The organism is Pseudoalteromonas sp. SG45-1 (assembly GCF_014164135.1).
Classification (GTDB): domain Bacteria; phylum Pseudomonadota; class Gammaproteobacteria; order Enterobacterales; family Alteromonadaceae; genus Pseudoalteromonas; species Pseudoalteromonas distincta.
This window is the reverse complement of the sequence record NZ_JACJEP010000018.1, coordinates 1-57,671: the sequence shown is the minus strand read 5'-3', so window position 1 is coordinate 57,671 and position 57,671 is coordinate 1. Positions and strand designations below refer to the sequence as shown.

At 39.0% G+C, this 57,671-nt stretch carries 49 protein-coding genes, 4 tRNA genes, 1 pseudogene and 1 riboswitch; of the genes and pseudogenes, 25 read left to right on the top strand and 29 right to left on the bottom strand.

Translation table 11 applies throughout. The annotated features are described in order from the left end of the window. Window positions 1-20: 20 nt before the first annotated feature. Together H5117_RS14775 and H5117_RS14770 are read right to left on the bottom strand one after the other, a co-directional pair. Window positions 21-320, bottom strand: a complete 300-nt coding sequence (locus tag H5117_RS14775; RefSeq protein WP_004335020.1) for an AzlD domain-containing protein — start codon at window positions 318-320, stop codon at window positions 21-23. Beyond that, the gene (locus H5117_RS14770) at window positions 317-1,021 is read right to left on the bottom strand and encodes an AzlC family ABC transporter permease (protein WP_182196307.1); all 705 of its coding nucleotides are present in this window, start codon (window positions 1,019-1,021) and stop codon (window positions 317-319) included. Before H5117_RS14770 ends, H5117_RS14775 begins: the two co-directional genes overlap by 4 nt. Window positions 1,022-1,129: 108 nt before the next feature. Here H5117_RS14770 and H5117_RS14765 point away from each other — a divergent pair, with 108 nt between their 5' ends. The 4 genes from H5117_RS14765 (at window position 1,130) to H5117_RS14750 (ending at window position 5,294) form a co-directional block, all read left to right on the top strand. Further along, window positions 1,130-1,786 (top strand): cytochrome b/b6 domain-containing protein, encoded by a 657-nt coding sequence (locus tag H5117_RS14765; protein ID WP_182738505.1) that lies wholly within the window; start codon window positions 1,130-1,132, stop codon window positions 1,784-1,786. Between the two features lie 88 nt (window positions 1,787-1,874). Further along, window positions 1,875-1,962: riboswitch (cyclic di-GMP riboswitch) on the top strand. Window positions 1,963-2,058: 96 nt separating this feature from the next. Further along, complete coding sequence (locus tag H5117_RS14760; protein WP_182738503.1) at window positions 2,059-2,622, top strand: chitin-binding protein; 564 nt, start codon at window positions 2,059-2,061, stop codon at window positions 2,620-2,622. Window positions 2,623-2,759: 137 nt separating this feature from the next. Beyond that, window positions 2,760-4,835: a S9 family peptidase gene (locus H5117_RS14755; protein WP_182738501.1), complete on the top strand. Its 2,076-nt coding sequence runs from the start codon at window positions 2,760-2,762 to the stop codon at window positions 4,833-4,835. A gap of 60 nt (window positions 4,836-4,895) precedes the next feature. After that, window positions 4,896-5,294, top strand: a complete 399-nt coding sequence (locus H5117_RS14750; protein WP_024597142.1) for a hypothetical protein — start codon at window positions 4,896-4,898, stop codon at window positions 5,292-5,294. Between the two features lie 22 nt (window positions 5,295-5,316). On the opposite strand, the gene H5117_RS14745 is transcribed toward H5117_RS14750, so the two are convergent. Then, on the bottom strand, window positions 5,317-6,069 hold the full coding sequence (locus H5117_RS14745) for a LytTR family DNA-binding domain-containing protein (RefSeq protein WP_182672457.1): 753 nt from the start codon (window positions 6,067-6,069) through the stop codon (window positions 5,317-5,319). Window positions 6,070-6,307: 238 nt separating this feature from the next. Between H5117_RS14745 and H5117_RS14740 the strand changes: the two genes are divergently transcribed. After that, window positions 6,308-9,250: a TonB-dependent receptor domain-containing protein gene (locus tag H5117_RS14740; protein ID WP_182716496.1), complete on the top strand. Its 2,943-nt coding sequence runs from the start codon at window positions 6,308-6,310 to the stop codon at window positions 9,248-9,250. A 284-nt stretch (window positions 9,251-9,534) separates the two neighbouring features. Here H5117_RS14740 and H5117_RS14735 read toward each other — a convergent pair whose 3' ends face one another. After that, window positions 9,535-10,008, bottom strand: coding sequence for a Dps family protein (locus tag H5117_RS14735; protein ID WP_182738499.1), 474 nt, complete (start codon window positions 10,006-10,008; stop codon window positions 9,535-9,537). A 334-nt stretch (window positions 10,009-10,342) separates the two neighbouring features. On the opposite strand from H5117_RS14735, the gene H5117_RS14730 reads away from it, so the two are divergent. After that, window positions 10,343-10,552 carry a hypothetical protein gene (locus tag H5117_RS14730; RefSeq protein ID WP_024597139.1) on the top strand — a complete coding sequence of 70 codons (210 nt, stop codon included), beginning with the start codon at window positions 10,343-10,345 and terminating at the stop codon, window positions 10,550-10,552. Here the strand turns inward: H5117_RS14730 and H5117_RS14725 are convergent. Both H5117_RS14725 and H5117_RS14720 read right to left on the bottom strand, forming a co-directional pair. Then, window positions 10,549-11,154 carry an alpha/beta fold hydrolase gene (locus H5117_RS14725; RefSeq protein WP_149601930.1) on the bottom strand — a complete coding sequence of 202 codons (606 nt, stop codon included), beginning with the start codon at window positions 11,152-11,154 and terminating at the stop codon, window positions 10,549-10,551. The two genes, H5117_RS14730 and H5117_RS14725, sit on opposite strands and share 4 nt — an antisense overlap. A 183-nt stretch (window positions 11,155-11,337) precedes the next feature. Further along, window positions 11,338-11,874 (bottom strand): YaeQ family protein, encoded by a 537-nt coding sequence (locus H5117_RS14720; RefSeq protein WP_024597137.1) that lies wholly within the window; start codon window positions 11,872-11,874, stop codon window positions 11,338-11,340. A 91-nt stretch (window positions 11,875-11,965) separates the two neighbouring features. On the opposite strand from H5117_RS14720, the gene ylqF reads away from it, so the two are divergent. Beyond that, the gene (ylqF, locus tag H5117_RS14715; RefSeq protein WP_004334981.1) at window positions 11,966-12,910 is read left to right on the top strand and encodes a ribosome biogenesis GTPase YlqF; all 945 of its coding nucleotides are present in this window, start codon (window positions 11,966-11,968) and stop codon (window positions 12,908-12,910) included. 172 nt (window positions 12,911-13,082) lie between these two features. Further along, entirely contained in the window at window positions 13,083-13,271 is a 189-nt protein-coding gene (locus H5117_RS20895) for a sporulation protein Cse60 (RefSeq protein WP_404936134.1), read from the top strand. A gap of 272 nt (window positions 13,272-13,543) precedes the next feature. Here the strand turns inward: H5117_RS20895 and H5117_RS14710 are convergent, their stop codons facing one another. After that, entirely contained in the window at window positions 13,544-16,522 is a 2,979-nt protein-coding gene (locus tag H5117_RS14710) for a DUF3857 domain-containing transglutaminase family protein (protein WP_182738497.1), read from the bottom strand. 239 nt (window positions 16,523-16,761) lie between these two features. Here H5117_RS14710 and H5117_RS14705 point away from each other — a divergent pair. Then, window positions 16,762-16,965: pseudogene (locus tag H5117_RS14705) on the top strand (HTH domain-containing protein); the annotation flags it as partial. Between the two features lie 206 nt (window positions 16,966-17,171). After that, window positions 17,172-19,256: an elongation factor G gene (fusA, locus tag H5117_RS14700; protein WP_004334977.1), complete on the top strand. Its 2,085-nt coding sequence runs from the start codon at window positions 17,172-17,174 to the stop codon at window positions 19,254-19,256. Window positions 19,257-19,731: 475 nt separating this feature from the next. Here fusA and mdoH read toward each other — a convergent pair whose 3' ends face one another. The 14 genes from mdoH to H5117_RS14630 form a co-directional block, all read right to left on the bottom strand. Further along, the gene (gene mdoH / locus H5117_RS14695; protein WP_182738495.1) at window positions 19,732-21,693 is read right to left on the bottom strand and encodes a glucans biosynthesis glucosyltransferase MdoH; all 1,962 of its coding nucleotides are present in this window, start codon (window positions 21,691-21,693) and stop codon (window positions 19,732-19,734) included. After that, window positions 21,665-23,284: a glucan biosynthesis protein gene (locus H5117_RS14690; RefSeq protein ID WP_182693856.1), complete on the bottom strand. Its 1,620-nt coding sequence runs from the start codon at window positions 23,282-23,284 to the stop codon at window positions 21,665-21,667. The genes mdoH and H5117_RS14690 overlap by 29 nt, the downstream gene beginning before the upstream one ends. A 330-nt stretch (window positions 23,285-23,614) precedes the next feature. Then, window positions 23,615-26,347 carry an ExeM/NucH family extracellular endonuclease gene (locus H5117_RS14685; protein WP_182738493.1) on the bottom strand — a complete coding sequence of 911 codons (2,733 nt, stop codon included), beginning with the start codon at window positions 26,345-26,347 and terminating at the stop codon, window positions 23,615-23,617. A gap of 126 nt (window positions 26,348-26,473) precedes the next feature. Beyond that, on the bottom strand, window positions 26,474-27,484 hold the full coding sequence (hemB, locus tag H5117_RS14680) for a porphobilinogen synthase (RefSeq protein ID WP_182696411.1): 1,011 nt from the start codon (window positions 27,482-27,484) through the stop codon (window positions 26,474-26,476). A 12-nt stretch (window positions 27,485-27,496) separates the two neighbouring features. Further along, entirely contained in the window at window positions 27,497-29,350 is a 1,854-nt protein-coding gene (locus tag H5117_RS14675; RefSeq protein WP_182738491.1) for a diguanylate cyclase, read from the bottom strand. Next, complete coding sequence (locus tag H5117_RS14670; protein WP_182696409.1) at window positions 29,350-30,135, bottom strand: TatD family hydrolase; 786 nt, start codon at window positions 30,133-30,135, stop codon at window positions 29,350-29,352. The genes H5117_RS14675 and H5117_RS14670 overlap by 1 nt, the downstream gene beginning before the upstream one ends. After that, on the bottom strand, window positions 30,135-30,650 hold the full coding sequence (locus H5117_RS14665) for a hypothetical protein (RefSeq protein ID WP_182696408.1): 516 nt from the start codon (window positions 30,648-30,650) through the stop codon (window positions 30,135-30,137). Before H5117_RS14665 ends, H5117_RS14670 begins: the two co-directional genes overlap by 1 nt. A gap of 1 nt (window position 30,651) precedes the next feature. Continuing rightward, window positions 30,652-31,392, bottom strand: a complete 741-nt coding sequence (gene tatC / locus H5117_RS14660) for a twin-arginine translocase subunit TatC (protein ID WP_182738488.1) — start codon at window positions 31,390-31,392, stop codon at window positions 30,652-30,654. 48 nt (window positions 31,393-31,440) lie between these two features. Continuing rightward, a complete protein-coding gene (gene tatB / locus H5117_RS14655) occupies window positions 31,441-31,773 on the bottom strand; it encodes a Sec-independent protein translocase protein TatB (RefSeq protein ID WP_024597077.1) in 333 nt (110 codons plus the stop codon). 5 nt (window positions 31,774-31,778) lie between these two features. Next, on the bottom strand, window positions 31,779-32,027 hold the full coding sequence (tatA, locus tag H5117_RS14650; RefSeq protein ID WP_004334954.1) for a Sec-independent protein translocase subunit TatA: 249 nt from the start codon (window positions 32,025-32,027) through the stop codon (window positions 31,779-31,781). An 80-nt stretch (window positions 32,028-32,107) separates the two neighbouring features. Then, window positions 32,108-33,709, bottom strand: a complete 1,602-nt coding sequence (gene ubiB, locus H5117_RS14645; protein WP_182738486.1) for a ubiquinone biosynthesis regulatory protein kinase UbiB — start codon at window positions 33,707-33,709, stop codon at window positions 32,108-32,110. A gap of 9 nt (window positions 33,710-33,718) precedes the next feature. Next, window positions 33,719-34,402, bottom strand: a complete 684-nt coding sequence (locus tag H5117_RS14640) for an SCP2 domain-containing protein (protein ID WP_182738484.1) — start codon at window positions 34,400-34,402, stop codon at window positions 33,719-33,721. Between the two features lie 11 nt (window positions 34,403-34,413). Beyond that, complete coding sequence (gene ubiE / locus H5117_RS14635) at window positions 34,414-35,169, bottom strand: bifunctional demethylmenaquinone methyltransferase/2-methoxy-6-polyprenyl-1,4-benzoquinol methylase UbiE (protein ID WP_024597074.1); 756 nt, start codon at window positions 35,167-35,169, stop codon at window positions 34,414-34,416. Between the two features lie 83 nt (window positions 35,170-35,252). Beyond that, a complete protein-coding gene (locus tag H5117_RS14630; RefSeq protein ID WP_004334947.1) occupies window positions 35,253-36,239 on the bottom strand; it encodes a GGDEF domain-containing protein in 987 nt (328 codons plus the stop codon). A gap of 334 nt (window positions 36,240-36,573) precedes the next feature. Between H5117_RS14630 and H5117_RS14625 the strand changes: the two genes are divergently transcribed. Together H5117_RS14625 and H5117_RS14620 are read left to right on the top strand one after the other, a co-directional pair. Further along, on the top strand, window positions 36,574-38,352 hold the full coding sequence (locus tag H5117_RS14625; protein ID WP_182738482.1) for a DUF885 family protein: 1,779 nt from the start codon (window positions 36,574-36,576) through the stop codon (window positions 38,350-38,352). Window positions 38,353-38,527: 175 nt separating this feature from the next. After that, a complete protein-coding gene (locus H5117_RS14620; RefSeq protein WP_182738480.1) occupies window positions 38,528-40,009 on the top strand; it encodes an FMN-binding glutamate synthase family protein in 1,482 nt (493 codons plus the stop codon). A gap of 46 nt (window positions 40,010-40,055) precedes the next feature. Here the strand turns inward: H5117_RS14620 and mtnK are convergent, their stop codons facing one another. Next, a complete protein-coding gene (mtnK, locus tag H5117_RS14615) occupies window positions 40,056-41,273 on the bottom strand; it encodes an S-methyl-5-thioribose kinase (RefSeq protein ID WP_182712704.1) in 1,218 nt (405 codons plus the stop codon). A gap of 129 nt (window positions 41,274-41,402) precedes the next feature. Here mtnK and mtnA point away from each other — a divergent pair, with 129 nt between their 5' ends. After that, window positions 41,403-42,428 carry an S-methyl-5-thioribose-1-phosphate isomerase gene (gene mtnA / locus H5117_RS14610; protein WP_182738478.1) on the top strand — a complete coding sequence of 342 codons (1,026 nt, stop codon included), beginning with the start codon at window positions 41,403-41,405 and terminating at the stop codon, window positions 42,426-42,428. Window positions 42,429-42,491: 63 nt separating this feature from the next. On the opposite strand, the gene H5117_RS14605 is transcribed toward mtnA, so the two are convergent. From H5117_RS14605 to H5117_RS14595, 3 genes are read right to left on the bottom strand one after another with little or no spacing between them, the layout of a single operon-like run. Next, on the bottom strand, window positions 42,492-43,034 hold the full coding sequence (locus H5117_RS14605) for an acireductone dioxygenase (protein ID WP_182734837.1): 543 nt from the start codon (window positions 43,032-43,034) through the stop codon (window positions 42,492-42,494). Continuing rightward, window positions 43,031-43,717, bottom strand: a complete 687-nt coding sequence (gene mtnC / locus H5117_RS14600) for an acireductone synthase (RefSeq protein WP_182738477.1) — start codon at window positions 43,715-43,717, stop codon at window positions 43,031-43,033. Before mtnC ends, H5117_RS14605 begins: the two co-directional genes overlap by 4 nt. Further along, window positions 43,714-44,343 (bottom strand): methylthioribulose 1-phosphate dehydratase, encoded by a 630-nt coding sequence (locus tag H5117_RS14595; protein WP_182738476.1) that lies wholly within the window; start codon window positions 44,341-44,343, stop codon window positions 43,714-43,716. Before H5117_RS14595 ends, mtnC begins: the two co-directional genes overlap by 4 nt. Before the next feature lie 108 nt (window positions 44,344-44,451). Here H5117_RS14595 and H5117_RS14590 point away from each other — a divergent pair, with 108 nt between their 5' ends. The 3 genes from H5117_RS14590 to H5117_RS14580 all read left to right on the top strand — a co-directional run bounded on the left by H5117_RS14590 (window position 44,452) and on the right by H5117_RS14580 (window position 47,846). Continuing rightward, complete coding sequence (locus H5117_RS14590) at window positions 44,452-45,594, top strand: methionine aminotransferase (protein WP_182672410.1); 1,143 nt, start codon at window positions 44,452-44,454, stop codon at window positions 45,592-45,594. Beyond that, the gene (locus tag H5117_RS14585) at window positions 45,582-46,355 is read left to right on the top strand and encodes an amidohydrolase (protein WP_154903836.1); all 774 of its coding nucleotides are present in this window, start codon (window positions 45,582-45,584) and stop codon (window positions 46,353-46,355) included. Before H5117_RS14590 ends, H5117_RS14585 begins: the two co-directional genes overlap by 13 nt. Window positions 46,356-46,430: 75 nt before the next feature. Next, window positions 46,431-47,846: a mannose-1-phosphate guanylyltransferase/mannose-6-phosphate isomerase gene (locus tag H5117_RS14580; protein ID WP_182738475.1), complete on the top strand. Its 1,416-nt coding sequence runs from the start codon at window positions 46,431-46,433 to the stop codon at window positions 47,844-47,846. Window positions 47,847-47,875: 29 nt separating this feature from the next. Here the strand turns inward: H5117_RS14580 and H5117_RS14575 are convergent, their stop codons facing one another. The 3 genes from H5117_RS14575 to H5117_RS14565 form a co-directional block, all read right to left on the bottom strand. Then, on the bottom strand, window positions 47,876-50,032 hold the full coding sequence (locus H5117_RS14575) for a response regulator (protein ID WP_154903838.1): 2,157 nt from the start codon (window positions 50,030-50,032) through the stop codon (window positions 47,876-47,878). A gap of 166 nt (window positions 50,033-50,198) precedes the next feature. Beyond that, window positions 50,199-50,855, bottom strand: a complete 657-nt coding sequence (locus H5117_RS14570) for a response regulator transcription factor (RefSeq protein WP_004334929.1) — start codon at window positions 50,853-50,855, stop codon at window positions 50,199-50,201. Between the two features lie 224 nt (window positions 50,856-51,079). Next, window positions 51,080-51,442: a histidine triad nucleotide-binding protein gene (locus H5117_RS14565; protein ID WP_182738474.1), complete on the bottom strand. Its 363-nt coding sequence runs from the start codon at window positions 51,440-51,442 to the stop codon at window positions 51,080-51,082. Between the two features lie 92 nt (window positions 51,443-51,534). On the opposite strand from H5117_RS14565, the gene H5117_RS14560 reads away from it, so the two are divergent. Then, window positions 51,535-52,134 carry a DUF2057 domain-containing protein gene (locus H5117_RS14560; protein ID WP_182738473.1) on the top strand — a complete coding sequence of 200 codons (600 nt, stop codon included), beginning with the start codon at window positions 51,535-51,537 and terminating at the stop codon, window positions 52,132-52,134. A 58-nt stretch (window positions 52,135-52,192) separates the two neighbouring features. Here the strand turns inward: H5117_RS14560 and H5117_RS14555 are convergent, their stop codons facing one another. Continuing rightward, window positions 52,193-54,034, bottom strand: a complete 1,842-nt coding sequence (locus tag H5117_RS14555; RefSeq protein WP_182675545.1) for a M1 family metallopeptidase — start codon at window positions 54,032-54,034, stop codon at window positions 52,193-52,195. A gap of 143 nt (window positions 54,035-54,177) precedes the next feature. On the opposite strand from H5117_RS14555, the gene murB reads away from it, so the two are divergent. From murB to H5117_RS14515, 8 genes are all read left to right on the top strand, one after another. Then, window positions 54,178-55,185 (top strand): UDP-N-acetylmuramate dehydrogenase, encoded by a 1,008-nt coding sequence (gene murB / locus H5117_RS14550; protein WP_182738472.1) that lies wholly within the window; start codon window positions 54,178-54,180, stop codon window positions 55,183-55,185. Further along, window positions 55,185-56,177 (top strand): bifunctional biotin--[acetyl-CoA-carboxylase] ligase/biotin operon repressor BirA, encoded by a 993-nt coding sequence (birA, locus tag H5117_RS14545; protein ID WP_024606311.1) that lies wholly within the window; start codon window positions 55,185-55,187, stop codon window positions 56,175-56,177. The genes murB and birA overlap by 1 nt, the downstream gene beginning before the upstream one ends. After that, entirely contained in the window at window positions 56,174-56,884 is a 711-nt protein-coding gene (locus tag H5117_RS14540) for a type III pantothenate kinase (RefSeq protein WP_182738471.1), read from the top strand. Before birA ends, H5117_RS14540 begins: the two co-directional genes overlap by 4 nt. A 126-nt stretch (window positions 56,885-57,010) precedes the next feature. Next, window positions 57,011-57,086: transfer RNA gene (locus H5117_RS14535), tRNA-Thr, on the top strand. Window positions 57,087-57,126: 40 nt separating this feature from the next. Continuing rightward, window positions 57,127-57,211, top strand: a tRNA-Tyr gene (locus H5117_RS14530). A 44-nt stretch (window positions 57,212-57,255) separates the two neighbouring features. Continuing rightward, window positions 57,256-57,330: transfer RNA gene (locus H5117_RS14525), tRNA-Gly, on the top strand. Between the two features lie 11 nt (window positions 57,331-57,341). Then, window positions 57,342-57,417 (top strand) — tRNA-Thr (locus H5117_RS14520). A 129-nt stretch (window positions 57,418-57,546) separates the two neighbouring features. Further along, window positions 57,547-57,671 (top strand): GTP-binding protein (locus tag H5117_RS14515; RefSeq protein WP_033023824.1); only part of this gene is annotated, 125 nt, incomplete at its 3' end.

The window sequence follows — 57,671 nt, the reverse complement described above, 5'->3', positions numbered from 1 at the left end:
CATAAAGTACAAAGAGTGCTCTAATTTAATATTAAAAATAGCCCCATACCGGCAAGTGTTGTGTAATAAATATTATGTGTTTTATAGGCAACAATGATGGCGACTATTGCTGCGCTTAAATAAGGGTTTTGCCAGTTTAAGTTAATGCCATCTTCATTCAAAAACACGATAGGCACCCAAATTGCTGTAAGCACCGCAGGTGCGCTAAAGCTTAAAAATTGCTGCATTTTAGGACCTACTTTAAACGGTAAAGCGCGGTGTAAAAATAAATAACGCGTAAAAAATGTAATGCACGCCATGAGTAAAATAGTTGTCATCATAGCGTTGCTTCCTTTTTAGCGGTTAGCCTTGCTGTGCTGTAACCTGCGGCCATTGCCAGCAGCGCTGAGCAAACAAGCCACAACTCAAATCCTGTACTTTTTAAAAGCGTTGCGCTAACACCAGCTACAATTACCGTAACGAGTGAGGCCAAATTTTTGATTCCCGGAATAACCAACGCGATAAACGTCGCGGCAATTGCAAAGTCGAGCCCTAAATTAGTTAGGTCGGGCAGCATTGTGCCCGCTACAATGCCAATTAACGTCCAAATATTCCATGCAATATAAAAGCTAAAACCAGCGCTTAATGCGTATATTAAGCGTGTTTTTGTTCTATATGCTCTTCGATGATGAGAAAACGCAAACAGCTCGTCGGTTAAAACAAAACTTACTGGTAAGCGCCAACGCATAGGTTGATCAATCACCTTATGACGCACGGCTAACCCGTATAAAAAATGCCGAGAGCTAATAATAAATGTTGTGAATAAAATTGTGAGCAATGGTGTGTTGCCCGCCATAAGTTCAATCGCAACAAGCTGTGCAGAGCCTGCAAATACTAATAACGACATTGCTTGGGTTTCAAAGGCGCTAAAACCATTTTGAATCGCTAAAGAGCCGCATAAAATACCCCAAGGAACAACGGCTAAACACAGTGGTAGCATATCTAAAAAGCCTTTTAAAATAGCTTTTTTAACTGGTTGCATGATATTTACTCTCACGGCTTGTAGAATGGCTCATAAGGATACCTTAATATTATGATGTTAAAGTAGTTAACAAATTAAATAATACTGTTTTTTTTAAGGATAGGCACAATGACGACGTTAAAAGTGTGGGATGGGTTTATTAGATGCTTTCATTGGTTTTTGGTTGTAAGTATTGCAGTGCTTTATTTTAGTATTGAAGAGGGCATGATTGAGCTTCACTTTGTCGCTGGTTTTTTTACTTTAGCACTTATAGTAACACGTTTAATATGGGGTGTTATTGGTAGTAAAACCGCGAGATTAAGTGGGTTACTGCATTCTCCTAGAGCTATTTTAAGGGCGCTAAAAACACCAAGCGAATCGTTAGGCCATTCGGCACCCGGTAGCTGTATGGTGATAGTGTTTTTTATATTGATCATAACGCAACTTGTAAGTGGCTTAATGAGCAGTGATGGTATTTTAACTGACGGGCCGCTTGCTCAATATGTGTCTAGCGATACGATTGATTTTGCCAATTGGCTACATGAGCTGAATTTTGACATTTTACTTTATGCTATTGGCTTACATGTATTAGCTATTATTGTTTATAGAATAAAAGGCAAACCGCTGGTTAAGGCGATGATCACAGGCTCAAAAGAGTTAAAAGCGGATGACTCTGAGGCTAAAGTAACTAAAGCGTCTTGGCCTGCGTGGTTAATATTTATATCTTTATTGGTGTTGCTGGTATTTACGTGGGCGAAAGAGCCTTTAACTTATTTGTTTAGTTAAAAACACATTAAACCAGCCTTAAAGGGTTGGTTTTTGTTTTTGGTTACATTCTTTTGTTTGATTGTTATGCGGGGTCGAATTATAATCGCCGCATTGCTGGCAAACTAGCCGAAAGGTTAGGACGCAAAGTTTCCGGTCTAAGGCTTTTTAAAAGCTATGGTAGCGGGACTACTGCATAACGTGTTGTTATGTATCACTTGCCCTCAGTGTATTTTTTGTGTATCCATAGTGTATGGATAAGATTTTGTAACTCTTAAGGTGTTGCCGTGTTTATGCATACGTCGTTGGCCTGTGGAAAGTGGTCAACAATAGGTTGCTTAAATCATCATACCCAACTATTTATTGGTGATGTGGTGAGTGTAACCTTTTACGACATGCAAGGAGAGCTGGTTAGTTTATCATTTGATTACAAGATCACCTCGCTTGAGCAAGGTGAGCCTCACGCATGGCCGCGTTTAGTTGCCGAGCATATTAATGTGCATGTTCCTCTGGTTAGCGCAGGTAAAATGACCGAACAGGGTTTAATTGTAGCCTATAGAAATAATGAAATTTTTGCACTGCAAAGCAGTGGTATATGTAAAGCACACATCGACTTTCATTGTATTGCAAAATGCGATGAGCGTGTTGTTAATAACCTTGATACTTATGATTACGTGTACCCTGAAAATTGTGAAAACTATAATGCGGGTACAAAGGTATTGCAGCCAAAAACTGGGCATGTATATCAATGCAGGCCTTGGCCATTTAATGAGTTTTGCCGCACGAATGACGATAATAAGTCTATGTTCGAACCTGGTGTGGGGCAAAGCTGGGCTATGGCTTGGCAGCAAATATAAAGCTTAAATTATCTTCCCAAAGGTATAGCGGTTTTAGTAATGAAGCGTTTACCGTTTTAGCCCATCCAACTATTGGATGGGCTTTTTTATTTTTATGATAAACTGCAAATCACATTATTTTTTTAATTGGTTTTGTTGTGTCTCGTCCTGACTACTCTTTAAGTTTATTACCTAATTTCCCGATTGCTAAACAGCAAGCCCATACATTAAGTACTCATAATAAGATACGTACCGATAATTACTATTGGATGCGTGATGACGATCGCCAGGATGAGCAAGTACTTGCGCATTTACATGCTGAAAATGCGTACTGCGATGAGCAGTTAGCTGCTATGAAGCCACTACAAAATACACTTTTTGAAGAGTTAAAAGCACGCATTGTAAAAGATGATAATTCGGTACCCGTTAAAGACGGGAAATACTGGTATCACTCAGAAGTTCGTGGTGATGATGAATACTCGCGTCACTATAGAAGTACGAGCATAAAGGCCGATAATAAAGAGCTTTTACTCGATGTGAATGTCTTAGCTGAAGGATTTGAGTTTTTTGAGCTGGGCGAAGTCGCACTAAGTCCATGCGAGCAGCTTATGGCTTACTCTGAAGATACTGAAGGTCGTCGTATTTATAATGTTCGCTTTAAAAGCTTAGCGACCGGTGAAATGCTACCTGATGTACTTGAAAATACAGAAGGACAAGTTGTTTGGGCTAACGACAATAAAACTGTTTTTTATGTAAAAAAAGATTTAAAAACGCTATTAGGATACCAAGTATTTAGGCATGAGCTTGGCAGCGAGCAAAGCCAAGACGTAATGGTCTACGAAGAGCAAGACAGCAGCTTTTTTATGGGACTTGGTAAAAGCCGCGATGAAAGCTTAATTATTATTGATTTAGCATCGACAGAGACCAATGATACATGGGTGCTTGATGCTAATAAGCCCACTGGCGAATTTAAAGCATTAATGCCGCGTGAAGATGGCCACGAGTTTGACGTAGATAAGCTAGGTGACACATTTTATATTGTGACTAACTGGCAAGCTAAAAACTTTAGATTAATGACGGCAACAAACGAAACAATTGCAGATAAAACACAATGGGTTGAGCATACAGCTCACAGAGAGAATGTACTGCTTGAAGGTGTAGAGTTATTTAATGACTTTTTAGTATTGAGTGAACGCGAGCAAGGGCAAGCTCGATTTGTAGTTGTTAATAGGCAAGGGGATCGTATGGCACTTGAGTTTGCCGATCCTTGTTATTATGCTGCAATAGCAATGAACCCAGAGCCAGACACAGGCACTGCGCGTATTTATTACTCAAGTTTAACAACACCAGGTTCTTTATATGATGTTGATTTAGCAACTGGCGAAAAAACACTACTTAAACAGCAAAAAGTACTCGGTAGTTTTAATGCCGATGACTATCAGTCTGAGCGATTAATGGTAACTGCTCGCGACGGAGTTAAAGTACCCGTATCAGTTGTTTATCGAAAAGACAGCTTTAAAAAAGATGGCACAAATCCGTTATTTCAATACGGCTATGGTGCGTATGGCTATACGATTGATCCAAGTTTTTCAAGTTCATCGCTGAGCTTGCTCGATCGTGGTTTTGTTTATGTAATAGCACATGTTCGAGGCTCTGAAATGCTAGGTCGCGAGTGGTACGAACAAGGTAAAAAAGAGCATAAACAAAATAGCTTTAGTGACTTTATTGATGTGACAAAAGCGCTTGTTGCACAAGGCTATTGTGATAGCAGCAAGGTGTTTGCCTCAGGCGGCAGTGCAGGTGGTTTATTAATGGGGGCGGTTGTAAACCAAGCACCAGAGTTATATTGCGGTGTTGGCTGTCATGTACCATTTTTAGACGTATTAACCACGATGCTTGATGAAAGTATTCCGCTCACAACAAATGAATATGATGAATGGGGTAATCCAAATGAGCCTCAGTTTTATGATGTAATTGAAGCTTACTCGCCGTATGACAATATTCGCGCCCAAAACTATCCGAACATACTCGTTACTACCGGTCTTCATGACTCACAAGTGCAGTATTGGGAGCCTATGAAGTGGGTTGCAAAAATGCGTGAACTTAAGACTGACAGTAATATTTTAGTATTTAAAACCGATATGGATGCAGGGCACGGCGGTGCATCAGGTCGCTTTAAAAGTTTAGAGGAAAAAGCACTCGAAATGGCCTTTTTTATTGCTTTATTAAATTAACTGCAAAATCGGAAAATTGTATTATCCTATATATAGAAGTTGATATATGTAAGGCGATATATGTTTGGTGCACATGGTGAATTTCAAATTTGTTCACAGCCCCCTCAGATGTATTTAGAATTGAAAGGGAGCTTTAATAATGAAGGCATTACGCTGTTAACTAATGGAGTTGTTCAGGAGTTGAGCACTCACCCTGAAAATACGATTAAGTTCGTGGTTGTTAATTTAAAAGAGTTTGAGCTGTTAACTTTGGATGGCCTCGATTCATTAGAGGCCTATTTTGCCGGTGTAAAAGAACGTGGCTATCAACGAGTTGATTATATAAACATTAATATCATAGCTAAAAATATGTTTGAAAAAGTATGGAAAAATAGCGATGTAGAAGTTAATTTTTATAAAGATACCGAAAGCTATTTATTAGTGCACCCAAATGACAGTTATATAAAACAGAACTGGTAACTAACATGAGTATTATAAACCGCTATTGAAGAGGGCTTATAATACTCTCTAAACACCCTTTATAGCGCCGTGAAAGGTTTAAACACATATCGTTTTTCAGCCTTACTTTATAATCGCCACTGTCAGTAGGCATCAGTTCGCAAATAGCTTGTTTTCTTACCAGCGTAGAGCGATGAATGCGAACAAATCCTTCAGGTTCTAGTTGTTGTTCAATATTTTTCATGGTTTCGCGATGTAGTACCGGCGTATTACCTTGGGTAAAATGCAGCTCTACATAGTTGCCCGCGCCATTAATCCAAATAATATCATTTATATCAATTAGCCTTACCTTACCTACATCTTTAACCACAATGTGTGATGATGGCTTTTCAGCTTGTGTGCTTTGCTGGTATTGGCGTTCGGCCGCACTTGCAATCGGGCAAAGGTGAATCAGCTTATCAAAGCATTTATCAATACGTGATGCAGTTGAATCTAATATTAAAAAATCTACAGCGCCAACTTCAAAGGCAAAACTCGCAAAATGTCCCGATTGAGCAATAATGACTAACTTCAGCTTTTTAGCAAGCTCAGTTAAATGCACTATTTGCATAGGGTCAGCTAGGTTGGTTAGTTCGTAAAACAGTACGTTGTATTGATCTGTGTCTATTTGATCTAACCTATTTGTTTGAAGAAAAGATTGAGATTCAAAGTGTCGGTGATCTTGCACACGCTTTGTTAAAAATGTTGCAAACTTAGTGTTACTAACAAAAGTTAATGCATGAAAAGAAGCGATCATTATTTTATATCTCTTGCTGTATATAATAATAAAGACCGTGCTTAGCGGAAAAACTGTTATGAAAAGTACAATATATTTATAAAATAATTGTGACGTACTGATTCATCCCATAAAAGCTGCTATTCGTACCAAAGACTACGCCTCATAAATAATGCCCGTAGAGTGTTTAAATAAATCCCCTTACTGTAATCCGCGAAGTAACCATTTAGTTACAAAAATAACAATTCAGGGGAATTATATGACATTAACTAACAAAGGTAGCGCGCGATTATTTAAAAAATCGTCGTTAACAGTTGCGCTAAGCAGCGCGATACTTGCAAGCTTTTCATTTCAAGGTGTTGCAGCAGAAGATGACGAAATAACTAAAATAGAACGCGTACAAGTTACAGGATCTCGAATTCGTTCAGCTGAGGCAATGTCATCGGCTCCTATTCAAGTTGTAGATAGTGCTGCTATAGATGCATCAGGGTCGTTAAATATTCAAGACTTATTATTAGAGAACCCTGCATTTGGTACACCAGCTATTAGCCGTACTAACTCAAACTTTAATACCGCAAGTGCGGGTGTTGCTACTGTTGATTTACGTAATTTAGGCTCTAACCGCACATTGGTTTTAGTGAATGGTCGTCGTTATGTATCAGGTGTACCAGGTAGCTCTGCTGTCGATTTAAATACTATTCCGAGTCAATTCATCGAACGTGTTGAAATTATGACAGGTGGTGCTTCATCTGTTTATGGTTCTGACGCTGTTGCTGGTGTAGTTAACTTTGTACTAAAAGATGATTTTGAAGGTATTGAATTCGAAGGCCAATATGGTGAATCAAGCGAAGGCGATGATGAATCACGCCAATTTAACTTTACCTCAGGCTTATCAAGCTCAGATGGGAAAGGGCACGCGATGTTCCATCTTGGGTATTCTGATCAAGGTGCTGTTTTTTCACGTGACCGTGACCGCTCGGCAGTAGACCAATTTTCAGGTATCTTCTTTGAAGATGATCCAGTAGCAAACCCAGGCTCTGTATTTGATGCTGTAAGTCCATTTTTATCTTCATTTCCGCCACAGGGACGCTTTAGCGCTGGGGATGAAACATTTACGTTTAATGATGCAAACACCCTACAAAACTCGTTTAGTACTAACGGTGGCGATGGCGTAGCTGCAAATGGTTTTAACCGAAGTGGCGTACGTACGATAGCGATACCTACAGAACGTTACTTATTTGCCTCAAATGGTAGCTACGAGCTAAGCGACAAGCATAGCTTTTTTTATGAAGGTACTTACGCTGCAACAACAACCGTTTCTGAATTAGAGCCATTTCCTTTTGCCTCTGACGACATCTATGCAAATGGCCAAGTACCAATTGAATTTAATGTAAACGGTGAAATATTGCGTAACGCATTTGTACCTGATGATATATATAACGCAGCAACCGACACCGACGGTGATGGTATGCGTGATATCTTTTTTGCAAAGCGCTTAAGTGATATCGGTAACCGTGGAGCACGAGCTGAGCGTGATACATTCCGTTTAGCACTAGGCTTTCAAGGTGAAATAGCAGATGGTTGGTTCTACGATACTTACTATGTATACGGTAAAACAAAAGAGCAGCAAGTTTCTGGTGGTTTAGTTAACGTACAAAGCTTTCGTCAAGGTTTAGAGGCTGTTATCGATAGCCAAGATTTAGATGGTGATGGTATTACTGATGAGGCTATTTGTATCGATGCGACAGCACGTGGCTTTAACTGTGCGCCGGTAGACATTTACGGTTTCAATTCGCTATCGCAAGGTGCTATTGATTTTGTAAGTGCACCTAGCTCACTTTCAACGTCGGTTGAGCAAGAAATCATTGGTGGTAATATTTCAGGTGATTTATTTGATTTACCGGCAGGTACGGTAGGTATCGCTGCTGGTTTTGAATACCGTGAAGAGTTCTCACGTAGTGAATTTGATGCTTTACAGCAAGCTGGCCTTAATGCGGGTAATGCAATTCCAGCAACAGAAGGCTCGTTTGATGTAACTGAATATTATGTAGAAGCAAACATCCCCGTGCTTGATTCTGTAACAATGAATGCAGCAGTTCGTTTGTCTGACTACTCAACAGTAGGCAATACTGAAAGTTGGAACGTGGGTATAGACTGGGAAGTAATGGATAGCTTACGTTTACGTGCTACCCGTGCACGTTCAACACGTGCTCCAAATATCGATGAACTATTTTCTCCACCTTCACAAACTTTCCCAAGTGGTTTAAACGATCCATGTTTAGGTGTTACTAATAGTGGCGGTGGTGCTGCAGGTGATGCTTGTCGTACAGATGTTGGTGTTACAACTAATATCGCTTCAAATGGCGAGTTCACGCTTAACCAGTCTGACTTACAAGGTATTAGTGGTTTTAACCGTGGCAACCAAGATTTAAAAGAAGAAGTTGGTGACTCTGTGACAGTAGGTTTAGTATTTACACCAGAAAATCTAATATCAGGCCTAGACATTACGCTTGATTACTTTGATATCGAAATTACAGATGCAATCGTATCAACACCTCGTCAGTTTATTCTTGACCAATGTTATGGTGGTGGCGATACAAGCTTTTGTGACTTTGTAACTCGTCGTAGTGCGCCATCAGGTAATAATAGTGCTGGTTCACTAGAGTTTATTGACAGTGGTGTATCTAACAGTGGTGGTTTAGGTACAGAAGGTGTTGATTTAACACTAACGTACTCTACTGATATTGGCCCAGGTGCGTTTAGAACTCGCCTTGCTTATACTTACCTAATTGATGGTTATAGCATCCCACTTCCAGGCGCTGATAAAGATGAGTTTGCTGGAGAAATTGGTGCATCAGAGCATAAAGCTAACTGGAACTTTGGTTATAAACTTAACGACTTTGATTTTAACTGGAGCTTAACTTACATTGGCGCTGCAGACTTTGATGATCAATTCTTAAGTGGTTTTGGTATTGCTCCAGGTGGAGTAGGGATTGGTTCAGTGACATACCATGATGTTCAAGCAAGTTACCATATCAGCGATTCAACAGAGCTTTACGCTGGTGCGAGTAACTTATTTGATAAAGAGCCACCACGCATTTTATCGGGTGTGAGCGGTTCAAGTACTGGTACTGAAACAGATGCAGGTACGTATGACCCAATTGGTCAATCATTCTACATAGGTTTTAGAAGTAAATTCTAACCAACAATAACGACACTAACTATAGTTACTTAATTAGTTACGTTCACAAAGCCTCAGTATTGCTGGGGCTTTTTTATTGGAAAAAATAATGCGAGCAGTAATTTTTTATACATCGTTTATCCCAATATATAAGTATTGTGCCCACTTAAACCAAAAACAACGCCACTGGTAACAGGGGCGTTGTTTAGTATGGGGAGGAGGTTAATATAGTAACCGAATCGCTTGATTATTTAACGATTTATCCCTATTTGTGCCCTCTTCATTGAGGGCTTTTTTTTGCTGGTTTAGTCTAAGTAAGCCTTTAGCATCCAAACCAGTTTCTCTTGCTCTGAGATGTAATCACTCATTAGTGAGGCTGTACCTTCATCGTCTGCATCACCAGCTTGGCTTAAAATATCACGCTGCATGTGAATTAATGTACTGTAACCAGCAAGTAGGTTTTCTACGGCTGTAACACCATCACTAATATCTTTAGCTTCTTTAATTTTACTTACTTCAAGGTAATCAGAAAATGCATGTAGTGGTGCGCCATCTAACGTTAAAATACGTTCTGCAACTTCATCTACTTTTAGAAGTAGCAAGTTATAAATTTCTTCAAACTTAACGTGTAGTTCAAAAAAGTTACGGCCTTTAATATTCCAGTGAAAACCACGCGCATTCATGTATTGAATCTGGTAGCTACTCAATAATGTATTGAGTGACTTTATGATGTCTTCGCTTTTTGCGCTGTTTAGACCAATTGCGTTTACATGTGACATAACTTGCTCCTGAATAACCGTTTGTTTGTGAACTTGTGATAAGTATTACTAATTTCGATAAATTAGTAAAATCGTTTAAATGTATCTAGTTAATAGTTTTAACCTATTAGCTGTTTTTGATACCTGTATTCACTTTAGACTATTAATAGAAATGGGACTGATTAATAAAAATACTACCCCTCAAAAATAAATAAAACCCAGAAGTATATAAATCATGATCTAAAACAAACTTTATTCAAGGTAATAACTTAGCTATTTTTTTATTGATGTAGGTCAAAAATCATCCACCCTAACGGCGCATAATAATGTTGTCGAAATAATTAGGAGAGATAGCATGCATGCAAAAACAGCGAAACAAAATAAAGCAGAGTTAATCGTGGTAGGAATTGCAGTCATCGCATTTGTGCTTGGGCTAGTCGCGCACTTAGCAGGAGCAAGCTTTGCGAACTCAGATTTTTTTGGTTACATTGCGGCGCCCATTCCGCTTATACTGGCTGTGATATTTTTAATTAGTTATAAAATAGCAGCCAATGCTGAGGATTAATCTTTCTCGTTTAAGCACTTTAAAATGTAATCGAGTACTTGGCGCGAGTAAATCATACTGGTATGGCTTAAATGAAACACCTTGTGTTCTGCCATACCTTTAAGCTTTGTTTCATCGAGTAATACAGTGCCATCTGATTTGCTGCCTTTGACTATTAAGGGCATAAGCCCAATAGGTAAATCGCCCGCAATACTGTAGAGCTTAGCTTTAAATGGCCAATTACCATTTTTAGTAAGCAAAAATTCAACACTATTTTTTAAAAATGATTCAAACCCTTTTTGCTTCATTTTTTGCGCTATATGACTGCCTTTATGTGGAGTACCCAGTGTAATTACCTTCGTAATATTCTGGCTAGCAGGAGAGTTTGCCTCTAGGTAAGCACGTGCAATCAGCCCTCCCATTGAGTGGCATACAAGCGCTGCAGGTTCGTTAGAAATACACTCATCAATTTGTGCAAATATGGTATCGCGGTGAGGGTCGAGCGTATTATAGGTAATGTTTAATACCGTCATACCCGACTCTTCAAGTCGTGAACAAAGTGGGCGCATAACAAAGCCAGACATATACAAGCCATGTAAAACAATAACGTGTTTAACTTTCATATGCTCCCTAATACCAATTTTGTTAAAAACATGATCATCCTAGCGTATTAAATAATCCGCTACCTGCGTTAAAAATTATTTAGATAGAACAACTATATGTCATAATTTTCGCCTTGTTATCGACTTATTTATTTGTCGCTATAATAGATAACTAATTTAATGCAATTGGTATAACTACCGTAATTACATTAACTGTAGCGGTTTTATTTCAATATTGGTTGTATCGGTATTTACCCATACTTCACCATCTTGAATGGAAATGGCGAGCTTAATTCCACGATCAACCAAAGCAGCAAGTGCTTGTGTTGCTGCGTAATCAAGGCTAAAAATACTTAGATTTTTAAATTCATACAATTTAGGCTGATGTTTTTGCCACCAAATTGCTTGATTGTTTTCACCATAAGTATATAGCACCACTTTTTTAGATTTATTACAGGCTTTTTTAAGGCGTTTCTCATCTGGTAAGCCAAGTTCAACCCATAGTTCTATTTCTTCACTATAGCTTACATGCCAAAGTTCAGGCTCATCATCAGCACTTAACCCTTTAGTAAATTCTAAACCATCACAGCTATTTAGCGCAAAAGCGAGTAAGCGAATCATCAACCTTTGGTCGGTTTCTGATGGGTGTTGAGCCAAGGTTAAATTAAAATCTTGATAAACGTGGCGGTCCATATCGCTAAGCGATAACTGCACTTTCATAATGGTGGATTTAAGAGCCATAACAACTAATCTGAAAAAATTTGCGCCAGTATAGCGCAATTAAATGAATTGCCAGTTAAAATAGCGGTTAATTATACGTTAGGAGTTAAAAATGGCTATCCAGTGGTTCCCTGGGCACATGAATAAAGCCCGCAATGAAATTAAAGAAATAATGCCACAAATGGATGTGATCATTGAAGTGCTTGATGCGCGCATTCCCTACAGTAGTGAAAACCCGATGGTGGCAACCTTGCGTGAAGGTAAGCCGGTCATCAAAATTTTGAACAAAGCTGATTTAGCTGATCCTAAAATGACTCAAATCTGGAAAGATTATTTTGAGCAAGAAAACGGTGTTAAAGCGATTTCTTTTGGGCATGATAAAGCAGCTGAAGTACACCGTATTAATGAGCTTTGTAAAAAGCTAGTGCCGCATAAAGTGGGTGCAGATAAGCAAATTAAAGCCATGATCATGGGTATTCCTAACGTGGGTAAATCTACGTTAATTAATGTATTGGCTGGGCGTATAGTTGCAAAAACAGGTAATGAACCTGCGGTAACCAAAGCACAACAACGCATTAAGCTTGAAGACGGTATTATGCTTTACGATACGCCAGGTATGTTGTGGCCAAAAGTAGAAAACGAAAACTCAGGTTATCGCTTAGGCGCTACCGGTGCCATTCGTGATACAGCACTTGAGTATGAAGAAGTAGCAAGTTACACAGCTGAGTACCTATTGCGTGCATACCCAGAGTTATTAAAAGCGCGTTATAAAATAGATGAATTACCACAAAGTGATTGGGAATTTGTTGAAATGGCGGGGAAAAAACGTGGCTGTATTCGTGGTGGTAACCAAATAGACACATACAAAATGTCTGAAATACTAATCAACGAATTACGCGACGGTATCATTGGCCGTATTACTATGGAAACTCCGCAAATGCGTGAGGAAGAAGAAGTAATGGTTGCTGGTTTACGCGCTGCAGCAGAAGCTAAAAAGGCAGCTAAAGAAGAAGAGAAAAAACAACGCCGAGCACGCGCACGTAAAAACCGTCGTTAATTGATTTAGTTTAATTTAACCAACTAAATTACAGACATAAAAAAAGCCCGTAAGGGCTTTTTTAGTTTCATATCTACCGTCACCGATATGAGCAATGTAGCAAGTAAAATAGTAGGGCGGTTACTCATCATCAACATCAAGGGGCGTTGCGGTTCATAACAAGTAACCATAGCTGTTTACGTGCGCCACACGTTGTTTCAGGGTCGAGAAACAAATCAATTCATTCCTTAACAAGTGGTATGCAATCCGTCTTGTTGATATTGATTATCAGTTAGATCTAACAGTCTGTCAACACCTAAATGCAAATAATTCTTATTATTGTGGAGCTTGTTTTTTATTCATATATAAATCGGCTAGTTAGCACTGCCAGTTCATAAAAATGCTTATCTTGGTTAAACAATTAAGAATAGGTTTTTGATACTTATTAAATAATTTGATATGGATTTTTAGTATAAAAGCATTGATCTTTCAAAGTTAAAATAAATTCAAGCTAGGAATGATTTTATCGCCTTCCAAGACAGCGACTGCTTTGATATCAAATCAAATAGTCTCTTGTAAAATCTTAGCCCTCAAAGATTAACAGCCTTTAATTAGTGGCTAAAAATATTCGTACTAATTGGATATTTTAAGCCACTAACGCACTTTATTTGCTGTTATACGTAAATTAATCTGCTCCACTAGTACTTTATCCTGCTTGTTTAGACGCCCTACAATGAGTAAGAAGTCACTACCGTCAGTTTTTATTACTTTTATACTTGTGTTATCAAGCTTGGTTTTACCGTACGAGGCTTCTATTTTTTCTATATCTTTAAAGTGACTAAGATCCGATTCAAGCTTACCGTCATCGTTTTTGTAGTAACTAAAAATATAGTTTTCGGTTATTCCGTTACCGTCTTCTCGGTAATCAAATACTGCATCGCTATAAAAATAAAGTATTTCTTCGTTTTCAGGTGTTAGGCGATTACGTTTTAAAAAGTGTACTTGGTAAGGCCATAAACTATCGCCTTTGATAATTGCAGCATTGGGTAAAATATTTACTTCTTGAAGTACGCCCAAAAATAATAGAGGTGCAAACGCAAGCGAGATTAAATACTGTCTAATTCGCCAGTACGAGTTGTAATGTAAGGCTTCTTTACTTATATCGGTTTGCTCAATGTAACTAACTAGGGGCAACCATAAAAATGGCATTATACAAATCACTATGGTTGCGTATTCGTCCATACGATAAGCAAAGGCGCTGGCAAGTACCATTAGCCAGAGTGTTAAGGCAGTCCAGTTAGGCATTACTCTATTTTTGTTTAACTGTTGTTGGCTGTGCTGTGCAAGTGCGAGATACAAAGGGTAATACCATAAAAATGCAAATATACCTCGAGCAATAGGCATAATACTTGAGTTATCGCGCTCTTTAATGGCCTTAAAGTTACGATAACTCCAGTAGTTAACAAATATGCCTAAACTTAAAATACTGTAAATAATAAACTTACTTACAGATACAGCATAAAATGGACTATCTTCAAATTTAACTTTTTTTGCTGACTCTAATCGCCAATCGGCGAAGAAGAATATGAGCACTAAAATATAGCCAGCCAACACATATTTAAGCCAGCTATAACCAAAGCTATCTAGCACATCAGCTGTTGTTTGAGGCGTTTCGCTCGCCTTTGCATATTTTAGAATAGGGTAATGGGTTGCTGATATTAACTTTTTACGCTGTGCTAAATAATCATCTATTTGATCCGCTTTAATATGATCTTGTTTTGCGTAATAGTTATAGCTCAGTGTTAAAACATTATCATTAAATTCAGTAGTTGTTTTTAGATTGAAGTAGTCGTTGTCAATTTCTTCTTGATCGCTATCAAATCCCCAACCTTTTTCTGCAAAATGTAGTTTTATTGTGGTGTTAATTATATTGGGGTAGTCAAAGTAAAGTGGGTCGGTACGATTTACCTGCTTTGGTTCGTAAACGCTATTTTGTATTTCACTCGCATAAAAACTAGCTTCGTAGCCTTCGTCTGTTTTTTCCCAAAATTCACTAATTAAATACGATTCTTTGGTTATTAGATTACCCGTTTTTTCTTGCTCACTAATTGCCATTGCTTCATTGATTGATAAGCCATTTAAAAAACCTTGGTAATACTCGAAGTAAGATTTAGCAACGCTATTTAGACCACTGCTGGCTATATTGTTTCTTCGGTTAATTGCTTCAAATTCAGCATAAGTGTACTGGGTTTCAAAACGTGATGACTCAGATACTTTTTCAGCAATAAAAAAGTTATCCTCTACAGATACATTTGTATGCACAGGTTTTTGCGCCATTGAAGTTAAAGCGCTTTCACCTTTATCAATAATTAGGGCATAGCCATAATCAGGCTGTGCTAAATATTCGAGAGTACCTCGCTGGTAGCTAACCGTAGGATCGAGCCAGTAGCGTTTTCCGTTTTGTTTAAGCGTAACAATAACGTGATTAAATACACTTGCAGAAGGTGGAAGTTCTTTTAAACGTTTGGTTTCCTCTGTATCAACTAGCGCAGGGAAGGCTTCTATATCCATCGCTTTTAATAACGAGATAAGCAGTACTGTTTTATCTTTGCAATCGCCGTATCGTAGCGAAAGCGTTTCTGAAGCTGACGTTGGTTGATGCGAGTTAGTGCCCATTTCAAGCCCTAAATATCGAACTTCGTCTTGGCTAAAGCGCAGTGCTGCTGCAATTTTATCTGATGTTTTTGTGTGTTTTGCTTTTATTTTTTTAGCTATATCCAAAATGCTGCTTGGGGTTTCTATGGCTGATTGATAAAGCGGATATGCCCAGTTAACTACCTGACCCCAATCGTCAAACTCAGAAAAGTAAACTTGTGTATATGGGTCGTACCACGTTGGGGTTTGAGAATTCTGCTCCAGTAAAGGTTCTTCAAAAAGAGTTATAGAATAATCTTTGCCATATTTATTAAGCGTTTCTTGAATATCAGCTGCGCCATTTACTGTATTTATATGTAGAGGCGTTTGTTTACCCCAAAGTACACGCATATTTTGTTGCACTACGGGTACCGACCAGTTCAGCGTGCGTCTTGTACTAAACTTATTAGCATATATAGGGTTGCTGCCTGTCACTGTGTAGCTGTAATCGAGTATGTCGCCACTGCGCATATCATCAATAATAATATTGAGTGATAAGCTACCATTATAAATACGATCAGCTAATTCAGATTCACCTTGTATAACCGTCATTCTCGCGCTACCAAGCTTATCAATACGCTCATTATTTCTGATAATCGTTAAGCTATTTAGTGTTAGCGACTCGTAACTTGGATCAAAATCAAGACTAAGCTGGCTTATATAATCAACACCACTTTGATTTAAAGCCTGCATAACCAAACGGGTATAACGTTGCTGTTTTTGCCTGCTCGGTATATAGGATTGGTTATCGAGTAACAAATAAAGTGTGCCGTCACGTACTTTGGTTATATCGGAATTCTTGGGTTGCTCAATTATATGTGTATTAACCCAATTAGCTGGTTTATCTATTTTATATTGCTGCGCAAAAATATTATGAGAGAAAATTAATAAGGTAAGTGCAATTAGCCAAGCACTGAGTCGAAGGAAGTTCCATTTCATTGTGGGGTCTTATAGTTGTTTTTATAAATACTATTGAAGGAATAATGTACCAAATTTAGGCTTTTTTGACAATGAGATGTTAATAGAATCCATCGACATATTTATAATTATGATAATGAATAAGTTCAGCTCAATTTAGCTTATTATTTATAGGCATGGGTTATAAATACAATGAAAGCATAAAGGTATTTAATTATCTCTAAAAATGCCTTTGCTGTTTGTCTTATTGCTCGGCACACATTTTACTTTGCAAAATACACTATGCTTTTATAAAGCACGCAACCACTGCATTTACTGCTCAGCAAATGGGCGATTTGGTCGGTGTGAGTCGCTCTACAGCACGCCGTTACTTAGAGTATTTGCTTGAATCAGGTAAGTTAACAGCGGATCAAAGTTATGGCAGTATTGGCCGTCCTGAACGTTGCTATAAAATAGCGAAGTAACTTGGTGTATCTGAAACTTAAGTATTAAACGCTATTAATTTCAATGTCTTGCGTTTTTTTTGTTATGTTTGATATTTAATAGATTCTGACGATAAAAAAAATATGTTGAATTGATTGCATTTTAAGCGGCTTGTATGGTGATGTTCGCATTAAGTGATGTTATACTCCTGCCGAATAATTTATCGACTTTATTAAGAGTAAAATTAATGGCAGATTTATCGAAGTACAGAAACATTGGTATTTTCGCGCACGTTGATGCGGGTAAAACCACGACTACTGAGCGTATCCTAAAGCTTACTGGTCAAATCCATAAAACAGGTGAGGTTCATGATGGTGAATCTACTACTGACTTCATGGAACAAGAAGCTGAGCGCGGTATTACTATCCAGTCTGCGGCTGTAAGCTGTTTCTGGAAAGATCACCGTTTTAACGTTATCGATACTCCTGGACACGTTGACTTCACAGTTGAAGTATACCGTTCACTTAAAGTATTAGATGGCGGTGTTGGTGTATTCTGTGGTTCTGGTGGTGTTGAACCACAATCAGAAACTAACTGGCGCTATGCTAACGAATCAGAAGTTGCACGTATTATCTTTGTAAATAAATTAGACCGTATGGGTGCTGATTTTTACCGTGTAACTGAGCAAGTACGTAAAGTACTTGGCGCAACTCCACTAATCATGACTTTACCAATCGGTATCGAAGATGAGTTTGTTGGTGTTGTAGATGTTTTAACTAAAAAAGCGTACGTATGGGATGACACTGGTCTTCCAGAAAACTACGAAATCACTGACGTTCCTGCAGACATGGTAGAAAAAACTGATGAATACCATGAAATGCTTATCGAAACTGCTGTAGAGCAAGACGATGACCTTATGGAAGCGTACATGGAAGGTGAAGTACCTTCTATCGAAGATATCAAGCGTTGTATCCGTAAAGGTACTCGTGACCTTGCTTTCTTCCCTACGTTCTGTGGTTCTGCTTTCAAAAACAAAGGCATGCAACTAATCCTTGATGCTGTTGTTGACTACTTACCTGCTCCAACAGAAGTTGATCCTCAACCTCTTATGGATGAAGAAGGTAACGAAAATGGCGAATTCGCAATCGTATCTGCTGACGAACCTTTCAAGGCGCTAGCATTTAAGATAATGGATGACCGTTTTGGTGCATTAACTTTCGTACGTATCTACTCAGGTAAGCTTAATAAGGGTGACACTATCCTTAATGCGTTTACTGGTAAAACTGAGCGTGTTGGCCGTATGGTTGAGATGCAAGCAGATGACCGTAACGAATTAACTAGCGCACAAGCTGGTGACATCATTGCTATCGTAGGCATGAAAAATGTGCAAACTGGTCACACTCTATGTGATCCTAAGCACCCAGTAACACTTGAGCCAATGGTATTCCCAACTCCAGTAATCTCGATTGCTGTACAGCCTAAAGATAAAGGCGGTAATGAGAAAATGGGTGTTGCTATCGGTAAAATGGTTGCAGAAGATCCATCTTTCCAAGTTGAGACTGATGAAGATTCAGGCGAAACTATCCTTAAAGGTATGGGTGAGCTTCACTTAGATATCAAAGTTGATATCCTTAAGCGTACTTACGGTGTAGACCTTATCGTTGGTCAACCACAGGTTGCTTACCGTGAAACTATCACTCGTGAAATCGAAGATAGCTACACGCATAAGAAACAATCTGGTGGTTCTGGTCAGTTCGGTAAAATCGACTACCGCATCAAGCCAGGCGAAGTTGCTTCAGGCTTCACGTTTAAATCATCAGTTGTTGGTGGTAACGTACCTAAAGAATTCTGGCCTGCAGTTGAGAAAGGCTTTAAGTCAATGATGGGCGAAGGTGTTCTAGCTGGCTTCCCAGTATTAGACGTTGAAGTTGAACTTTTTGACGGTGGTTTCCATGCCGTGGATTCATCTGCAATCGCGTTCGAAATCGCTGCTAAAGGTGCTTTCCGCCAATCGATCCCTAAAGCGGGCGCACAACTTCTTGAGCCAATCATGAAAGTTGACGTGTTCACTCCAGAAGATCACGTTGGTGACGTAATCGGTGACCTTAACCGTCGTCGTGGTATGCTAAGCGACCAAGAAGCTGGTTTAACTGGCGTTCGCATTAAAGCTGACGTTCCGTTATCAGAAATGTTCGGTTACATTGGTTCACTACGTACAATGACATCTGGTCGTGGTCAGTTCTCTATGGAGTTCTCACACTACGCACCATGTCCACAAAACGTAGCTGACACAGTAATCGCTGCAGAAAAAGAGAAAAAAGCTGCTAAGTAATTAGTTCCTTAACTCTTTAAAAAAACCCGCACATGTTGCGGGTTTTTTATTACCTATAATTTGGTTTTATTCTTTATAGGTTTTTATAACTGCTCTTTATTATTAATTAGTCCTATATTTTTAATTAATAAAAAGGTACTAGATAGAAATTTATTTATATTGTTACAAAGCAGGGATTTGTTATACACGTCTATGCACAGAGCGTTATATCAATAGTGAGGAAATTACTGTTGTATCATTTAGCTCGTTTTTTCTTTTCACTATTTTTAAAGTAGAACTGGAGAATGGTAAGGTTTTTCATTTTTATAACTGGCAACTTGATGGTGAAACGCAATCAGCTATTTCTAAAATGTACTGTAATAAGTTAGCTAGAAAAATAGAAAATATTAGCGGCAAGTGCAGCGCATGATTTTTTAATTTAGATAGAAAAAAGGAGCAATTAATTGCTCCTTTTTTGTTTTTATTTTATAACGCGCTAATTAAACTTTTTTATAGCCTTAGCTTTTAGCGCTTTCATCTTTAGCCTGTGTGGCTTTTTAAAAGATTGTATAGGCATTGATACCATATGCTCTTGTGGCAGTGCCGGAATTGTTTGTGGGTAAGTTCCTTCCTCTGGCACGGAAATCTCTTTTAGATGTACTTTAAGCGCCTCTAGAGTTGAGTCGTTATCAACTTCACTAGGGCAAATAAATATACCTAACTTTCTTAGCTGTACGCCGAGTTTGATACTACTGGTATAACGGATAATTGGAGCACCTAATACTAAGCCTAATAATATAGGTGATAGCCACCAAAAGAAGACAGGTGTGAAGTAGTAGGCTGTGCTACCCCATGCTATAGCCACAATAGTAGAGAATAACGTATAACCAAACGCTTCTTTCCACGGAACCATACGACCTTCGCGCGGTTGTGCATCCCACTTCACTTTTTTACCTAAAAATACGCAAAGCACAAAGTAAGCATGAAATACCATCATTAATGGCGCAACAATAATAGCAAATACGGTTTCAATGATTGAACCTAGTATGAGCTTAATTGAACCACCAAAGCGTTTGTTTCTATGTATTAGGGTGACTATTACGCCCATTAATTTAGGCATTAATAAAATAACAATAGTTAAATACAAGAGTGAATCAATAAGATCGGTTTTAGCTATTTGCCATGTAGGAAATAATTGATAAATACGATTAAAGTACACATCACTATTTAATGCGCGCGTTACTGCATCAATAGTACTTAGCGCTAGCATTGAGAGCCAAATTAGTGATGAAATATAAGCGGTTGCACCTAATAGAAAGTGCAGCTTACTCATTAATTTTAATTTAGATGACGATAGTAAACCTAAGTGCTGAATATTACCCTGTACCCAGCGTCTATCGCGCACAGCATAATCGAGAATATTACTTGGTACTTCTTCGTAGCTACCTTCAATATCTGATAGTAATAGTACGTCCCAACCTGCACTATGAAGTAGTGATGCTTCTACAAAGTCATGACTTAAAATCTCACCGCCAAAAGGTGCGTTACCTTTAAGTGTTGGCAAGCCACAGCACGTTATAAATGCTTCAACTCTAATGATTGCATTATGACCCCAGTAGTTGGCTTTATCTGTTTGCCAAAATGCTGAGCCAGTAGCGAGCATTGGGCTATATAGCACTGACGCAAACTGTAAAAAACGACCAAAAAAGGTATCTTGACGAACAGGTATTGGAATCGTTTGGATCAGGCCTGCTTGTGGGTTGTTTAGCATGCTTGTAGTAAGTTCTAACATACATTTACCGGTCATTACGCTATCTGCATCAAGCACAATCATATGGTCGTAATTACTTCCCCAGCGCTCACAAAAGTCGGTTAGGTTACCTACTTTGCGGTGTTTGTTATCTTCGCGACGACGATAAAAAACATGCTTTGCTGTATCCCCTAAACGTTCGCACAATGCATGCCATGCACTTAGCTCGTTTTTAACTATTTGAGGGTCTTGTGTATCGCTTAATAAATAAAAATCAAAATTATCAAGCTGACCAGTTTCTTTTAACGATTGTAGACTTACTTCAAAGCCCGCGATAACACGGTGGGTATCTTCGTTATAAATAGGCATTACAACGGCGGTTTTCTGAGCGTTAATTGCCTCGTTATTGAACTCAATTGGTTTAATACGTTTTAACGTAAGCGGGTCAATTCGAAACAACTGTAGTACAAAGCCGATTGTGCCACTACAAAAAGCCGTTACAATCCAAGCAAATGTGATTGAGAATAATACTAAAAGGGCATACTCAAGTAATGTCATACCGTTTGAGCTTAAAATCTCAAACATAATAGATATGCCGTAGCCAGATGTGCCAAGTGCCGCAATGGCAAATAGCCATACTCTTAGTGTTTTGAATGGCATTGGAGTGCCCCTACCTTTATTACTTGATGTCATTTGGGTACCAAACATAGCTCCATACCTCGCTAATTTCTTTGTCACGTAGTTTTAACGATAAACGCATATCAACGGGTTGATCGTCCTGTGGTGCAATTTTAAAGGCTACACGCCATCCACGTGAATCCGGAAGTTTTTGTACATTCACGTCGGTTACTTCGCCTGTTGTAAGTTGAATGTCGGCATCTAGTTTTAACTGTTTAGACAGTTGATTTATTTCTGATCCAGTAAAATCAACAGTAAATTGGCGGTGGCTTTTTGGTGGTGGGTTGTCCTCACCGGGTAAAGCGGCGCTACCAATTCTTGTACGTAGTACACGTGCTTTCTCGTGCTGAGTTAAAACTGAATTAAAGGTCGTCATTTTGTAGCTTAATTTTAATGAATCTCCGGCCTTCATTGGTTTTTCTGGTACCCAGTAACTTACGATATTGTCGTTAGTTTCTGTATCAGTCGGTATTTCTACAAGCTCTACACGACCATTTCCCCACTCACCTTGTGGTTCAATCCATAGGCTAGGGCGGTCGTGGTAATGTGCTTCTGTGTCTAGATAGTTATTAAAGTCTCGGTCTCGTTGAGCTAACCCAAAACCTTTTGGGTTATTGTACGAAAATGAAGTAACGCTGAGTTGTGATGGGTTGTTAAGAGGGCGCCATACCCACTTGTCATCAGCAGATTGAGTTAATAGGCCATCCGAGTCATGAACTTCAGGGCGATAGTCATCAAAAAATTTGGTGCTGTTTTCGCCGTGATAAAACATACTCGTTAATGGTGCTACACCTAGTTTTTTAATATCTTTACGCGCAAAAATCTGCATATCAACATCAACTAGCATGTTAGTTGTAGGGTCGACGCTAAATTTGTACGCGCCAGAAATAGATGGGCTATCCAACAATGCAAAAATGGTGATTTGTGTTTGCTCTGCTTTTGGTTTAACTAACCAAAACTCTTTGAACATTGGAAATTCTTCACCCGAATTCTCAGCAGTATCAATGGCAAGGCCTCTTGCTGATAAGCCATAAACTTGTTGAGGGCCAACGACTCTAAAATACGATGCTCCCTGAAATACCATTACTTCGTCTTTATACTCGTTAGTATTTAATGGGTAATGTAAGCGAAATCCAGCATGGCCTAGTTGAGTGCCCGCCACACTTTTAGCTATTTCTTCTTGTAGTGGTGCAGCAGTGCCATCGTATTGGTAAAAGTCGGTGCTGAAAGGTAAGCGGCTACGTTTAGAGTCGCTATCAACAGTATTTATTGTTACAGGTGTTTTATATAAAAAACCAGGGTGGAATAATTGCAGCTCGTACAGGCCTTCATCTTTCCACACCGCTTTGTCTTTTTTAAATCGAATTGAACGGTAGTCTTGATAATCAATATTATTTAGTGCTTCAAGCTCGATGTTTTTAGGTGCCACATATTCTTCGCTTGCTAACTTTTTAGCGCGAGCGCTAATTACATCAAATAAGCTACTTTGTGGAATTGCTACATCAACAGTTGCAGCAATCGCTTGGTTGCTATTGCCCCAAGTCGAAAAAATAATAAGTAGACCCAGTAGTGGTGCTGACTTTTTTTGCCATTTAGGCAAGTTTTGGGTTAGTTGTTTCATTCTCATTCCTTTATAAAAACACGACTTATTTTTACGTTTAGGGTAAATATTGATTTTGTTTTGTAAGTATCTTCTAATTTACTTAAAGCAAAATGTGAACCCTTATAAAAGTTCATATTTATCAATAGGAAAACCAATATACGTAACTCATTGAGGTTTTTGTTGTGTAAAATTCACTCAATCTTATGTAGTTGTTACTGATTAATTACTAGAAGACTCACTAATCGTATGAACATATTACGGGGAGTTTAATGAAGCTTGTCTGAATTACATTTGTATAAAATAAAAAAGCCGCAAAAGCGGCTTTTTATATGTTTAGATTTTACTTAATTATTTCTTTTTAAATCGACGCACTATTGATAGTGGTGCTAAAAGAAGTGATAACCATAATAATGAACCTGCATCATTATCATCATCTGAGCGTAAGTTATTTACCTTAACGGCTACTTTTTCAATGTTTGATAAGTTACCAGCACTATCTTGAGCTTGTACTGTTAAAGTAATACGATTTTCGAATTCGTAATCAATCTCTCCAGCAACAATTAACTGCCCCTCATTGTTAATAGAAACGCTGTCATTATCAGATGTAATAAATTTAACAACAGGTGATTCATCGGCATTTGGATCACTAAAATCGAGCGTGCCGATAATTGTGCCAATTGCGCTGTTTTCATCGATTGCAAAAACTTGATCGGCTGCAATTACAGGTGTTTGCTCTTCAGGCGTTAAAGTAATTTCAGATTTAATGTCAATAATCACAGGGTCATGGTCTGATGCGCGGTATGCACTTTCAGAGTACAAGCTAGATTGTTGACCTTCGCTTTTAAACTCTACATTGTAATCAAGTGAAATAGGTTCATCTGCGTTGATATGCCAATCTGTTGCAGCGACAACTTTGCTAAGTAATGATTGTGTAGCTACTGCATGGTCTAAACTTCCTGCACGACCAGAAAAGCTATAAGAATAACCAAGTGTATCACCATCAATTTCAGCAACTACATTTTTGTAGCCTTTATCAGCAAATGCACGTATTGGATCTTCCATTGCGTAAGCATTCATATCGCCGACTAAAATAGTATCTTCGTCATCAACACCGGTTGGTTTGCTATCAAGCCAATCTGCGAATGCATTAGCACCTTGCGTGCGTATTTCATTCCAACAGCCTTGGCCATCACCTAAATCTGCATTATTTCCAGAAGCACTACCACAGCTTTTAGATTTAAGATGTGACACAGCAACAGTAAATACTTCATCAGTTTCTATTGATTTAAAGCTTTGTGCAATTGGAGCACGGTTACTAAAATCAAATGGAGCCTCAGTTGTAATGGCAGCAGTGCCTACTTCTTCTACTTTGTTAGCACGATAGATAAGTGCGGTAGTAATTGCATCGGTACCAATTTGATCTACGTTAAAATCAACAAATGCATAGTTGTTAGCACTATCTGCATCATTTAATGCATCTACTAAGCTAGCAATTGCACTAAATTCGCCAAAGCCATCATTCTCAATTTCCATTAAACCAACAACATCGGCCTCAATAGCGCTAATAGCACTTACAATTTTAGCTTCTTGACGAATAAATTCAGCTTCAGTATCTGCACCTCGAGATGTAGGGAACCCTCCGCCTTGGCCATCACCATTGAAGTAATTAAGTACGTTAAAGCTAGCTACACGTAAATCTGCTTCAGCATTAAGTTCAGGCGCATCTTCACGTGCATTTGTTGCAATAAACGAAGGCGCTAAAGTTGGGTGAATTCGGTAAAGACCGAAGCTATAAGCAAGTGCCCCTGTAACAGTATTAACAGTATCGCCAGTTCGTAATGTATTTTCTGCCGATAAGCCTGGAGTTGGATAAGCTGTAGGGTCTAAGTTTTGTACTGTAGAGCCATCATCTATTAAAATCTTTTTAAGTAGATTTTCAGTTTCAACTGCATTAGCAGCATCGCCAGGTAACGCAACCTGAGTACCTTGGTACAAGCGCTCTGTTGCTAATTCAACTTCACCATATCGACCAAGACCAAAGTTATTAGTCACTACTAATGGTTGCTCTAATGTGACTAACATACCTTCAAAAGCTTCTAAATCAGTTGTATTAGCTAAAGGTAAAGTGATTTTTGTAGCTGCTGCAGCTAAACCAGTTCCACACACTGCAACTTGGCTAACACTGCCAATTTGTGTTGCATCAAAATACTCTTCAACAGTACCTTGTATACGTACATGGTCGCCTACATTCACGTCAGTATCTGCAAAATATACAAATACACCTTCAGAGGTAAGTGGATTTGCATCTATATCAGCAGCCAGTGAGTTAACAAAAAAGCCTTTTAATTGTTCATCACCTTGAAAATCGGCGCTTACAACACCTTCAAGTTCTACTAATGTACCTACAAGTGGGCTAGCAGAGCCGTCACCTTGAATAGCATTTATTAGTGTTTTTTCTGCACCACAAACTAGTGGTTCAAGTGGTTCTGGCTCAGGGTCTGGCACAGGAGCGGTACCGCCGTTTCCTGTGTGTGAACCTAATCCATCAAAGGTGTCAATATCAAACTGTTCCCATTCTTCGCTAGGATCAAAAATGGCTGTCGAGTCAGTTCGGCCTGTGGTAATGCTATCTTTTCTTCGCAGCGTTTTGTTAACCGTAGTTACACCCCCTTCAGACCACTCTGAACCCGGATCAAAACCAACTTGACCAAAACTATCAACAATTACACCGTCTTTAGTTAAAACAAGGGCATCATCACCGTTATAGTAGGTTACTGTGCTGGTTTCATCTGCAATATCAAGTATTGTAGCTGCTGCACTGGGGTTTGAAATAATGTAGGTGGTATTGGCGGCCAATGTTCCGGTTAAATCAATCGAGTTGCCAATCGAGCTGCTACCATTTGAATAGAGTCCTAAAGTATAACCTTCAAGAGAAAGCTCCGTATCAGCATTATTATAAAGCTCAATTGCTTTATTATTACTGCTTCCCTCTATATATTCTGAAATGATTAGATCAGCGGATACTGGTGCACTGAGACTTGCTATAACAAGTGCGAGTGGTGTTATTTTTGTTTTAAACATTTTTTATTATTCCCGTGTATTAATCCCAAAATGGGACACCAGTTTAGAGAATAAATATGACGGAAATAATACAAAAATGTAAACGAATGTAAATAAAAGGCGGTTTAACCGCCTTTTAATAAAAAATTATTTTTTTGTTAGATATTTTGCGGCTTGCTTAGCAAAGTAGGTTAATATTCCATCGGCGCCTGCACGCTTAAATGCAAGTAAAGATTCCATTATTGTAGCCTCTTCACTTAACCAACCGTTATCAATTGCTGCTTTGTGCATTGCATACTCGCCACTTACCTGATATGCGAAAGTAGGTACACCAAATTCGTCTTTAACACGCCGTACAATATCTAAATAAGGCATACCGGGCTTTACCATAACCATATCAGCGCCTTCTTGTAAGTCTAATGCGACTTCACGTATTGCTTCATCAGAGTTTGCTGGATCCATTTGGTAAGTTTTTTTATCAGCACCTTTTAAGTTACCAGCAGAGCCTACAGCATCTCTAAATGGGCCATAGTAGCTAGATGCGTATTTAGCTGAGTAGGCCATAATTCGAGTATGAATAAACCCATCAGCTTCAAGTGCTTCGCGAATAGCGCCAATACGACCATCCATCATATCAGAAGGGGCAACAACATCAGCACCAGCTTCTGCATGGGAAAGTGCTTGTTTAACTAAAATTTCAGTAGTGACATCATTAATAACATAACCTGAATCATCAATAATACCGTCTTGGCCATGCGTAGTGAAAGGGTCAAGTGCTACATCAGTAATCACACCCAACTCAGGAAAAGCTTCTTTTAACGCTCTTACGGTGCGTTGTGCTAAGCCATCATCGTTATATGCTTCTTCGGCAAATAATGATTTTTTATCCGCAGGCGTTACTGGAAAAATAGCAACGGCAGGTACGCCAAGTTCAACGAGTTCTTTTGCTTCAACAAGCAGTAAATCAATTGATAGGCGCTCAATACCAGGCATTGATTCAATTACCTCGCGGCGATTTTTACCATCAAGTACAAATACAGGGTAAATTAAATCATTTACGCTAAGCTGGTTTTCAGCCATTAAGCGGCGAGAAAAGTCGCTGCGGCGCATTCTGCGCATGCGAGTATATGGGAAAAGGTCTAATCCTGATTGGGCCATGTTAATATGCTCCTACTGTGGTAATGGAAAAGTAATTACTTGATTACGGCCATGCTGCTTTGCGTAATAAAGTGCTTTGTCGGCGCACTCAGTAAAAATTTGAGGGTTGCTAACATCATCAGCAATACTGGTGTATACACCAGCGCTAATAGTAAATTGAATATCATTATTGGCAACCGTTACTGTACTTACTGAGATATCAGCTCGTATTTTTTCAGCTATGTCTTGTGCGCCTTCACTAGGGGTATTAGGTAATAGCACAACAAATTCTTCACCGCCATAACGGGCAACTTCATCGAGTGGTCGTTTTAAATGGTCTTTTATAAGGTCAGACACTGCTTTAATAACTTGATCGCCAATGATATGGCCGTACGTGTCGTTGATATTTTTAAATCGATCTATATCAAGCATAACAATGCTAAGCGGCGTTTGTTCTCGACGAGAGCGACGAAGCTCCATTACCAGTTTTTTATCAAAAAAGCGTCTGTTTTTTATTCCAGTCAATGCGTCTTCAGTATTTAGTAACTCAAGTGAGCGGTTTTTTTCTTCAAGCTCTCTAAGCGTCACTTGTAATTCAAAGGTGCGCTCGTCCACTTGAGATTCAAGTTCTTGGCGAGTTTTTTCTTGTAATTTTAAGCGCTCTTTAAGTAGTGTATCTTGTGCTGTGTTTTCAGCAATCAAGGTTTGTTGAGCAATTACTTCTTCATCGCGTTGTAAAATAAATAACTTCATTACGCTGTAGCATAAGCAAAAAGTGCAACCAAAAAAGCATGCAAATACAAATGCGAGCGTACTTCTGTCAAAGGCGTGTAGGCCCATTACTGCAACAATAAAATAAAGCATTACCACCAAGAAAAAAACCAATACAAGTAATAGTGCTTTGTTTGGTTTAGAAGGCGTTAAACGCACGCACATAAGCGTAGTTACAATATAAAAGCCTAAAACGATTGGAGTAGTGATTAAACAAAATAATGTAACTATGTTGTTTGGAAGTAGCCAAATAAATAATAACGAAATGGCTAAAGCGTTAACTACAACTTTTTGAATAGTTAGCAGAAGTGAGGGCCTTGGATGGCAAACTTGCTTTTGCAAAGGCAAAAACATTAAAGTGATAAGCGTAAGTAATATAGGGATCATAACTTGCTGTAATGCAGGCAAATTAGGATGAACGTACCTTAAGCCAAAACCACAAATGTAGGCTAATACACTACCTAATGTGAGAGATATAACCCCAGCATAAACAAAATAACCTTTACGTGAAAAACCATATAAAACTATGCAACTCACACCCAAAGAAAATATAAAACCAATTAATAAGCCATAGAGTAAATTGAGTTTTCCTTTGTGTGCCAAATAAGCTTCTGGTTGCCACAGTGTTAAAGGGACTCGCAAGCCTGAGCTATTCGCCACTTTCATTATAATAAGCGTTTCGCTATTTGCAGGGCTGAGCAGTTTAACTAATAAAGATTCACTTTTAATTGTGCGCTTATATAAGGGGTAGGCATCACCAATTTGAGTATAAGAAAGTAATTGCGAGTTATGTAATTGATATACTTGAACGTCGTTTAGCAAAGGATTGTTTAGTGACAATATTTGCTCAGTATTATAACTAAGTGTGTTTTTTATTTTAAATTTTATCCATACAGGACGCTGCTCTAGTCCTAAATTAAGGGGTTTTGCTGTGTTTTTTTGCCACTGTATATGGCTACTTTGTTGTGCACTTAATAGCGACGTTGGTTCAAAAGAGTAATACAGGTTATTAATGTTTTGAGAGTTAAAATCGTGTTTTATTATTACTGGGTTTGCGAAACAGCAAAAAGTGCAAAGGAATACTAATAGGCTTAAAAGTGCCTTTGTATAGGCCATTAACGATCTTCTAAACCAAAAACACGGTGAAAGTTTTCTGTAGTTTTACGGGCCACAACTTCTTCATCTATTTGATAAAGTTGTGCAACCGTTTGACAGATATAAGGAAGCAGGGCAGGTTCATTTTTACGTGATTTAGGTTTTGGTTTAACTGTTCGTGGAATTAAAAATGGTGCATCAGTTTCTATTAATAATCGATCTAGAGGAATGCTAGGCACTAGCTGTTGTAAATCTTTTCCACGCCTTTCATCACATACCCAACCCGTTATACCAATATATAGACCTAAATCTAAATATTGCTTTAGAGCTGCTGAGTTACCCGTAAAGCAGTGGAGTACACCGCGAATACTAAACTCTTCTAAAATACTCAGCATGTCGTCACTTGCATCACGTTCATGCAAGTAAACAGGTAAATCTAATTTCTCTGCAAGTGCTAATTGACGCCTAAAAACACTGCGCTGTACATCGCGAGGCGAAAAGTCGCGGTTATAATCAAGGCCACATTCACCAATAGCAATAACATGCTTATTATTTGCAAGTACAGTTAGTTGTGCTTCTAGCTCATTAGTGGCTGATTTTGCATCATGTGGGTGGATACCCGCCGTAGAATATTGAAGATGCTTTGTTGCAAGTTCAAGTGATTGCTGACTGCTTGCAATATCACAACCAATAATAAGCATATTTGTAACACCCGCTTCATTGGCACGGGTAATTACATCGTGATGCTGCTCATCAAATTGATGATTAGTTAAGTTAACTCCAGCATCAATTAATGTATATGACATTACTTAGTACGTTTAACGCGAATAGAGCGGTTTTGCCCTTCTTTATGCAGCAAAAATGAGTTAAAAACACCACGGCTAATTACAATCGTATCGTTCTTTTTCAAGCGCATGCTGTCAGAGCCAATTTGACGCCATTGTTGACCGTTATCTAGCGAAATAATTAACTCGCCGTAAGCAGCTTCTTCAACTGAAGCAACCATCGCTTTAATTTCAGCGTCTTTTTCTGTCTGTGATTTTTTGTACTCTAACCCAAACTCATCTGCTGTTTTTTTCACTTCTGTTGGTGTTGTGGCTACTGCCTGAGGTACATTATTAGCTGTTGGTGGTGTGAGCGTTTTTGTTACTGATGGCTTAACCAGTGACTTACCCGCGATGGTATTATCGTAACAAAGTAAGCGGTTAAAATCGTTTTCAATAAAGCTACATGCCTGTAACGCTTGAGTATTAAACTCTGTTTGCGCAGCAAAAGTCGGTGCGCTTAATAAAACCAATAGTGAGAGCAGTTGTTTTTTCATTTTATTCCTCAGATTCTTTTTGTGGTTTAGCGGTATAAAACTTTGCTAAAATTAGACCTAGTTCAAACAGAAGAAGCATCGGAAATGCTAGCAATGTTTGTGATAATACATCAGGCGGTGTTAAAAACATCGCGACTACAAAAACACCCACGACGATATATGGGCGCTTTTCTTTTAAGCTTTTTGTTGTTGTTGCGCCACTCCAGCATAGCAACATAATAGCCACAGGAATTTCGAAAGCGACGCCAAATGCAAAAAACAATTTTAATACAAATCCTAGATAGCTAGCGATATCGGGCGCTAGAGTCATCATTTCGGGACCTGTACTTGTAAAAAAACCTAATATAATTGGTAGTACTGCAAAGTAGCAAAAAGCGATACCCCCATAAAACAAGACAACGCTTGAGATTAGTATAGGTATTAGCATTTTCTTTTCATTTTGGTACAAGCCAGGAGCTATAAACCCCCAAATTTGATGAAGTATCCATGGAGTAGATAATAAAGCCGCAACAAAAAAAGTAAGCATCATAGGGATTATAAAAGGGTCACTCACATTTATAGCTATCATGGTCGCGCCATTAGGTAAATGAACTACTAATGGTGCAGCTATAAGTTCGTAAATATCATCTTTAAAATAAAACAGCGCGATAAAAAATAATAAAATGCTCAATAGTGCTTTTATTAGCCGATCACGCAACTCAATTAAATGAGCTACAAACCCTGATTTTACTTCCTCAGCCATTATTTTTTATACCATGTAGTAAGTTGACCACAAAGTGAGAAATAAATTTCACTTTTTCTCATCAAGTTGTTGGTTATTTGATGTATCAGATTGTTGTTTCTTGTAGCTGTGAGTAACTGATTCAGCCGCTTTTTGTAGCTCTGTTAGTGAGCTTTGTAACTCAGGGCTTAAATCTTTTAATTCTTGCTGTTCTGCTTTTTTAAGGTTTTCGTGCAGCTCATGGATGCGAAGTTCTTCACTTACTTCGGCTTTTACTGAGTTGGCAAGTGATTTAGCGGTTTTAACCCATTTACTCACTGTTCTAATCGCAACAGGTAAGCGCTCAGGGCCGAGCACCACTAAACCAACAATAAAAATAACAACAAGTTCCCACATGCCCATACTAATTAAACCTTATTGTTATCTTTGTTTTTTTCAGTATCGGTTGAGTTGTCAGCAGTGTTTTTTTCTGATTGTTGAATTTGCTCGGATTTCTCTTTCTCGCTCATTTGATCATCCGACATTGCTTTTTTGAAGCCCTTTACAGCGCCCCCAATATCGCCACCCATCCCGCGTAGTTTTTTTGTGCCAAAAAGTAAAACTATGATCGCTAAAACAATTAATAATTGCCAAATACTAATACCACCAAAACCCATGGTTTTCTCCAATATATAAAACGGTTAAATGTTTATTTTAAATACTAATTATACGCTCACTAGCGCAAATAGCACCCAGTTTATGCGCTGCGCCATGCCGCTATAAAGCTAATAGCCGATAAGCTTATTGCAATGCTTGCAGCTATTAAATGGTGTTGTAAGTAACAAAGTGTTGCCATAATCATTGTAGCACTACCAAATAAACTCAATATTAAAGGTTTATGAGATACCTTTTGTTCTTGAGGTTGAATGTGTGGTGCACGCTTTAAATTTTGATAAATTAGATCCGGTAACTCAGGCATTTTTTCAGCCCAAAATGGTAAGTTAGCATACATTTGCTTCAGTACTGATAGCGGTCCAACTTGTTGCTTTACCCAATCTTCTAAAAAGGGCTTAGCTGTTTTCCATAAGTCGAGTTGTGGGTAAAGCTGACGCCCCAATCCTTCAACGTATAATAAAGTTTTTTGTAGTAATACTAATTGCGGCTGTACCTGCATGTTAAAACGACGTGCAGTATTAAATAGATTTACGAGTACGTGCCCAAATGAAATTTCAGCCAAAGGTTTATTAAATATAGGCTCGCAAACTGTGCGAATCGCAAATTCAAATTCTTCAATGCTAGTATCTGGTGGTACCCAACCAGAATCAACGTGTAGTTGTGCAACTTGGCGATAATCACGATTAAAAAAGGCGATAAAGTTTTCAGCTAAATAGCGTTTATCTTCTTTGCTTAACGTACCAACAATACCGCAATCAATACCGATATACATTGGGTTTTCAGGGTGCTCTCGAGAGACGAAAATATTACCCGGATGCATGTCGGCATGAAAAAAGCTGTCTCTAAACACCTGCGTAAAAAACACTTCTACGCCACGCTCAGCAAGTAATTTCATATTAGTGTTTTGCGCCATAAGTGCATCGGTATCAGAGACGGGTATGCCGTAAATACGCTCCATCACCAGCACATTGCTACGGCTGTAATCACTGTAAACTGCAGGGATGTATAATGAATCAGAGCCTTCAAAATTGCGTTTTAGTTGAATGCCGTTGGCACCTTCTCGCATTAAGTCGAGCTCGTCTAGGAGTGTTTTTTTATATTCTTTAACTACTTCAACCGGGCGCAGGCGTTTTGATTCGTTATGTACTTTTGCAAGTACCTTTGCGAGCTTTTCCATTAACGCTAAATCGGCATTAATTTGCTCGTAAATATTGGGTCTAATAACCTTAATTACGACATCTTGCTCAATACTCTGCTCATCAATAAGTTTTGCTGTATGTACTTGCGCTATAGATGCAGAGGCTAGTGGAGTTTGTGAAAACTCACTAAATAATTCACTTATATCGTTAATTTCGAGCGCTTTTTCTATTATTTTTTGTGCAAGTTCGCCTTCAAATGGTTGAACTTGATCTTGCAAAAACGCAAGCTCTAAAGCGATATCATGAGGGAGTAAATCACGACGAGTAGAGAGCATTTGACCAAATTTGATCCAAACAGGACCCAGCTCTTGCAATGCTAAACGTAAACGTAGCCCTGCCGGTTTTTCTTTGTGCTGATTACGCAGCCAAAATAAACTGCCACGGGCTACTTTACCAAACCAAGGCACTTTATGCTTTGGAATTAGCTCGTCTAGTCCATAGCTAAGTAACGTTTTGGTGATGTTATACAAACGTGCAGTCGACACAAAAAATCCTTAGCGGGTGTTTGAAGGTAAAAAAGAGTTTAAGAGGGCGTTAATGCGTTGCTCAACAGCAGCGACTTGTCCTTTGAGTTCTCTATTTTTTTGTTTAAATTGCTCAAGTTCTAATGGATGAATAGTAATTGCGAGCTCATCTTGGCATAAACTTGTAAGCATGGTACTTATTTTAGTATTGGTTTTGCTGCTCTTTTGTTTTAGTTCTTTTAAATGCAGGTATAACTGCTGAGCGGGGGCATCGCCAATGTATTTAGAAAGTTGTTCAGGCCAATCAATATCGATACCTGAAAATGCATTGCTATAAGTTTGCGCAATGTTTAAATCGCCTTGTAAGTCGAGCTTATCTTGGCGAATTAATTGGGTAAGCATTGCAGGGTTTTTGAGCGCTAAAAGTGTGTCTATATCTGCGCTGATCATACAATCTGCGTTTTCATTGCTTTGAGCGCTGTATAAGTGTAATTGATCAGCACTATAAACGAGTTGGATGCTTTGTTGCCAATCTCTTATTTCAACCACTAAGCGCTTATGTTTAACGGCGTTTAGCTTTTGAGATAATTGTGGGTCCAGGCTAAGCGCTTGATTTAGTACACGCTCAATAAGCGAGAGTACAAAATTAGGTAACATAAAAAACTCAGATGACATTGCACCTTTATTGTTTTTGGTTATTTTTTCAAGCGCCATAACTGCTAGCCTTAATATTTAAAACCACGATGCAGTGCAACAATTCCGCCTGTGAGGTTTTGGTATGTTGTTTGTTCAAAGCCTGCATCTTCCATCATCGCTTTTAATGTGTCTTGATCTGGATGCATACGAATAGACTCAGCTAAATACTTGTACGATTCACTGTCGTTAGCAACTAGCTTACCCATTGTTGGCAATAAATTAAATGAGTAAAAATCGTAAGCTTTACTAAGTACGTCATGCTCTGGTTTTGAAAACTCTAAAACAAGTAATCTGCCACCTGGCTTTAAAATACGGTACATAGAGCGTAATGCTTTGTCTTTATCGGTAACGTTACGTAAGCCAAAGGCAATAGTGATCACATCAAAGCTATTATCTGGAAATGGCAGCATTTCAGCATTCATTTGTACGTAGTCAATATTGCCTACTAAGCCAAGATTGTGTAGTTTTTCACGACCAACCTTAAGCATAGATGAATTTATATCGCCCAAAACAACTTGACCGGTCTCGCCAACTAGTTGACTAAATTTTGCCGTTAAGTCGCCAGTGCCGCCGGCTAAATCGAGTACATGATGGCCTTTACGAACACCTGAGCTTGCAATAGTTTGACGTTTCCATAAACGATGCACACCAAAAGACATTAAATCATTCATTACATCGTATTTTGCAGCTACTGAGTGAAATACATCAGCAACCATAGAAGCTTTATCGCCCTCGGCTACTGTTTTATAACCAAAATGCGTGGTCTTTTGTTCGGTTTCGTTCATGACTAATCTCTATCGTGACAATAGAGGTTAGTGTACTTTATTGTACGCAGTAGGTGCAATTTGAATATGATTTATCAGGTAATTTATTGCCCTGCAGTGTAGCTACTTTGCCCTAATGACCGCGCTTTAAAAGCCGCATGAGACGCTTTTTTAGCTAACTGGTTAAAATCATCTTCTTGTAGATGTTGAGCAATTCCTAGAGATAAGCCAATACTAGGTAACTTAATCCCTGTTTTTGAACTAACAAAGCGAAGCTTTTCGACTCCATTTCGGACTTTTTCAGCTATAACATTGGCTGTTTCTGGGTCTATATCGGCGAGTAAAACAGTAAATTGATCTTTAGCTGTGCGGCCAGGCAAGCCACTTTGAAAAACATATTTTTGCACTTGTTTAGCTACTTTATTCAAAATAACTTCACCAATTATATCACCGTAATTTTCAGTAAAGTGATCAAGGTTATCTATTTGAATCGCAATGGCGCAAATAGACTTTTTTTGATTAGTCCATACTTGAGTTTGTTGCGTTAAATAATGGCGTTTATAAAGCCCTGTTTGGCTATCAATAATATGTTGTTTACGAAGTTGATTTAGCTGCTTTTTTGTTTTTTCGTGTAGTTGTTTGGCTTTACTTAGTTCTTGCTTAAATTGCTTGTGTTGATTTAGTAATTCGGCGGTTTGATTATGAAGTACTTCAAGCGCTTGACGGCTTTGTTCTATGTTGTTCTCATCTAGTGAATGTACGCATTCGCTCACCTGACCCGCAAAGCGAATTATCTGTTTTTCAGTAGCTTGAGAGTTTTGAGAAAGTGAACTTATAACACCATCAACATTTTGAATCATGTTGACTTGCTCTGTGTGACCGGTATTTAAAAATTCAGCATGGAGCTGTTCAATTAAAACACTGTCTATATTATCTTCAACCGCAATAGCGCGGTCTAAGGCTTTGTTCAGCTCAAGGTTAGTTTGGCTAGTATAGGTATAAACAACTTGATAATTGAGCGGCGTAGGAGAAAGTGCATAGCGCTCTAAAAACACACACACTTTAGTCATCTTCTCTTGTGCAATAGCCATGGAATCATGGAACATCATTTTAAATACCAACTAAGTACGCATAAGTGCAAATTTTAAAATATCTCATTCCATGAGGCGGTTATGCGTCCGAGCTTTTTATTATTTTTTTATACAGTAATCATTATCCGCGCTATTTAAAAGCAAAAACGATAGTTAGGGAACTTAAATTTTACTTTAGCAGCCCAATCGCTGTTTTTCTCATCAATTCGGCTGGTTTTTACTTCTGTTAACGTATGTAGCATTATTTCAATATGCTAGTTTGTCTCATTTACTTGCTATTTCTTTAGCCTACGATAGTTTTATGCAATCTATTGCATCATCAAGTTAAATAATAATGAATCATTTTTTTCCAAAAACGCTTCGCCAAACGCTTCTTGGCATAACTGCTTTATGTTCGTTAAGTGCATGTCAAATAACCACACCCAATGCGGATGAGCAGTTTACTCAAGTGGCACAATCTATTGTTCAATTTAGAGAAAGTATAAACCCTTATAGCACTTCAAAAGGGGTTGATGGCTATTTACTTGCCAATTTATCGCCAGAATTTTTAGCAAAGCAGTACAAAAGTAATACTCAATTATTAGCAGACTTAGATGGCGTAGATGCAACTAAGCTTAGTGACGAAAATCAAATTAACTTAAGTATTATTCGTGCTCAGGTACAAAATAGCGTAGACGAATATGTGTTTAATGCGCATTACATGCCGCTTACATCTGAGTATGGTTTTCACTCCGGTCTGTCGTACATCGTTAACAGTTCTCAATATAAAAAAGAGCAAGATTTAGAGACATACCTTGCACGTTTAGCACAAATCCCCCGCTTTTTTGAGCAAAATATATATTGGATGAAAAAAGGGCTCGAAACAGGTCTCACCCAACCAAAAGCAGTGTTAGAAGGATACGAAGACTCCATAAGTACTTATATTGTTGATGATGTAACTCAATCAGAATTTTATAAACCGTTTTTAGCTAACACTGCCAGTTTAAGTGAGAGTGACTTTTATGCACTTCAACAGCGAGCTAAAGTTGTTTTAAAAAATAAAGTAATACCAGCATATAAAGGCTACTTAACGTTTTTTACTGAGCAATACCAACCGGGCGCCCGCACAAGTATTGGTATTTCAGAAACCCCTAATGGCAAAGCTTTTTATAAAAACCGTGCTAAGCATTACACTACTACCGACATGACACCAAAAGAGATCCACGAGCTAGGCTTAAAAGAAGTTGCTCGCATTCGAGGTGAAATGGAAGCTGTAATAAAAGAAGTTGGTTTTAAAGGCTCATTTGCTGAGTTTATTCACTTTTTACGTACCGACCCACAGTTTTACGCAACAACACCTGAGCAACTTTTAAAAGAAGCATCTTACATTGCTAAAAAAATGGATGCACAGCTGCCTAAGTTATTTCATACCTTACCGCGTAAACCTTATGGCGTGGCACCGGTACCCGCAAGTATTGCCCCTAAATACACAACAGGTCGGTATTCTGGCTCTAATCGAGATGATGAAGCTGGATACTACTGGGTAAATACTTACGCTTTAGATAAGCGCCCTCTGTATGTTTTAGAAGCATTAACATTGCACGAAGCAGTGCCAGGTCATCATTTACAAATATCACTTAATGCAGAGCTTGAAAATTTGCCGAGCTATCGTCGTGATGCTTACCTTTCGGCATTTGGCGAAGGTTGGGGGCTTTACTCTGAATATTTAGGTTTAGAGGCAGGCTTTTATCAAGACCCATATAGCCGTTTTGGTCGCTTAACTTATGAAATGTGGCGAGCAGCACGTTTGGTTGTTGATACAGGGATGCACATGTATGGCTGGAGCCGCGAGCGAGCTATGAACTTTATGAGCGAGAACACCGCGCTTTCGCTGCATAATGTTAAAACAGAAACTGACCGTTATATATCTTGGCCAGCTCAGGCACTGTCATACAAAATTGGTGAGTTAACTATTAAACGTTTACGTGTTGAAGCAGAGCAAGCGCTTGGACCAAATTTTGATATTCGCGAATTTCACCATCAGGTTCTTCGCCATGGTTCAGTGCCCTTGTCAGTATTAGAAACACAGGTACGTTTATATATAAAAAATGAGTTAACTAAGCTGCAAAATTAGCTTTGTAGGGCTTATAAACCTTGAACAAACAAAGGTGTTGTGTCATTTTGACCGCAACACCTTTTTTATACCACAGACCTAGTAATGTAGTTTATTTTAGCGACTCCAATCGTCAAAATATTCACATACTACGCAATAGGTATTATCTAAAAATATAGCCATCAAGGGGCCTTAGATGAGCAATTTCATTATGTTTAGTATTAACGTATTTGCGAGTATTTTTATTATCGCACTTGGGTTAATTGTGCTTACTGCTATTATTTTTTACTTTCGCGATATAACGCAAACAAAACATGCTATTAGGCGTAACTACCCAGTAATTGGCCGCTTTCGATATTTTTTTGAACGCCAAGGTGAATTTTTCAGACAATACTTTTTTGCTCTCGATCGAGAAGAAATGCCATTTAACCGCGCTGAGCGCAGTTGGGTTTACCGCGCAGCAAAAGATGTCGATCGCACCGCTGCATTTGGTTCAACACAAAGCTTAGAAGTGACGGGTACGGTTATGTTTATGAACTGTGCTTTTCCTACTTTAGATGAAGAAGCACTCGACCCGAGTAATGTTACTTTAGGTCCGTATTGTAAAACACCTTACACCACTAATTCGTTATTTAATGTGTCGGGCATGAGCTTTGGTGCGCTTTCAAAGCCTGCTGTGCGCGCTTTATCAAAAGGTGCTAAATTAGCGGGTTGCTGGATGAACACAGGTGAAGGGGGCTTAAGCCCTTACCACCTTGAAGGTGGCGCCGATTTGGTATTTCAAATTGGTACAGCTAAATATGGTGCCCGAGACGAGCATGGAAACTTAAGCACCGAAAAACTTAAAGAAATAGCAGCTCACGAACAAGTCAAAATGTTCGAGCTAAAAATGAGCCAAGGTGCAAAACCAGGTAAAGGCGGTATGTTACCAGGGCGCAAAGTTAACGCCGAAATAGCTAAAATTAGGGGTATTCCAGAAGGGCAAGATTCGATTAGCCCAAATGGACACCCTGAAATAAAAAAACCAGCCGATATTCTCGATATGATTGCCACTGTGCGTAATACCACAGGAAAACCAACAGGCTTTAAAGCCGTTATTGGTGATTACACCTGGTTAGAAACGTTATTTGCAGAAATTAATCATCGTGGCATTGAGTCGGCACCCGATTTTATAACAATTGATAGTGCTGATGGTGGTACGGGGGCTGCACCGCAGCCGCTTATGGATTCGGTGGGTTTACCTCTTCGCGAAAGCTTGCCGCTTGTAGTTAATATGCTTGAAAAGCACGGGCTTCGAGATCGCGTGAAAATTATTGCATCGGGTAAATTAATCGTTCCTTCAAAGGTTGCATGGGCATTGGCGCTCGGTGCTGATTTTGTTGTATCGGCTCGTGGTCATATGTTTGCACTGGGCTGTATTCAGGCAATGCAATGTAATAAAGATACCTGTCCAACCGGGATCACTACGCATAACGAGCGTTTGCAACGCGGCTTAAATGTAGCTGATAAAGCGCAACGAGTAGCTAGCTATAATAAATATATTCATTACGGAGCCGGTTTAATTGCTCACTCATGCGGTGTAACAAGTGCACGTGAGTTGGCTCGTAAGCATGTACGTATAGTGCAAGAAAGTGGGCTTTCAGAGCCGCTTGATAAAATTTATGAAAACTACAAGTAAGCTTTAACTAACTAGAAGGCGCTTATAGCGCCTTTTTTAATGCTTGTTAGTTTAATTGGCTTATTAATAAACTAAAAAATGCTTCTTTGTTGTTGCATGTTTGTGCATTTAAAATAAGTTGCTCGCCTAGTGCTAATGTTTGTTTTTGCACTGTAAGGCGCGCATTGTCATCACTAATACTATCTATATCGCTTACGTGCGCAAGCCCAATAGTACGCCTAATTAACTCAGCACCACAGTAACCAACAGCATCTTGCAATACGTTTTTCATAAAGTATTGCGCATAGCCTACTGGCGCTAGTGATTCATCTAATGTTTTAGTGCGTATTAATTCAAGCCATTGCTGCTCAAATAAACTATAGGTGTCTACGATACAGCTAAGTAAATGTGTTTGGTAATTACGACGTGCTACAAAGTCATCAATATGCCCTGCTTGTGCGCAGTAATTCAATAGCAAATTACCAATAAAAGAGCCAATATCGAACCCAATAGGTCCAAAAAAGCCAAACTCTGGGTCAATCATCTTTGTATTATTACAATCAACAAAAATGCTACCGCTGTGCATATCACCATGAAGTAATGTTTGCGGGTTAGATAAAAAATTAGCTTTTAGTTTTGCTATTTCTAACTTCAATGCGTTGTTTTTTTGTATTGCGTCAACTTCGTTTTGTAGTTGCTTTGGGTAGTTATTGCGTTCGTGCTCAATGTACGGATCGCTAAAAAATAAGTCTTCAGTGATTTGGCAAAGCTCAGGATTAGTAAATTGGCTAACGAGTGCTTTTTTAGTTTGCGCGGTTAAGTAAAAATCTGAATTATAAAAGCCGGTGTGGCTTAAGTAGGTCGCTACGTGCTGCGCTAATTTAGGGAATTGCTCTGCATTATTTTGTGCAGTACGCAATATTTGTAAATTACCTAAATCTTCTAAAATAGTCAGCGCTTGCATTTCACTATAATGTAAAACATTAGCAGTATAAGTAGGGCAAATAGCACCATGGTTAAGTAAAACTTGTGCTTCTATACGGGCTCTATCAAGCGTTAATGGCCACGACTCACCCACGCAACGCGCGTAAGGCAGAGCTTGCTTTAAAATAACACTATTGTTTTGCTCATCAGTAATTCTAAATACTAAATTAAGATTGCCATCACCAAACTCATATGCCGTTAAGGTTTGTCCGGAATCAAAAAAATTACATTGTTTAGATTCAATTAATGTCGATACGTAATCGATAGCGCGCTGTGCATTAAAAGCAACATAGTTAGTCATGGTTTAAATCTCAAAAATCAGCTTTTAAGCATTCTATACTTTTAAATGTTTAGATGTCTACAAGTCTAACTTGAGAGTTATTCAAAGTGGTGTAAAATAACGTTACGCATTTTTAATACCTTAAGCATTATGCAAAACTTAATCGCAAGCAGTTTAAAATATGAAAACGGGTCGCTTAGTGTGCTCGACCAATATTTACTACCTCACCAGCAGGTATGGCATCAGTGCCATGATGTAGAAACCATGAAAGAGCTGATCATTAACTTAAAAGTGCGTGGAGCCCCACTTATTGGTTTAGGCGCGAGCTTGTTAGTGGCGTATTTAGCTGAGCAAGGGGTAGTGAAAAGTGAGCTTGAAAAAGCAATCAATGAACTAGAAGCCACTCGTCCAACAGCGGTTAATTTAATGCATTGTATGGTGGCACTACGTAAAGCTTTAACGCAAAGCGATTATGTTGCCGGTATTGTTAGTACTGCTGAGCGGTTGTTTATTGAAGATATTGAGCTGTGTGAACGAATGGCAAATCGTGGTGCCGAGCTTATAAATAGTGGCGACAACATATTAACTCATTGTAATACAGGGGCGCTTGCAACCGCTGGTATTGGTACTGCACTGGGTGTTATTTACAAAGCGCAGCAAAAACATGGCAACGTACATGTGTGGGTTGATGAAACACGACCATTATTACAAGGCGGCCGCTTAACGGCCTTTGAGCTTGAGCGCTGGGAAATACCGTACACATTAATTTGCGATAATATGGCGGCAAGTTTAATGGCTGCAGGTAAGGTGGATAAAATAGTAGTAGGCGCTGATCGTATTGCTGCCAATGGTGATTTTGCTAATAAAGTGGGCACCTATAATTTAGCCGTACTTGCGTATTTTCATAACATTCCATTTTATGTAGTTGCGCCTATTACCACGCTTGATACCAACACCGCGTGTGGTAATGATATAGAAATAGAGCAACGTAATCCTCAAGAAGTGCGCGGAGTTAGCGGTAGCTTTGGTGAGGCTTTATGGGCACCCACCAATGCTAATGTATATAACCCTGCATTTGATATAACGCCGGCAAAACTGGTCACAGGGTGGGTGTTAGATACAGGTGTGTATAACCAAAGTCAGGTAGAAAATGGCGATCTCATAAAGCTTAAGTAACTTCGCAATATTTTTGGTCCACGTTATGTTTATTAGTGTGGACCAAGGTTTTGAATGAATAACTTACGATAATAGCGGAAATTGCTCTGCAATAGACGAGTCAGTGCTTTTTGCTACCCAGCCCTCTTTATTGTTAAATAAGCGAATGGCGGTAAACTCAGGATCGCTTCCCATATCAAACCAATGTGGTGTAAGTTCAGGCACTGAAATTAAATCGCCTTGTTGGCAAAGTACCTGGTAAACCTTATTGCCTAAATGCAGGCAAAATAGCCCTTGGCCTTTTACAAAAAAACGCACTTCGTCTTCACTATGAGTATGTTCAAATAAAAACTTTTTGCGCAGCTCTGATGCGCCAAGATTACCTTTAGCTAGAGATATAACGTCTACTGTTTGATAGCCATTTTCGGCTTTTAACCGATCTATATCGCTTTTGTACGCACTAATAATTTGCTCATGGGTGGTGTGCTCATTAATATCTTCATTTGCTTGCCACTGTTCAAAACGTACGTTTACTTTAGCTAGTTGCTTTGCAATATCATCAGCATTTGATGTGCTTACAAGTGCTTTGCTTGCATCGTTGTCAGCATATATTGTTAATTGACTCATACTAATTGCTCCAATTTAAATTGGCTAAAGTCATTAATATAAGGGTATGCTTTAGTGCTTGCTTGCCCATCACGAATTAAATGTAGTGTTTTTAAGCCCGCAGCTTGCGCGGCATCAAGCTCGCCGGCTACATCACTTAAAAAGAGTATTTCTGCTGCTTTAAACGGTAACAGCTCCACAATGGTGTTATAGGCCATTTGCTCTTGTTTTGCGCCAACTTTGGTGTCAAAAAAGTCAGTAAACAAGCTGCGAATGTCACCATAATCACTGTATTTAAAAAGTAGCTGCTGCGCTTTTACTGACCCTGACGAGTACACATATAAAGCTATATCGTTGTTGTACTGAGCTTGTAAAAAATCAAATGCATCTGGGTATAAATGACCCTTAAAATCACCGTGTTCATACCCTGTTTGCCAAATTAAGCCTTGTAACTGTTTAAGTGGAGTGATTTTTTTATCTCCATCAATCCAGGTAAGTAAAGTGCTAATGACCTCTTCAATATCGGCGTTTGGCTTTTCGATAAGGGCTTTTACGGCACTAATTTGCTCAGCTACATCTGGCTTATAAGCATTGGCACGTACAAAGGTAGGTAACTGTTTTGCTGCGTAAGGAAACAACACCTCTTTAACAAACGAGATACGGGTTATTGTGCCTTCGATGTCGGTTAAAATGGCTTTAATCATTTAGTTACTCCCGCTTGAATACCTATTATTTTTAGGCGCTCTAGTTCGCAGCTAAATAAAAACTCTAAGGCTTCTAGGTGGCGACGAACTTCATCAATATTACGTCCTACTGCATATAAACCATGACCACGTATCAGTACGCCGTGCTCTATCGGCGTATGTAAATGATGGTCACTGACCAGTAGGCTTAATCGGTCAATATCTTGATCGTTATCGAAAATAGGAATGCTCAGCGTTTCTAAATGCGAAGTAAAGCCGCTCAGTGCTTTTTGCATTTCATAGCCTGTTAAATCAAGCTGATGCCCTTGGGTAATTTGCGACAGTACGGTAGCGGCTACAGAGTGAGTATGCAAAACACACTGCGCATCAGGTATTAGCTGATACAAACTTAGGTGTAATTGTGTTTCTGCCGATGGTTTTACAGCTCCTGCTAGGCGCTCGCCTTGGTGATTTAATTGCAAAAAATGCTCTTGCGTCAGTGAGCCTTTATCGTGCCCACTTGCTGTAACAACAAAGCCAGTGCTAGTACGAGCTGAAAAGTTTCCGCCTGTTGCGGGTACCCAGCCTTTTTGGCTAACCCATTTTCCGGCTTCAATAAGTTGTGAAATAGCGGTATTGTTTTGCATACATTCCTCACTAATGAGCGTAAAGTTAATTGTTTTTAGACGGCTATACTTCTGTTTTAAGCAATGATAGCATCGCTTTAAGCGCAAAACCATCATTAAGGGCATCACGTGTTTGAAAGTAAATTACCAAATTTAGGCGTTAGTATATTTAGCCAAATGAGTGGGTTGGCTAATGAGTTTTCGGCAATTAATCTCTCTCAAGGCTTTCCTGAGTTTGATGCTCCTGATCTTTTAAAAACGCAGTTAAATTATTATGTGCAGCAGGGCGTTAATCAATATTCACCTTCAAGTGGTGTACCACGATTACAGCAACAAATTGCTGATTTAGCAAAGCGCAAATATGCAGCTGATATAAACGCGGCTGATCAAGTGACTGTTACCTCGGGTGCAACAGAGGCATTGTTTGTGGCTATTCAAACAATTGTACGCCCAAATGATGAAGTGATTGTATTTGACCCTGCATATGACTCTTACCAACCGGCAATTGAACTCGCTGGTGGAAAGTCGGTACACATTGCTTTAAGTGCGCCAAATTACACTATTGATTGGCAAGTAGTAAGCCAAGCTATTACTAAAAATACCCGTGCAATTATTATTAATACGCCTCATAACCCAAGCGGTAAAATATTACAGCCACAAGATATAAAAGCGCTTAAAGAGTTAGTTGGTACTCACAATTTGTATGTAATAAGCGATGAGGTATATGAGCACATTACGTTTGATGAACAACCGCATTTAAGCGTATTACGCGATGATGAATTATTTGCCAAAAGCTTTGTTGTATCGAGTTTTGGTAAAACGTTTCACAGCACGGGCTGGAAAATGGGTTACTGTATTGCACCTGCCGATTTAGCTGTCGAATTTAGAAAAATTCATCAGTACGTTACGTTTTCAAGTTTTACCCCCGCACAGCATGCGCTTGCCGATATGCTCGAGCAGCAAGGTGAGCATATAGATGAGCTAAGCGGGTTTTATCAGCAAAAACGCGACTTATTAGCGAGTCATTTAAGTAACAGCCGTTTTAAAATTTTACCTAGCCAAGGCACTTACTTTTTATTGTTAGATTACAGCGATGTATCGGATTTAAACGATGTTGAATTTTGCCATTGGTTAGTTGAGCAAGCCGGTGTTGCGGCTATTCCGTTAAGTGTTTTTTATCAAAATCCACCAACCGACAAAGTAATTCGTTTATGCTTTGCTAAAAACGACAACACTCTCATAGAGGCTGCGCAAATATTATGTCAACTTTAACCATTACAGCATTGCAAAGCTCGCTTTATTGGCTTGATAAAGATGCTAATTTAGCCATGTTTAATAAGCAGCTTGAAGCAATTACGCATCAGCCCGATCTTATTTTACTGCCCGAAACATTCTCGACTGGCTTTGCCATTAATTTAGATTGTGCAGAGCCTGAAAACGGTAAAGTACTGACGTGGTTAAAGGCGCAGGCTCATAAACATGATGCGGTTATTGCGGGTTCGGTACTTGTTGCACAAGGCGATAAAAAAGCGAATCGGTTTTATTGGGTAAAACCCGATGGTGAGGTGAGTTATTACGATAAGCGCCATTTATTTCGCTTAGGCAGCGAGGGCGATTATGTTGTAGCAGGGCAAGCGCGCAAAGTTTTTGAAATCAATGGTTTTAAACTATTACCGCAAGTATGCTATGACCTGCGCTTTCCGGTATTTCAACGTAATAATAACGACTACGATGTAATGATAAACGTAGCAAATTGGCCTGCTGTACGCCGCCATATTTGGGATACGTTACTTATGGCGCGTGCAATGGAAAACCTGTGTTACGTAGTAGGTGTTAATCGTGTGGGTGACGACGGTAATGGTGTGGCGCACAATGGCGGTACGGCAGTATACGACTTCAAAGGCGATGCGTTAACTAAAGCGCAAGATAACACTGAGCAACTAGTTACTATCACGCTTGAAAAAGCGCCACTGGATGAGTTTAAAGCAGCGTTTCCTGCCTATTTAGATGCAGACTCTTTTACATTAATATAAACACGTTAATTTAGCGCAGAGCCAATAAAGTGTTAAAATAGTCGCTGATATTTTTGTTGGCGGCTAATGTACATTATGAACACTTTAATCACTCCTGTAATTTTAGCAGGTGGCATAGGCTCTCGCTTGTGGCCGCTTTCTCGCCAAGCAATGCCTAAACAATTTTTACCACTACTAAATGAAAACATGTCATTGCTACAAAGTACGTTGGCGCGTGTTTCTAATGAGTTGTTTGATAATGCTATTTTAGTGTGTAACGAGCAGCACCGATTTATTGCCGCCGAGCAGGCTGAAAGCTCAATTCCTACTGCATTATTACTCGAACCTGAAGGTAAAAATACCGCGCCTGCCATCGCATTAGCCGCCCACTATGCGCTGCAAAATGGGATTACCGGCCCGCTATTAGTGATGCCTGCCGATCATCATATTAAAAACTTTGATGTATTAACGGCTAAGCTCCCTGAAGCTGTAAAACTTGCTGAGCAAGGAAAGCTAGTGACATTTTCTATTACTCCTACAGAGCCTCATAACGGTTATGGCTATATAAAACAAGGCGCGCCTATTGTTGGAACGGGTTGTTACGATGTTGCACAATTTAAAGAAAAGCCTGACTTAGATACAGCGAACCGTTATTTAGCTCAAGGTGGTTATAGCTGGAATAGCGGGATGTTTTTATTTACCCCTGCAGCCTATCTAAAAGAGCTCGAACGGTTTGCGCCAAAAATAGCAACGAGTGTCGCTGCAGCGGCGCAATTTACTAAAGATTTAGGGTTTACCCGCCCAAGCAACAGTGCGCTTGAACACTGCCCAAGCGATTCAATTGATTACGCCATTTTAGAGCGCAGTAATAACGTAGTTGTTATGCCTGTTGATTTAAAATGGAGTGATGTAGGTAGTTTTTCATCCCTTGATGCGCTTACAAAAAAAGATGAAAACGGTAATAGCTTAAATGCTAATTATATGGCTCAAAAAAGCACTAATAACTTAGTTATTAACGAGGCTGAACACACTATTGCTACGCTTGGAGTTAGCAATTTAGCAATTATTCATACCCATGATGCCACGTTAATTGCAAACCAAAATGAGCTAGATTCTCTGCCTTTGTTGCTTAAGCAAATTGCTACAACACAGGCTGATAAACTTAACCATCATCAAGTGGTTTTTCGCCCATGGGGGAATTACCGTACTTTGGTTGAAGGCACTGGCTTTAAAGTTAAAAAAATTACTGTTAACAGCGGTGCTAAGCTTTCGACGCAGCGCCATCAGCATCGTGCTGAACATTGGGTTGTGGTTTCGGGTATTGCAGATGTGTGTATTAATGAGCAAGCGTATACGCTAACGCATGACCAATCGTGTTATATCGCGGCTAAGCAAATTCATAGTTTGGCTAATAATCAAAAAGAGCCGTTAATTGTTATTGAAGTGCAAACCGGTACTGTACTTGATGAAAGCGATATAGAGCGATTTGATGATAAATATGGAAGGGGTTAATCATTAGCTTTTTTAAAGCTAATTCACTATTACTCTAACTGTCCTCGCACAAACTTTAAATATTGCTCTAAGCTGCGTTGCCACAGATCTAGCGCTTCATCAAGCATATCGTTATGTGGCTTTTTATCGAGTAAACGGCGCTCTATTTTTTTAAGCTCAATACCATAGCGATTAAAACCAAGTTGCAGAGCGGTACTTGCTTGGCGATGTAAAAGCTTAATGCATTGCTCTGGTTGTTGGTCAATAAGCTTTTGACAGCGAGTTAGCTTGTTGCGGGCTGAAAGCACAAATTCATTATAAATTGAAGACACTTCATCTTCACTAAATGAGCTGGTGAGTGTTTCGGCCGCTGTTTTGTCATACAAGGTATCAATAAGCTCTACTGCAATGCTCGCAGTTTGATTAGATTGAGAGTCACTAAGTGCTTGGCGAAGCTTTTCATGCTTAATAGGCTTGCCTACAATGTCTTTTATTCCTAATTCTAAATACTCTTTTACTTCGTCAGGGCTAAGGCTTGCAGTAAATGCGAGTACTGGCGTTCGTTGATTTTTATGATCAATGCGTTTTAGACGTTTAAGTACTTCTTGGCCTGTTAAATCAGGTAGGTTCATATCAAGCAAAACAACATCGAAGTGGTGAGCTTGCATGAGCTCTATGGCACTTTTCCCATCTTTTGCGAGCTTAATTTTGTGTTCATCGTCGGCCATAAATTCTATAGCAATTTTTTGATTTAAATCTAAATCTTCAACCAGTAATACATCAAGACCTGTTAAGTAATCTTTAGTTTGATGGCGCTGCTCTACAAGGCTTAATTCACCTAAAGTAAAAGTAACGGTAAAGCTAAATACACTACCAGTACCAAGCTGGCTGGCTATTTCGAGTCGGCTACTGAGCTTTTCAAGCAGGCGGCTAGTAATAGCTAAACCAAGGCCGGTTCCGCCTTTTTCTTTTCCTGCGCTACTTTGTACATAAGGTTCTGTTAAGTAGGCTATCTCGTCATTTTCTATACCTGGTCCTGAATCTTTGACACTAATTTTTATCGTGTGCTCAAGTTGTTTTTCTAATACTAAATCAACCTGAATTTTAACGGTTCCGTGATCTGTAAATTTAATAGCGTTACCGACTAAATTAATAATTATTTGTCTAAGTTTTTGTTGGTCGCAGTAATAACAGGCTTGCTCAGGAATATTATAGATAAGCTCAAATTTTAGCTGCTTTTGCTCGGCCATTGGGCTTAGTAATAAACATAAATTATTAAGCCATGTTTTAAATTCTACATCTTCTTCGTAAAGCGCTTCGTCACTCTGATCTAGGCTCGCGTAATCAAGGACCTTATCTACCAACAAGTTAAGTGATTCGGCAGAATTTATAATTGCCTCGCAATAGGCTTTATTGCGGGTATCACTTGTTTGGTTCATAACAAGTTGGGCACTGCCTAAAATACCGTTTAGTGGGGTGCGAATTTCGTGGCTTATTGTTGATAAAAAGAGCCCGCGAATTTCTAAATCTTTTTGTGCTTTATCGGCGAGTTTATTGAGGTGCTGCTCTCTGCGCTCATTACATAATAACGCCATACCTGCAGCATAAAACATGGGTGCAATTACGCCATTTAAAAATAGCAAAGAGCTAAACCAGCCGTTTACTAAAAGATTTTTTTGTTCAATGTTATCCATAAATAACGAGCGGCCAATAAAGCTCAAAGCAACAAGCGTTAAAATGGTTATGTATACAATGCTGCCATTAGGGTAGGGTTTGCGCGCGTACTTAATAAATATAAAGAGTAAAAAGCCGGCTTCTGCTATGTGCTGTATATCGGATGCAATCACTCTTTCGTGTAAAGATGGGTCAAAAAAGGTGTAATAGCCAAGCATTACAGTGCAAAAAGCAGTTACTGAGCAAAGTAATTTAAAACCAATACCGTGATAATTTAAAAACTGACTGAGCGATAAACAATGCACTATTGATGCGGCAAACATCATGCTACTAGCAGCGCTAATAATCACTAAATTATGTGTATCACCAACAAGCGTAAAACCAATAACAGAGCCTAATAGCAATATGGGATAGAAAATGCATAGCAGCGTGCCCGATATTTGTTTGTTTGTTCGCCATGTTAAAAAGTTAAGTAAGGTCATTACAACCATGATGGCGATGCTGGCAAAATAAAGAGTGAAAGAGTCGAGCATTAATATTCCAGCAAAGTAGTTTTAAACTAAGATTATCAAAAGTATACACTTATACCAATTATCAAAACAGATTACTTAGGCAATCAAATTGGTATTAAATAAGTGTGTAACACATACAAAAACAGACACCTAAGTGTCTGTTTTTAATTTTAAACTAAATATATGATTAACGAATTTCATCAGGGATATTTTGTTGTGCCCAAGATAGGAGCTCAATACGGTTACGACATTTAGTTTTTCTAAATGCGCTATATAAATGTGTTTTAACTGTGTGTGGACTGATACTTAAATCTTCAGCGATTTCTTTATTCTTCGAACCTTTACTCATTAGTGAGATTATTGCTTTTTCTCGCTTAGTAAGTTTAACAGGCTCAATATCCCCTTCGGTTAGTTTATGCAGCGCATCTTTATTAAATTGCAGCATACGATTTAATGCATTACACATAATATCGCGACGGTACCAAAGCTGATCTTCAAGTAGTAAACGAATACCTTTCATTAATACATCGGCGTTATCTGTTGTGTAAAATACGCCACGAATACCGCTCAACAATGCACGATTAGCAAGCTCAGGGTTCTCGTCTAGATTAAATAATATGATATCGCATTTAATACGTAGGTTTACTAGTTGTTCTTTTAGTTTTCCCCATGCATCCTTGCTAGATGTTTCGATAAACAAAAGTCGAGTCCCTTCAGGTATATCTAAAATATTAGTACCCGTGGTTACGTCAAGGCCTTGCGTTTTTAACAAAGGTTCTAAAACGTTAATACCAATAGTGTTAATTGGCTCTTGATCTAATAACAAAAAGGCTGAACTGCTCATGTTTTTATACTCTTTTATAAAGCTGACTGTTTAAGTTTATCACGACTTCCGCACCTTTTGTATTAGAAAGTCGCTGAAGCACTCAATAACAAATACGATTTTACGATTATTTAAACATAAAATGTTGCAAATAAGTAACTGTTTATTCTTTATAACCATGAAAAATCATAACATTTGTAACTAATTGGTTGAGCAGAATAGTTAGATAAAAATTTTCAATTAATTTACTTTTTTACATTTTGGTAAGGTGGCCATCCCATTTCTTTACCGCCAAGCATATGTAAATGTATGTGATAAACGGTTTGTCCACCATGTTCGTTACAGTTCATGACCACGCGGTATCCGTCCTCAGCAAAATTGTGCTGCTTAGCTAATTTTGCCGCAACAACGTATAAATTGCCTACTAAATGTGAGTTTTCAGGATTTATATCATTTATAGTAGCAATTGCTTTTTTGGGGATAATTAACACATGAAATGGCGCTTGTGGATTTATATCTTTAAATGCGAGGGTGTCTTCATCTTCGTAGACAATGTCGGCCGGAATTTCACGATTAATTATTTTGGTAAAAATAGTTTCTTGGCTCATAGTGTGTTCCTAATTAAGTATTATGAATTTTAAGCTCACTAATGACAAACTTTCAAAGCAGTGTCAAACTGAAATCAAATAAAGGAGTTAATATGCTTAAACCAATTTTAATAAGTAGTGCAGTTGCATTACTACTTAGTTCTTCGGCTAATGCTGAAAACATTCACTTTCCAGAAGAAATTGTACCACTACAAGTGGGCGATAAAATGCTAGAAAGCTCTTTGTTTAGCCGTATTGATGATGTAGAGCTTGCGCCAGGAACTTACCAGCTTAGGCTAAAATATACCGATTTATATGAAGATGATTATGACACGCATGAAGTTGTGGAGTCGGAACCATTTTGGGTAAGTGTAACTGTTGAAGCAGGTAAAGATTATACCTTAGTGTTTAATCGTGCTGAAAATGCAGTATCTGCAAAAGTATTTGCAGAAGCACCACAAGTTAGTTTAAAAGCAAAAAGTAGCGCTGTTGCTAAGCCTTTAAGTGTTATTTCTAACACGCAGCTAGCAAGCAATAAACCGGTAATGCAAAATACAATGCCTGCAGGACCTTCTCGTCCTAGTCAGCCAATAAAGCCGATAGCACCAATTACAGGTAAAGGCATGCCAAGTGCGCCGCAAATGCTTGATTTTTGGTGGCAACAAGCCACAACTGCAGAGCGTAAAGCTTTTTTAGAAAAAGTGACAAAGTAGAAAAATAGCAAAACAAAAGGGCCAAATTTGGCCCTTTTTAGTTTCTACTTAACGCTATTTATTCAAATAATGCGTCAATAGTACCTTGTGCAAGAGGGTGATACCCAGGGCGTGCTTTTAAGTACACGCTTTGTGCCCACTCTTTTTTACCGTTAGTGATAAGGGATTTATATAATGGGACAATTAATTTACGACGGCCAATACCTGATAAGTGCTTATCAAGTGCAGGGTAAATTGGCTGATAACCATTTCCTACTGCTAGCATAAACCAAGCAAATGCACGTTCAGCATTAGTTGACTGTGTTAGGTTAAATTCTGAGTCAAGCTCTACCATGTGCTCTTGGCTTAAATCACGTGGTAAGTTATTTAAAAAGTGTAGCCACTCATGCACAGACCAATCAGCTGTTGGCAGTTGAGCTGCAGTTGTGTCGCCTTTTAGCCATGCTGCTGTTGCAGTATCTACTTTATCAAATGCATCAGAAGTAGGGTTTGGCGCATCATTTGGTAATCCAGGTTCAAAAATCCATTCGTTTACTTTATCCATGCTTACAACACCAGGATACTTTTCAATTAAGTTAGCTTTTAAGTAAGTAACAAATTGCGCGGTAGTAAGTGATTTAAACGAAAACTCTTTAAAGTACGCTTTTACAAACGGGTCAAACTTATCGCGACCATATTTGTTTTCTAGGTAAATTAAAAATAATTGACCTTTAGTGTAAGGCACTGAACTGAATGCATCGTCTGGGTCGCGGCCGTTAAGTTTTAAATTAAGGCGTGTATCTGGTGCATCAATTGTTTTAAGTTGTGCGCGTAAAGACGCTGAATCAAGTGCTTGTTCCATAACCGCACGGTCACGGCCAAATACTTCTTCCATAATGCGGTTTTCAACGTACGAGGTAAAACCTTCGTTTAACCATAAATCTTCCCACGTTGCGTTAGTTACTAAGTTACCTGACCAAGAATGAGCAAGCTCATGAGCAATAAGGTTAACTAAGCTTTTATCACCGGCAACAACCGTTGGAGTAATAAATGATAAGCGTGGGTTTTCCATGCCACCAAACGGAAAACTTGGTGGTAGCATTAATAAGTCGTAGCGACCCCATGCATATTCGCCGTACATCGCGTTTGTTTTATCGATCATGGCTTGGGTGTCGTCAAATTCAGCAACAGAGGCATCTAAAATTGTCGGTTCAGCAAATATGCCTGTTTGATGCGACATTGCTTTAAATTCTAAGTTACCTGCGCCAATAGCAATTAGGTAAGGTGAAATTGCTTGTGGCATATCAAAAATGTAGTCGCCATCTTTATAAAGCGCATCTTTGTTATCGGCACTCATTACAGCACGTATATCTTTTGGTGTATGAATTCGTGCAGAGTAAGTTACACGCATTGCGGGTGTATCTTGCACTGGGATCCAACTACGTGCATGAATTGCTTGCGACTGGCTGTACATAAATGGATGCGTTTTACTTGCCGTTTGCTCTGGTGTTAACCATTGCAGGCCTGAAGCTTCTGGACGACTGTTGTAATAAATACGAACTACTTCAGCTTGGTTTTTAAACACAATAGTAAGCTTTGAACCTTTAACGTCATCTCGCTTAGCTAAATCAAAAGTCGCTTTTTTCCAGTTACCGCTTTGATCTTTGTACATTACTTTATCAATGTCTAAGTCGCGGGTATCAAGTACGAGAGTTCTACTTTTGCTGTTGTTCCACTGAAGAGTATGCTCTACAAAACCTTCTAACTGCTTGTCGGCAAAATCGACATCTAAATCAAGGTTTAAGTGAGTAGTAACAACATCATCAAGGTTAGCATACGAGTTTTGGTCAATCGCATTAGCCATTGCTTGCGAACACATACCCGCCATAGCGAGGCTTAAAAAAAGAGGTTTAATTTTCATCATTACTCTGAACACAAATAAAAAAGTGCTGGTTTTATATCACGATTGACACGGCGGGTTGAGTGATTTTTACAATCTAGTGCCACATTTGCGACGATGAGGTAAACTATTGCGATTAGTTACCGGTATTTTTAGAGAGCTTTGTGGCGCATTCATTACACTCCTTACATACATTCGCATTAAACAGCCAATGCCAAAATTTTGTTGAAATTACTCAGCTTGAGCAACTTAAAACGCAAAATTTTAGTGCACCGTTTTGTTTGCTGGGCGAGGGCAGTAATACCGTATTTTTAAATGACTACATGGGTACGGTTATAAAAATAGCTTTAAAAGGTATTAAAATTACTGAGCGCGAGAGCGACACACTAATAAGTATTGCCGCAGGCGAAAACTGGCATCAACTAGTTAGCTATTTATTAGAGAAAAATATACCCGGGCTTGAAAATTTAGCACTTATACCGGGCACTGTTGGCGCATCGCCGGTACAAAACATTGGTGCTTATGGCGTTGAGATAGCTAAATTTGTTGAGTTGGTAGAGTACTTTGATATAACCACTAACACTATGCATTCATTAAATAACGAGCAATGTGAATTTGCTTACAGAGACTCAATATTTAAACATGCCCTTAAAAATAAAGCGGTGATCACGCAAGTACACTTAGCGCTCCCAAAAAAATGGCAACCAGCATTAAGTTATGGCCCTTTGCAGCAGCTCTCAAGCATCACCCCGCAAGCTGTACTCGATCAGGTTATAAAAACGCGTAATAGCAAATTACCTAACCCATATACACTTGCCAATGCGGGCAGCTTTTTTAAAAACCCTATAATAACCAACCAGCAGTTAGCTGAACTATTAAAGCAATTTGCCGATTTACCTCATTACGAATATGGGCAAAGTCATCACAAGGTCGCGGCAGGTTGGTTAATCGATCAAAGTGGTTTAAAAGGGCACCGCGAGGCAGGTATAGAAGTGCATCAACAACAAGCTCTAGTACTTGTTAATCACGGAAATAGTGAAGGCAGCGACCTAATAAATATGATTAAACACATTCAGCAAGTTGTTTATAGGCGTTACAACATTATGTTAGAGCACGAAGTACGTTTAATGGATGCACGCAGCGAATGCCATATTAACGCGGAGCCTAAGTAATGAAAGCACCTGATGGAAACAAACTCGCTATTTTAAATGCACTCAACCAAGGAGGGTTTGTATCTGGTCAAGCCTTGGGTGAAAAGCTAGGTATTAGCCGAGCTGCGGTAAGTAAACATATTAAAACGTTACAAGAAATGGGCTTGGATATTTTTAAAGTGACTGGCAAAGGCTATTGTTTGAATAGTCAGGTGGGCCTTTTAAATAAAACGCAAATTGATCAGCACTACAAAGCGCTAGGTGCAAATACTGCCGATGTAGAAGTACACCCTATTATTGATTCGACTAACAGCGAGCTTATGCGCCGTATACAGGCCAAAACAGCGCTTGAGTCTGGCACTGTTATTGTTGCTGAAATGCAGCAAGCAGGACGTGGTAGACGCGGCCGTGTTTGGCAATCCCCATTTGGCGCTAATCTGTATTACAGTTACTTTTGGCGTTTAGATGACGGCTTACAAGCTGCAATGGGCGTATCAATTGCGGTTGGCCTAGCTGTTTATGATGCTATTAAAGCGTTATACCAAGTTGACGTAGAACTTAAGTGGCCTAACGATATTTATATAAATAAGCAAAAACTTGCAGGTGTATTGGTTGAATTAGATGGACAACCGCAAGGACCTTGTCAGTTAGTGATTGGTATCGGTATTAATTTACAAATGCCTGAGAGCTTTAGTCAGCATATAGACCAAGCGTGGACCGACTTAAATCAACATACTCAAAAGCTCGATAAAAACCAACTTGTGGCTTCTCTTACTCATCATTTGGAGCAGCGTTTAGCGCAGTATCGTCAAACGGGTTTGCAAGCTATGTATGAGCAATGGAATTCGCTCAATGCGTTTGCTGGTGAATATGTTGAACTAAACACAGGGCACCGAAGTTGGCGTGGAATATGTGAAGGTATTGACGCACAAGGTGGAATACGAATTCGCCAAGACGGGGAAGTAAAAAGTTATTACGGTGGGGAAGTCTCCCTTAGAAAGGCGCAATTATGAGATTATTGATCGACGTAGGAAATACATCATTAAAAGCTGTGTTGTGGCATAACGAGCAAACACAACCGGCAGATATAAATAACCTGCCTTGGTTACAAATAACCGAAGTGATTTATGCATGTGTAGGGCGCAGTGATTTACTAAACGATATTCTAACGCAAGCGGCTAGCAATAATATTATTTGTTTTGAAGCCAAGGTAACCAAAACGCTTGGAGATCTTGTATGCGCTTACGAGCATGTAGCTAACTTAGGCATAGACAGGTGGCTTGCGCTTATTGCTGGATTTACGTTATATCCAAACACAGCATGCATTGTTGTTGATGCGGGTACTGCGACAACAATTGATGTGCTTAGTAGTGAAGGGTTGCATTTAGGTGGCTGGATTTTACCTGGGCTTGATTTAATGACCTCATCACTTACACAAAATACTCAACGTGTTTTTGATGATGGTAAAACTCCATTTACCAATGAACTGGGTAAAAATACGCCTAATGGTTTAAAGAATGGTGCTTTAGTGGCAACCATTGGAGCAATTGAGCAAGCTAAGTTGCACTTAATGGATAAAAAAACAGAGCAAAAAGTACAAATAATTTTTGCTGGTGGCTATGGCTTGCTTTTACAGCAGCAATTTGAGGGAAGTATTTTTGATTCATTACTCGTAATGAAGGGGTTAAATTACTGGCACCAGCTAAGCAAAACAACATAAAAAAGTGCAAAAAACGTGTTTTCGCGTGAATATTGAGCATTTAAACTAAAAATTTACACTTTTTTTAATTTTATAGTTGCATCCCAATAAACCTTACTCTAATATCTCGCCCCGTACTAAAGCAGTGCCGACTTAGCTCAGCTGGTAGAGCAACTGACTTGTAATCAGTAGGTCAACCGTTCGACTCGGTTAGTCGGCACCACTTTCCTTTTACCGGAAGTGAATTAGTAGAGAATTATCGTGGAGGGGTTCCCGAGCGGCCAAAGGGATCAGACTGTAAATCTGACGGCTCAGCCTTCGCTGGTTCGAATCCAGCTCCCTCCACCACTTTATTCTTGACGGTTAGAGGTAGTTTAAGAACAGATTTTTATGCGGGCATCGTATAATGGCTATTACCTCAGCCTTCCAAGCTGATGATGCGGGTTCGATTCCCGCTGCCCGCTCCAGTTCTTGTGTTGCTGATATAGCTCAGTTGGTAGAGCGCACCCTTGGTAAGGGTGAGGTCGGCAGTTCGACTCTGCCTATCAGCACCAGTCCTAAGAATCTCCTTGATTACTTCCTTTATCTGTCAGAAAATACTATTTGAAAAAGATTAACTTAATCTACCTTTGGTGGATTATTTTCATATGTAATTTAGATACACAAAACTGATAGGTTCCGTCATGGCAAAAGAAAAGTTTGAACGCGTAAAACCGCACGTAAACGTTGGTACAATCGGCCACGTTGACCACGGTAAAACTACACTAACTGCAGCAATCACTAACGTACTTGCAAAAGTATACGGCGG

Bases quoted from the DNA above. Each gene is read 5' to 3' on its own strand.
- tatC (WP_182738488.1), bottom strand. From the start codon at position 31,392: ATGGCTGAGGAAGTAAAATCAGGGTTTGTAGCTCATTTAATTGAGTTG.
- H5117_RS14620 (WP_182738480.1), top strand. From the start codon at position 38,528: ATGAGCAATTTCATTATGTTTAGTATTAACGTATTTGCGAGTATTTTT.
- H5117_RS14770 (WP_182196307.1), bottom strand. From the start codon at position 1,021: ATGCAACCAGTTAAAAAAGCTATTTTAAAAGGCTTTTTAGATATGCTA.
- ubiE (WP_024597074.1), bottom strand. From the start codon at position 35,169: ATGAACGAAACCGAACAAAAGACCACGCATTTTGGTTATAAAACAGTA.
- H5117_RS14570 (WP_004334929.1), bottom strand. From the start codon at position 50,855: ATGAGCAGTTCAGCCTTTTTGTTATTAGATCAAGAGCCAATTAACACT.
- fusA (WP_004334977.1), top strand. From the start codon at position 17,172: ATGGCAGATTTATCGAAGTACAGAAACATTGGTATTTTCGCGCACGTT.
- H5117_RS14585 (WP_154903836.1), top strand. From the start codon at position 45,582: ATGTCAACTTTAACCATTACAGCATTGCAAAGCTCGCTTTATTGGCTT.
- H5117_RS14605 (WP_182734837.1), bottom strand. From the start codon at position 43,034: ATGAGTCAATTAACAATATATGCTGACAACGATGCAAGCAAAGCACTT.
- H5117_RS14765 (WP_182738505.1), top strand. From the start codon at position 1,130: ATGACGACGTTAAAAGTGTGGGATGGGTTTATTAGATGCTTTCATTGG.
- H5117_RS14580 (WP_182738475.1), top strand. From the start codon at position 46,431: ATGAACACTTTAATCACTCCTGTAATTTTAGCAGGTGGCATAGGCTCT.
- H5117_RS14670 (WP_182696409.1), bottom strand. From the start codon at position 30,135: ATGTCATATACATTAATTGATGCTGGAGTTAACTTAACTAATCATCAA.
- H5117_RS14730 (WP_024597139.1), top strand. From the start codon at position 10,343: ATGCATGCAAAAACAGCGAAACAAAATAAAGCAGAGTTAATCGTGGTA.
- H5117_RS14735 (WP_182738499.1), bottom strand. From the start codon at position 10,008: ATGTCACATGTAAACGCAATTGGTCTAAACAGCGCAAAAAGCGAAGAC.
- H5117_RS14575 (WP_154903838.1), bottom strand. From the start codon at position 50,032: ATGCTCGACTCTTTCACTCTTTATTTTGCCAGCATCGCCATCATGGTT.
- birA (WP_024606311.1), top strand. From the start codon at position 55,185: ATGAAAGCACCTGATGGAAACAAACTCGCTATTTTAAATGCACTCAAC.
- H5117_RS14675 (WP_182738491.1), bottom strand. From the start codon at position 29,350: ATGGCCTATACAAAGGCACTTTTAAGCCTATTAGTATTCCTTTGCACT.
- H5117_RS14745 (WP_182672457.1), bottom strand. From the start codon at position 6,069: ATGATCGCTTCTTTTCATGCATTAACTTTTGTTAGTAACACTAAGTTT.
- H5117_RS14710 (WP_182738497.1), bottom strand. From the start codon at position 16,522: ATGAAATGGAACTTCCTTCGACTCAGTGCTTGGCTAATTGCACTTACC.
- H5117_RS14625 (WP_182738482.1), top strand. From the start codon at position 36,574: ATGAATCATTTTTTTCCAAAAACGCTTCGCCAAACGCTTCTTGGCATA.
- H5117_RS14750 (WP_024597142.1), top strand. From the start codon at position 4,896: ATGTTTGGTGCACATGGTGAATTTCAAATTTGTTCACAGCCCCCTCAG.
- H5117_RS14560 (WP_182738473.1), top strand. From the start codon at position 51,535: ATGCTTAAACCAATTTTAATAAGTAGTGCAGTTGCATTACTACTTAGT.
- tatB (WP_024597077.1), bottom strand. From the start codon at position 31,773: ATGGGCATGTGGGAACTTGTTGTTATTTTTATTGTTGGTTTAGTGGTG.
- H5117_RS14720 (WP_024597137.1), bottom strand. From the start codon at position 11,874: ATGGCTCTTAAATCCACCATTATGAAAGTGCAGTTATCGCTTAGCGAT.
- mdoH (WP_182738495.1), bottom strand. From the start codon at position 21,693: ATGTTTGGTACCCAAATGACATCAAGTAATAAAGGTAGGGGCACTCCA.
- tatA (WP_004334954.1), bottom strand. From the start codon at position 32,027: ATGGGTTTTGGTGGTATTAGTATTTGGCAATTATTAATTGTTTTAGCG.
- H5117_RS14665 (WP_182696408.1), bottom strand. From the start codon at position 30,650: ATGAAAAAACAACTGCTCTCACTATTGGTTTTATTAAGCGCACCGACT.
- ylqF (WP_004334981.1), top strand. From the start codon at position 11,966: ATGGCTATCCAGTGGTTCCCTGGGCACATGAATAAAGCCCGCAATGAA.
- mtnC (WP_182738477.1), bottom strand. From the start codon at position 43,717: ATGATTAAAGCCATTTTAACCGACATCGAAGGCACAATAACCCGTATC.
- H5117_RS14740 (WP_182716496.1), top strand. From the start codon at position 6,308: ATGACATTAACTAACAAAGGTAGCGCGCGATTATTTAAAAAATCGTCG.
- H5117_RS14540 (WP_182738471.1), top strand. From the start codon at position 56,174: ATGAGATTATTGATCGACGTAGGAAATACATCATTAAAAGCTGTGTTG.
- H5117_RS14595 (WP_182738476.1), bottom strand. From the start codon at position 44,343: ATGCAAAACAATACCGCTATTTCACAACTTATTGAAGCCGGAAAATGG.
- H5117_RS14725 (WP_149601930.1), bottom strand. From the start codon at position 11,154: ATGAAAGTTAAACACGTTATTGTTTTACATGGCTTGTATATGTCTGGC.
- H5117_RS14565 (WP_182738474.1), bottom strand. From the start codon at position 51,442: ATGAGCCAAGAAACTATTTTTACCAAAATAATTAATCGTGAAATTCCG.
- H5117_RS14555 (WP_182675545.1), bottom strand. From the start codon at position 54,034: ATGAAAATTAAACCTCTTTTTTTAAGCCTCGCTATGGCGGGTATGTGT.
- H5117_RS14630 (WP_004334947.1), bottom strand. From the start codon at position 36,239: ATGGCTATTGCACAAGAGAAGATGACTAAAGTGTGTGTGTTTTTAGAG.
- H5117_RS14690 (WP_182693856.1), bottom strand. From the start codon at position 23,284: ATGAAACAACTAACCCAAAACTTGCCTAAATGGCAAAAAAAGTCAGCA.
- H5117_RS14775 (WP_004335020.1), bottom strand. From the start codon at position 320: ATGATGACAACTATTTTACTCATGGCGTGCATTACATTTTTTACGCGT.
- H5117_RS14640 (WP_182738484.1), bottom strand. From the start codon at position 34,402: ATGGCGCTTGAAAAAATAACCAAAAACAATAAAGGTGCAATGTCATCT.
- hemB (WP_182696411.1), bottom strand. From the start codon at position 27,484: ATGGCCCAATCAGGATTAGACCTTTTCCCATATACTCGCATGCGCAGA.
- mtnK (WP_182712704.1), bottom strand. From the start codon at position 41,273: ATGACTAACTATGTTGCTTTTAATGCACAGCGCGCTATCGATTACGTA.
- H5117_RS14760 (WP_182738503.1), top strand. From the start codon at position 2,059: ATGCATACGTCGTTGGCCTGTGGAAAGTGGTCAACAATAGGTTGCTTA.
- H5117_RS14685 (WP_182738493.1), bottom strand. From the start codon at position 26,347: ATGTTTAAAACAAAAATAACACCACTCGCACTTGTTATAGCAAGTCTC.
- mtnA (WP_182738478.1), top strand. From the start codon at position 41,403: ATGCAAAACTTAATCGCAAGCAGTTTAAAATATGAAAACGGGTCGCTT.